This is a genomic window from Ramlibacter sp. GCM10027632, assembly GCF_042675325.1.
Lineage (GTDB): Bacteria > Pseudomonadota > Gammaproteobacteria > Burkholderiales > Burkholderiaceae_C > Ramlibacter.
In genome coordinates this window covers 149,179-204,417 of the sequence record NZ_JBHTGW010000001.1, presented here as the reverse complement: position 1 = coordinate 204,417, position 55,239 = coordinate 149,179, and the positions used below count along the sequence as shown (strand labels likewise).

The following is a 55,239-nucleotide window of genomic DNA, read 5'->3' as shown; positions in this document are numbered from 1 at the left end:
GCAGCGCACCGAGGCCTCCGGCATCGGCTTCGGCGCGGCGGTGCGCTCCAAGAAGGAGCGCTCGCTGACCGACACCTTCCGCGACGTCGAGCCCGAGGACCTGATCAAGTTCGGCCTGATCCCCGAGCTGGTGGGCCGCATGCCCGTGGTCGCCACCCTGGCCGAACTGAGCGAGGACGCCCTGGTCCAGATCCTGACCGAGCCGAAGAACGCGCTGGTCAAGCAATACAGCAAGCTGCTGGCCATGGAGGGCGTGGACCTGGAGATCCGTCCCAGCGCGCTCAAGGCCATCGCCCGCAAGGCGCTGGCGCGCAAGACCGGCGCGCGCGGCCTGCGTTCCATCCTTGAACAATCGCTCATCGACACCATGTTCGACCTGCCCACCACGGACAACGTCGAAAAGGTCGTGGTCGACGAAACGACGATCGAGGAGAACAAGCCCCCCTTGCTCGTCTATCGCGAAGCCGCGAAAAAGGCCTGAGGCCTTGTCGTTTTCCGGGTTGAAAAACAAGCCAGCCGGTCCACACTCGACCGGGTAGAGAAAGGATTTTCATGTCCGGCCACGTCCCCCTGCCGTCCGACCCGATCGAGCTGCCGCTGCTGCCGCTGCGCGACGTGGTGGTCTTCCCCCACATGGTCATCCCGCTGTTCGTGGGGCGACCCAAGAGCATCAAGGCCCTGGAGGCCGCGATGGAGGCCGAGCGCCGCATCATGCTGGTGGCCCAGAAGGCCGCCGCCAAGGACGAGCCCGCCGCCTCGGACATGTTCGAGGTCGGCTGCGTCTCCACCATCCTGCAGATGCTCAAGCTGCCCGACGGCACCGTGAAGGTGCTGGTCGAGGGCCAGCAGCGCGCCCGCGTCAGCCGCATCGTCGATGGCGAACAGCATTTCACCGCCACCGTGGTGCCGGTCGACCCGGCCGCTGGCCATGCCGCCTCGGCCGAGGTCGAGGCCCTGCGCCGCGCGGTGCTCCAGCAGTTCGACCAGTACGTCAAGCTGAACAAGAAGATCCCGCCGGAGATCCTCACCAGCATCTCCAGCATCGATGACCCGGGCCGCCTGGCCGACACCATTGCCGCCCACCTCCCGCTCAAGCTGGACAACAAGCAGGTCGTGCTGGACCTGGCCGAGGTCGAGGACCGCCTGGAGAACCTGTTCGAGCAGATCGAGCGCGAGGTCGACATCCTCAACGTCGACAAGAAGATCCGCGGCCGCGTCAAGCGCCAGATGGAGAAGAACCAGCGCGACTTCTACCTGAACGAGCAGGTCAAGGCCATCCAGAAGGAGCTCGGCGAAGGCGAAGAGGGCGCCGACATCGAGGAGATCGAGAAGAAGATCAAGGCCGCCAAGATGCCGCAGGACGCGCGCAAGAAGGCCGAGGCCGAGCTCAAGAAGCTCAAGCTGATGTCGCCCATGTCGGCCGAGGCCACCGTGGTGCGCAACTACATCGACGTGCTCGTGGGCCTGCCCTGGAGCAAGAAGACCAAGATCAAGCACAACCTCGGCCATGCCGAGGACGTGCTGAACGAGGACCACTTCGGCCTCGAGAAGGTCAAGGACCGCATCCTCGAGTACCTCGCGGTGCAGCAGCGCGTGGACAAGGTGAAGGCGCCGATCCTGTGCCTGGTCGGCCCCCCGGGCGTAGGCAAGACCTCGCTGGGCCAGTCGATCGCCAAGGCCACCGGCCGCAAGTACGTGCGCATGGCGCTGGGCGGCATGCGTGACGAGGCCGAGATCCGCGGCCACCGCCGCACCTACATCGGCGCGCTGCCGGGCAAGGTGCTGCAGAACCTGAACAAGGTCGGCACCCGCAACCCGCTGTTCCTGCTGGACGAGATCGACAAGCTCGGCACCGATTTCCGCGGCGACCCGTCGTCCGCGCTGCTCGAGGTGCTGGACCCGGAGCAGAACCACACCTTCAGCGACCACTACGTCGAGGTCGACTTCGACCTGTCGGACGTGATGTTCGTGGCCACCTCGAACTCGATGAACATCCCGCCGGCCCTGCTGGACCGGATGGAGGTGATCCGCCTGTCCGGCTACACCGAGGACGAGAAGACCCACATCGCCATCAAGTACCTGCTGCCCAAGCAGATGAAAAACAACGGTGTGAAGGACGAGGAGCTGCAGGTCACCGAGGCCGCCGTGCGCGACGTGGTGCGCTACTACACCCGCGAGGCCGGCGTGCGCTCTCTCGAGCGCGAGCTCTCCAAGATCTGCCGCAAGGTGGTCAAGGGCCTTCAGCTCAAGAAGATGACGCCGCAGGTGGCCGTGACGCCGGAGAACCTGAACGAGTTCCTCGGCGTGCGCAAGTACACCTACGGCCGTGCCGAGGCGCAGAACCAGGTGGGCCAGGTGGTCGGCCTGGCGTGGACGGAAGTCGGCGGCGACCTGCTGACGATCGAGACCGCGCTGATGCCGGGCAAGGGCAACATCCTGCGCACCGGCTCGCTGGGCGACGTGATGAAGGAGTCGGTCGAGGCCGCCCGCACCGTGGTGCGCAGCCGCTCGCGCGTGCTGGGCATCAAGGACGAGGCCTTCGAGAAGAAGGACATCCACATCCACGTGCCCGACGGCGCCACGCCCAAGGACGGCCCCAGCGCGGGTATCGCCATGACCACGGCCCTGGTCTCCGCGCTCACCGGCATCCCGGTGCGCGCCGACGTGGCCATGACCGGCGAGATCACGCTGCGAGGCGAGGTCACGGCCATCGGCGGCCTGAAGGAGAAGCTCCTGGCAGCCCTGCGCGGCGGCATCAAGACGGTGCTGATCCCCGAGGAGAACACCAAGGACCTGCAGGAGATCCCCGAGAACGTGAAGAACGGGCTGGAGATCGTGCCGGTGCGCTGGATCGACAAGGTGCTGGAGATCGCGCTCGAGCGCCAGCCCACGCCGCTGCCTGAGGACGAGGCCGTGGCCGTCGCCGCGCCCGCCACGCCCGATGGTTCGGCCGCCGCGCCGGGCACCGGCACCGGCTCGGTGAAGCACTGAGGAAGATTTCGAAAGTTTTTTTCCTCGCTTCCCGGAAAGGGGCGATTTTCGTCATAGAATAGCGGTCTTCCGCGGGAATAGCTCAGTTGGTAGAGCGCAACCTTGCCAAGGTTGAGGTCGCGAGTTCGAGTCTCGTTTCCCGCTCCAATTCAAGAAGAAAAGGGAAGCTCACGCTTCCCTTTTTTCTCGACGGAGTTCGGCGCGGTAGCAAAGCGGTTATGCACCGGATTGCAAATCCGTGTAGGTCGGTTCGACTCCGGCCCGCGCCTCCAACACAAACAAGCACTCAGCGCAGCAATGCCTGAGTGCTTTGTTTTTGGGGCTGGGCGGCAGGGCAGGGCGGGGCTAGCATGCCTCGATGGCCTGTCGACGCTCGTGGCTCCTGTACCCGCTGGGCTTGCTGGCGGGCTGTGCAGCCCTCCTGCCCGGGGCTGACGTTTCCTTCCAGGAGATCGCGTTCGCGGTTGCGCCCGAAGCGGCCGTGCAGGTCCCTGAAGGCATGGGCTGTATTGCATCCAATGACCGCGGTTCCTGGCACTTCCAGGCGCCGGGTGCCGTCCGGGTCAAGCCATCGATGCAGCCGCTGCAGGTCATGTGCCACCTGGCGGACGGCGCGTCGGCGGCGATGGCGCGCATCCGCCCGCAGGGCGCCCAGGTCGAGCGGGCGGACCGGGCCGCCGGATTCGGCGCAGGGGTCGGGGTGGGCGCCGGTGCCGTCGTCGGGGCCGGCCTGGCGGCCTTTGCCGGCGTCGCAGCCGGCGGACTCATGCTGCCCCTGATGCTGGAGGGGTACGCCATCGGCGACGGCCTGGGCGGGGCGATCGGCGCCGCCACGGCCGGTTCGGGGACCCGGGGAAGGTTCGCCTATCCGCCCCACATCATCCTCAAGGTCGAGATTCGCCGCCCCTTCCTTTTCGTTGCGCCGCAACCCTGAGTCGCACTTTGGTTCTAGGCTGCTTCAATGGTAAAAATGACTACTTTGTGTTAGGCTAATTCGGAATCGCTAGCCCATCCTTCTGGGTTTTTCGTGGCCTTATTCCGTTATTTCCTCGTCCTGGCCCTGTTCGTCGCGAGCTTGGCGGCACGCGCGACGGACAGGCCTTTGCGGGTCGCCGTCCTCGACAGCTCGGTGCCCATGTCCTACCGCGACGCCAAGGGCGAGCTCACCGGTTTCACCATCGGCATCATCCGTGCCGTCTGCGAAGAGCTGCGCGCCACCTGCACCTACAAGGTCATCACCCTCGACAAGGTGATCGATGGCCTGCTCGCCGACGAGTTCGACATTGCCGCCATCGGCCTGCTCGACACCCCCGAGCGCCGCGCCAAGGTGCTCCTGAGCAAACCCTTCTTCCGCTCGCGCTCCATCTGGTTCACCAAGCGGGGCGTGCGCCCGGGCGCGCCGGGTGCGCGGGTGGCGGTGGTCGCCGGCTCCGCTCAGGAAGCCTATGTGCGCTCGCGGGGCTGGGTCGTCGAGCCGCTGCGCAGCAACGACCAGGTCGCGCAGGTGCTGCAGGCGGACCTGGCCGATGCGGGGCTGGTCCCCATGCCCACCGCGATCGCGCTGATCCAGCAGCCGGGCTTCGAGAAGCTCGGCCTCATGTCGCAGGCCCTCGATGCCCCCGGACTCGGCGGCGACGCCTGCTTTGCCATCTCGCCCCGGCAGCCGGAGCTCAAGGTCCGCGTCGATGCGGCGCTCGACCGAATCCGGCGCGATGGCCGCCATGACAAGATCAATTCGCAGTTCCTTCCGTTCCGGATCGACTGACGGCCTGACGCGATGACCCCCGTGGCACCGACCGTGGAAGCAGGCGTAGGCACGGGGCGGCTGCTGGCGGTCATGGCGGTGGTGGTGAGCCTGCTGTTTGCCGTCGGGATCGGACTGATCGCGTGGGACCAGCGCCGGGTGCTCTCCGAGGCGGCCCGCATGCACGACGAGACCCTGCCGCAGATGCGGCGCCACCAGCAGCTCGCGCGTAACCTCGAGCGGCTCCATGAGGAGGGCGAGAATGTCTTCGCCTCCACCTCGCCGGAAGGCCGCCAGCAGGCCCTGTTCATGGTCAAGCTGATCGCCGCCCACCCCAGCCTGGTGGACGACAGCCGGGCGCGCGAGATGGCAGCGCAGTCCCAGCGGCTGCTGCAGGCCGCGGTCGAGCGCGCCGAGGTGGATCCCGCTGCCCTGGGCCGGCACCGGGAGGCCTGGCGGCAGCAGTCCCGGCAGCTGGCCCTGCTGGTGGACGAGCTCTTCAACGACAGCGTGAACCTGGCCGCAGCGGACCTCCAGCGCGTCTCGGACCGCATGGAGGGCGCGCGCAACAAGCTGTACGTCGTCCTGCCCCTGTTCATCGCGACGGTCCTGTTCCTGCTGTGGCAGGTGCACCGCCTGCTGGTCCGACCCCTGCTCGGCATGAACCGCGTCCTGTCGCGCCTCGACACTGTGGATCCTGCTCTCGAGCTGGAGCGGTCTCCGCTGCGCGAGATCGCCGCCGTCCAGGCCGCCCTCCGCGCGCTGCGCGAGCTGCTGGCGCAGAAGGAGCAGAGCCGGGTCGCGCTGGAGGAGCTGGCGAGCCAGGACGACCTGACCGGCCTGCTCAATCGCCGCAAGTTCATGGAGATGGCCCAGGCCGAGATCAGCCGCGATCACCGGCACCGCCGGCCGGTGGTGGTGGTCATGGCCGACATCGACCAGTTCAAGGCCATCAACGACACCTACGGCCATGCAGCCGGCGACCGGGTGCTCAAGGCCTTCGCGGCGCTGCTCAAGGGCGGCCTGCGCGAGACCGATGTGGTGGGGCGCATCGGCGGCGAGGAGTTCGCCCTGGTGCTGCCGGAGGTCGCGCCGGAGATCGCGGCGCGGCTGGTGGAGCGCATCCGGCAGCAGTTCGCCCAGCGTCCGATCGACCTGGGCGAGGGGCGCACGCTCCACGCCACTTTCAGCGCCGGCATCGGCGATGCCTCCGATGTGTCGCTCGACGCCGCCCTGCGCCGCGCCGATGCCGCCCTCTACGAGGCCAAGGCCCAGGGACGCAACCGGGTGCAGATCGCGCCCGGTTAGGCGCGCCTGGGGGCCGGTGCGTGGCTCAAGCCGGCAGGCCGACGGTGCCGGCCTGTTCGTTGCGCCGGTCTCGCTGACACAGGCCCTGCGAGCGAGTCATTGCGTCGGCTTTCAAGAGGCCCGAAAAGTGATGTATACTTGCGGCTTCCGCGGGAATAGCTCAGTTGGTAGAGCGCAACCTTGCCAAGGTTGAGGTCGCGAGTTCGAGTCTCGTTTCCCGCTCCAATTCAAAAAGGAGAAGCTTAGGCTTCTCCTTTTTTCTTTGCGCATCTGAATTACATTGGCCACTGCTGGCCTCGATGGTGAAATTGGTAGACACAGCGGACTTAAAATCCGCCGCCCTTTGCCGGGCGTACCGGTTCGATTCCGGTTCGAGGCACCATCCGGTCAGGCAGCGTTCCGGCGCGAGAGCATCATGTCCCATTACAACGCCCCCTTCGAGATTCATGTGCACGGCGACGTGCCGCTGCGCGCGGACGTGACGTTCGCGCAGTTGCAGGAGGCGCTCAAACCCCTTTGGAAATACATCGGCGCCAAGTCGCTGGCCGATGCCGCCGAGAGCGCCTACGAAGAGGAGCCGGGCATCCGCTTCGATGCCACCGCCCACCTGCTCACCATGTGCTGGACCCTGTCCGGCGACGAGGACTTCCGCCAGGCGCTCGACGAGATGTGCATGAGCCTCAACGAGCTGGCGTCCCAGGGCGCCGCGGTCGAGGTCACCTTCTACGACACCGAGTTCGACGAGGAGGAGGCCCCGCCCGAGGAGGACTCGCGCGACGATTTCCTGATGCTCTTCGTCGGCCCCACGCCGGCCGCGATCATGCAGGTGCAGCGGGACCTGCTGGTGGAGGACGTGATCCACCTGATGGAGCGCCACTTCGATGCCTCCGAACTGGGGGGCGTGGTCGCCGAGGTCGATCGCCTGTTCAGCCAGCGCTTCGACGCGCTGGTGAGCTCGCTGGAGCTGGGCAAGCCGCCGCGCGGCAGTGGCGGGCCGGGCTCCGGGGGCTCGCACGGCGGTGGCCGACGCCCGCGGCACCTGCACTGACCCCCCCCGCATCGCTGCCCAGGCCGGACTCGTTCCGGCCTTCGCGTTCCTGGACCCCGGTGGCGCTGGGCTATCCTCGCGCGATGCCTCCCGATTCCGTGAATTCCGCCCTGCGCCCGGGCGTGCGCCGGCGCGAAGTCTTCGGCTGGGCCATGTACGACTTCGCCAACTCGGGCTACACGACCGTGGTCATCACCGCGGTGTTCGCGGCCTATTTCGTCGGCGGCATCGCCGGCAAGGCGCCCTGGGCCACCTTCGCCTGGACGGCGGCGCTCAGCGCCTCCTACGCGATCGTGATGCTCACCATGCCGACCCTCGGCGCCTGGGCCGACCTGCGCGCGGCCAAGAAGCGGCTGCTGATGCTGGTGACGGCCGGCTGCGTGGTGTCCACCGCGGCGCTGGCCCTGGCCGGGCCCGGGCAGGTGGCGCTGGCCATCGTGCTGGTGGTCATCTCGAACACCTTCTACGCCTGGGGCGAGTCGCTGACCGCGGCCTTCCTGCCGGAGCTCGCACGGCCCGAGGCGATGGGGCGCGTGAGCGGCTGGGGCTGGGGACTGGGCTACCTGGGCGGCATGCTCACGCTGGGGCTGTGCCTGGCCTATGTGCTGCACGCGCAGGCCCGGGGGCTGCCGGCCTCGCACTTCGTGCCGGTGACGATGGGCGTGACGGCGTTCATGTACGGTGCGGCGGCGCTGGTCACCTTCGCACTGCTGCGCGAGCATGCGCAGCCCGACCCGCAGGCGCCGCAGCGCGCGGGCCTGCGGGCATCGCTGGCGCAGCTGCGGCGCACCTTCGCGCAGGCCCGGCGCTTTCGTGACTTCATGTGGCTGATGGCCTGCGCGGTCTGCTACCAGGGCGGGGTGGCGGTGGCGATCGCGCTGGCGGCGATCTACGCCGAGCAGGTGATCGGCTTCGCGCCGCAGGAGACCATGGTGCTGATCTTCGCGCTCAACGCCGCGGCGGCCGCCGGCGCCTTCGCCTGGGGCTACCTGCAGGACCGCATCGGCCACAAGCCGGCGCTGGCCCTCACGCTGGTGGGCTGGATCCTCACCTGCGTGCTGGCCGCCTCGGCCCAGGGCAAGGATGAGTTCTGGTGGGCCGCGGGCCTGGCGGGCCTGTGCATGGGCTCCAGCCAGTCGGCGGGCCGGGCGATGGCGGGGCTGTTCGCGCCGCCGGCCCAGCTGGCCGAGTTCTTCGGGCTGTGGAGCGTGGCCATCCGCCTGGCCTCGATCGTGGGACCGCTGATGTACGGGGCGATCACCTGGGCCACCGGGGGCAACCAGCGCGTGGCCATCGTGGCCACCTCGGGGCTGTTCGTCGCGGGACTGGCGCTGCTGGCGAAGGTCGACGTGGCGCGCGGACGCGCGGCCGCGGTGGCGTCCGGCGCCTAGTCGCCGAGCCAGCGGCGTGCCGCCGCTTCCAGTGCGGGCGGCGGGCCCGAGCAGGCGAGGGTGAGCCGGCCCCGCTGCGGGCCGGGCGCGAGCAGGCCGGCCTGTTCGAGCAGGCGACGCGCCTGCCGGGCCACCGGCTCCCCGGTCTCGAGGATGGCCACGCCGGGACCGGCGAGGCGCTCGATCACGGGCAGGGCGAAGGGATAGTGGGTGCAGCCGAGCACCAGGGTGTCGATGCAGCCGGCGGCCGGGCCCAGGGGGCCGAGCGCGCCGATGTACTGCGCGCACAGGGACTCGATGCGCGGCGCGTCGTCGGCCTCGATGGCGGCGGCCAGGCCGTCGCAGGGCTGGAGCACGAACTCGGCCTGCGCGGCCAGCGATTCATGCAGCATGCGGAACTTGGCGCTGGCCAGCGTGCCGCGCGTGGCCAGCACGCCCACGCGCCCGGTGCGGGTGGCGCGGGCCGCGGGCTTGAGCGCAGGCTCGACGCCCACCACCGGCACCTGCGGCCAGCGCGCCCGCACCGCGGCGATGGCCGAGGCGGTGGCGGTGTTGCAGGCCACCACCAGCAGCTTCACGCCGCGCTGCTCGATCAGGTCCTGCGCCACGGCCAGCGTGCGTTCCTGCACGAACGCGTCGCCGCGCTCGCCGTAGGGCACCCAGGCCGTGTCCGCGAAGTAGACGACGTCCTCGTGCGGCAGCTCGCGCCGCAGCGCGCGCAGGACGCTGAGGCCGCCGATGCCGCTGTCGAAGACGCCGAGGGGGGCGCTCAAGGCGTCAGGCCGCGGCGACCGAGATGCCCTTGAACTCGCCGGAGGCGATGCGCTTTTGCCACTCGGCCGGGCCGGTGATGTGGGCGCTGGTGCCGCCGGCGTCGACCGCCACGGTCACGGGCATGTCGACCACGTCGAACTCGTAGATGGCTTCCATGCCCAGGTCCTCGAAGCCGACCACCTTGGCCTTCTTGATCGCCTTGGACACCAGGTAGGCGGCGCCGCCCACGGCCATCAGGTAGGCGCTCTTGTGCTTCTTGATCGCCTCGATGGCGACCGGGCCGCGCTCGGCCTTGCCGATCATGGCGATCAGGCCGGTCTGGGCCAGCATCATCTCGGTGAAGCCGTCCATGCGGGTGGCGGTGGTGGGGCCGGCGGGGCCGACCGCCTCGTCCTTGACCGGATCGACCGGGCCGACGTAGTAGATGACCCGGTTGGTGAAGTCCACCGGCAGCTTCTCGCCCTTGGCCAGCATGTCCTGGATGCGCTTGTGCGCGGCGTCACGGCCGGTGAGCATCTTGCCGTTCAGCAGCAGGGTGTCGCCCGGCTTCCAGCTGGCGACTTCGGCGGGGGTGAGGGCGTTCAGGTCGACGCGCTTGGACTTCTTCGTGTCGGGCGTCCAGTCGACGTTGGGCCACAGGTCCAGGCTCGGCGGCTCGACGTAGGCGGGGCCGGAGCCGTCGAGCACGAAGTGGGCGTGGCGGGTGGCCGCGCAGTTGGGGATCATGGCCACGGGCTTGGAGGCCGCGTGCGTGGGGTACATCTTGATCTTGACGTCCAGCACGGTGGTGAGGCCGCCCAGGCCCTGCGCGCCGATGCCCAGGGCGTTGACCTTCTCGTGCAGCTCCAGGCGCAGTTCCTCGACCTGGGACAGCTTCTCGCCCTTGGCGGCCTTGGCCTGCAGCTCGTACATGTCGATGTCGTCCATCAGGCTTTCCTTGGCCATGAGGACGGCCTTCTCGGCGGTGCCGCCGATGCCGATGCCCAGCATGCCCGGGGGGCACCAGCCGGCGCCCATGGTGGGCACGGTCTTGAGGACCCAGTCGACCACCGAGTCGCCCGGGTTCAGCATGACCATCTTGCTCTTGTTCTCGGAGCCGCCGCCCTTGGCGGCCACCGTCACTTCGACGGTGTTGCCGGGGACGATCTCGGTGAAGACCACCGCGGGCGTGTTGTCCTTGGTGTTCTTGCGGGCGAACTGCGGGTCGGCCACGACCGAGGCGCGCAGGGTGTTGTCGGGGTGGTTGTAGCCGCGACGCACGCCTTCGTTGATGGCGTCGTCGAGGCTGCCGGAGAAGCCCTCCCAGCGCACGTCCATGCCGACCTTGAGGAAGACGTTGACGATGCCGGTGTCCTGGCAGATGGGGCGGTGGCCCAGCGCGGACATCTTGCTGTTCGTGAGGATCTGGGCGATCGCGTCCTTGGCGGCGGGGCTCTGTTCACGCTCGTAGGCGCGGGCCAGGTGGGCGATGTAGTCGGCCGGGTGGTAGTAGCTGATGTACTGGAGTGCCGCGGCGATGGATTCGATCAGGTCGGCCTGCTGGATGCTCGTGGTCATGGCGTGGGGAGGGGGGAGGGTTTGACTCGGCGCCGATTATCTCAGCGCCGGCTTCCCCCCTCCTGACCGGCTTCCCGGCGCGGCCTTCAGGCCTTGTCGATCAGGAAGTCTTCCTTGGTCTTGCCGGCCGCCAGCAGGGGGCGCATCCAGTTCGGCGGCTGGCCGCGGCCGCTCCACAGCTCACCGTTGGGGCCGCGGTACTTGGGCGCGGCGGTCTTGCCCTTGTCGGCGCGGATGCCGCGCGTGCGCTTGCCCGGGGCGCCGGCCTGGGCCGGCTGGCGCGAGCGGACCTCGGCCAGCACGTCCTGGATGCTGTAGCCGACGGCGCCGGCTTCGGCGAGCCAGTTCGTGACCATGGTCTTGAGCTCGCTGCGCTTGCGATGCTCGAACTTCTCGCTGGCGGCGTCGGCGAGCTTCTTGAGGGTGGCGAGGTCGATCCGGTCGAGGTCGATGTCGCCGAGGTTCAAGCCATTTCCATTTGCCATGCTCCGCTCCTTCAAGGGTTATTTGCTGATCAATTCAAAAAGGGTTTTGGGGTTTTCTTCAAATACCCGCCGCGCCGCACTATAAAAGGTTTTGAGAAAAATCCGGCGCCGGGTTTTCTCCTGTTTCAACCGGTCGCCGGATCACGGGCCGGGAATGCCCAGAATGAATCCTTTTCTCCTCCGGAGGGATGCCATGGCCACGCGACGCGAACAGGACAGTTTCGGCCCCATCGAGGTACCTGCCGACCGGCTCTGGGGCGCGCAGACGCAGCGCTCCCTGGCTTTCTTCGACATCTCCGGCGAGCGCCAGCCGCGCGAGATCATCCTGGCGCTGGCGCGGATCAAGCGGGCCGCCGCGGTGGTGCACCGCAACCTCGGCCTGATGCCGGCGGACCGGGCCGAGGCCATCGCCGCCGCCGCCGGCGAGGTGCTGGCGGGCCGGCATGACGCGGAGTTTCCCCTCGTGGTCTGGCAGACCGGCTCGGGCACGCAGACGAACATGAACCTCAACGAGGTGCTCGCCAACCGTGCCAGCGAGCTGCTGGGGGGGCCGCGCGGGGCCGGTCGCCGGGTGCACCCGAACGACGACGTGAACATGAGCCAGTCGTCCAACGACGTCTACCCCGCGGCCATGCACCTGGCGGCGGTGGAGGGCATCGAGCGGCGCCTGCGCCCCGCGCTGGCCGGCCTGCGCGCCACCCTGGAGGGCAAGTCCCGTGACTTCGCCGGCATCGTCAAGATCGGCCGCACCCACCTGCAGGACGCCACGCCCCTGACCCTGGGCCAGGAGTTCGGCGGCTACGCCGCCCAGCTCGCCCAGGCCGACCGGCACCTGCAGGCGAGCCTGCCGCACCTGTGCGAGCTGGCCCTCGGCGGCACCGCGGTCGGCACCGGGCTGAACGCGCCTGCGGGCTACGCGCAGGCGGTGGCCGACGAACTCGCCCGGGACACCGGCCTGCCCCTGGTCACCGCGACCAGCAAGTTCGAGGTGATGGCCGCGGCCGATGCGCTGGTGCATGCCCACGGCGCGTTCAAGGGCCTGGCCGCCAGCCTCACCAAGATCGCCAATGACGTGCGCTGGCTGGCCAGCGGCCCGCGCTGCGGCCTCGGCGAGATCCGCATCCCGGAGAACGAGCCGGGCTCCTCCATCATGCCGGGCAAGGTCAACCCCACGCAGTGCGAGGCCCTGGCCATGGCCTGCTGCCAGGTGTTCGGCAACGACGTGGCCGTCAACCTGGGGGGCGCCTCCGGCCACTTCGAGCTGAACGTGTACCGGCCGCTGATCGCCCACGGCGTCCTGCAAAGCATCCGCCTGCTGGCGGACGGTATGCGCAGCTTCGACCGGCACTGCGCCCAGGGCATCGAGCCCGACACGGCGCGCATCGCCGACCTGGTGGGACGCTCGCTGATGCTGGTGACGGCGCTGGCGCCCCATGTCGGCTATGACCGCGCCGCCGAGATCGCCCGCAAGGCGCACCGCGAGGGCAGCAGCCTGCGCGAGGCCGCCCTGGCGCTGGGGACCGTGACCGGCGAGGAGTTCGACGCGTGGGTCGACCCGGCCTCGATGACCTGAGCCGCGGCAACCGCCGATGCCGTCATGGGCATTTTGATTCTTAGTACGGCTGTGCTACTTTGTGCGGGTGGACCACTCTTCCGTACGCATTGGTGGCCTGGCGTCCGACCCGGCCGGGTGGTGGCGTCGTGCATTCGCCTGGCTGCGACCGTTCCTGCCGGTCGTGCCCCTGCGCGAGGCCTTGCTGCTGACGGCGTTGACGGCCGGCGTCTTCGCGGTGGCCTTCCTCGGTTTCACGCGCATGTTCTCCGAGCCGCGCATCGACGCGGCCGGCAGGCACCTGTCGGCCGAGTTCGGCGCGCTGGCGGAAGCCTACGACCGGCTGCCCGAGGTCCAGCGCGAGGCCTTCCTCGACGCCGTCGTGGCCGGGGGACGGGGGCGGATCGCGCGTGACGACCCGCTCCCCTGGGGGCTGGTCGAGCCCGCGGACGAGGCGACGGCCGTGGTCCTCCATCGCATGCGCAACCTGCTGCCGGTCGGCCGGGTGGGGTTGACGAAGGGGCCGGGCGGGCAGCAGATCTGGCTGGCCCTGCCGGCGCGAGGGGGCGGCTGGACCTGGCTGCGCGTGAGCGTGCCGTCCAGGCCGGCTGACTGGAGGGCCGCCGTGCTGGTGTCGCTGGCCCTGCTGGTCGCGGTGGGCGCGCTGGGGTCGGCCTTCCTCGCGTGGCGGCTGCGGCACCGGGTCGGCTGGATGCGCCGTGAACTCGAGCACCTCGAGACCGCGGGGGCGGGCCTTGCGTCTGCGAAGGGGCCGCGCACCGCGGCCCTTGCGGCCGACGACCCGCAACCCCACCTCTCGGCGCTGGCGGCGCGGCTGGCGCAGGCGAGCCGCGAGCGGGCCAGCCTGGCCGTGGCCGTGGCCAGCGACCTGCGCCACGGTCTCGTGCGGCTGGCCGGCTCCGAGCCGTCGCTGGCCTCGCCGCAGGCAGCGCAGGGCGTGGCGCGCCTGGAGGATGCGCTGGCCCGGCTCGATGCCGTCGCCGCGGCTGCAACGCCGGAGAAGCGTTCCGGTGCAGGCGCTCCCGCGCTGCGCGCCTCCCGCGCGTCCCCGCCCTGGCGCAGCCTGGTGGGTGACGTGGTGATGGTCACGGCGCTGTTCGTCCTGGCGATCGCCCTGGGGGGACTGGTGGTCACCCGTGTCGTGGCCTCGCCCCGCGCGCAATCCGCGGCAGAGACCATGGATGTCGTCGTCACCGGCATCCAGGCGAGCTACCGTGCCTTGCCGGCAGAGCACAGGGCGGCGTACCTCAAGGCCTTGTCGCTGTATGGCGGCGGGGCCGTGCAGGTGGACGACCCGGCGCGCTGGACGATCGCGCCGCCGCGGCTCTGGCTTGCCCAGAAGGCGGTGGAGTCGCTGCGGCAGCGACGGCCGGACCTGCCGATCCTCATCACGCCGTTCCCGGACTCCTTCCTCTGGGTCCAGCTCGAGGATGGCGACGGCCGCAGGCAGTGGATCCGCTTCAGCAGCCCCGTCTTCGTGCCGATGCAGGGGGTGGCCCTCGGCGCGCTCGGACTGCTCCTGGTTGCGGCGGCGGCCTTGGTGGTCGCGCGGGCGCGCCAGCGCCTGGCATGGTTCAGCCGGACCATCGACGCCGCGGACCCGCTCGTCGCACCGGCCCCGGCCGACGACGAGGAAACAGGGGCGGTCGACCCGGCGATGCAGGCGATGCGCCGGAGCATCCAGCGCGCCGCAGGCGCCCTGGCCCGAGGGCGTGACAAGGAGGAGCTCGGCCTGGCCCTCCTGGGCGAGGCGCTGGCCGAGGCGCTGGCGGCCTTGCGGGAGGCGATCCCGCGCGCGGCCGAGGCGGCTGGCACCGCCGAGTGCCTGGAGGCGATGGCCCGGCGGGTGGCGCAGCTGGACCTGTTCGCGGCGCGCCGGCAGGACGCGGGGGAGCTCGCCACCGACATCAATGGCGAGCTCGGCGCGCTGCGACCGCTGCTGTCGGGCGGGGATGGGCCGCCGCTGCTGTGGACGTTCGGCGGTCTGCCCCTGGCCGACATTCCCGCGGCGGAGGCGCGCCGCCTGTTCCTCTACCTGCTGGACGAGGTGGTGCGGCATGGGGACGCGCCGATCGAGATCTCGACCTCGCTCGAGGCCAGCCGGATCGTGGTGCGCATCGCCGGCCACGCCCACGGCCCCGCCGAGCCGGCCGGCGAGCAGGACGCCGCCGGCCAGGCCCTGGCCGCACGCATCGCCGAGGCCAACGGCGGCCTGGTGCGGCTGACCACCGGACCCGATGGCGGGCGCGTGGCCCAGGCCTGGCTGCGGCCTGCGCGGGTGGGCTAGGGTCTGTCCAGCGCGGGGTCAGTGGTCCGCGCCCGCGGACGGGGCCGGGTGCGACATGAGGCGGTCGGTCAGCGCGATCGCCAGGGCCGACAGCAGGAAGGTGATGTGGATCGCGGTCTGCGCGATCAGTACCTTGTCCGAGTAGTTGTCGGCGTTGATGAAGGTCTTGAGCAGGTGGATCGAGCTGATGCCGATGATCGCGGTGGCCAGCTTGACCTTCAGCACCGAGGCGTTCACGTGGCTGAGCCACTCGGGCTGGTCCGGGTGGCCCTCGAGGTCCATGCGCGAGACGAAGGTCTCGTAGCCGCCCACGATCACCATGATCAGCAGGTTGGAGATCATCACCACGTCGATCAGCGCCAGCACCACCAGCATGATCACGGTCTCGTTCAAGCCCGCCAGAGGCGCCGTCGACTTGTAGCCGATGCTGGTGACCAGCTTGTCGAGCGCGGCCTGGCTGCCGAACGCGGCCTCGAGCAGGTGGACCAGCTCGACCCAGAAGTGGAAGACGTAGACCGCCTGGGCGGCGATCAGGCCGAGGTAGAGCGGCAACTGCAGCCAGCGGCTGGCAAAAATCAGGTTCGGGAGGGGACGAAGGGGACGTTGGGGTTGCATGGCCGGGATTGTAGGTAGGCCGTATGGACAGGCCGTGACACCGGCGGGTGCGGCCGCCTGAGTCAGAGCCCTGTAAGTCCCCGGAATGACAGTTGCGCCCGGACTCAAACCACGACGGAGACATGCATGAGTGCTATCGAATCGGTGCTGGTGGAAAACCGCGTTTTCCCGCCCTCTGAGGCCACCGTCAAGGCCGCGCGCATCAGCGGCATGGCCGCCTACGAGGCGTTGTGCCAGGAGGCCGCCAGCGACTTCGAGGGCTTCTGGGCCCGCCTGGCCCGCGAGAACGTGCGCTGGAGCAAGCCCTTCACCCGGACCCTCGACGAATCCAACGCCCCCTTCTACAAGTGGTTCGACGACGGCGAGCTGAACGCCTCGGCCAACTGCCTGGACCGCCACATCGGCACCCCGGTCGAGAACAAGACCGCGATCATCTTCGAGGCCGACGATGGCGCCGTGACCCGGGTCACGTACAAGGAGCTGCTGGCCCGCGTGAGCCAGTTCGCCAACGCGCTGAAGGCCCAGGGCATCAAGAAGGGCGACCGCGTCGTCATCTACATGCCCATGACCATCGAGGGCGTGGTGGCGATGCAGGCCTGCGCGCGCATCGGCGCCACCCACAGCGTGGTGTTCGGCGGCTTCTCCTCCAAGGCGCTGCACGAGCGCATCGTCGACGCCGGCGCGGTGGCCGTGATCACCGCCAACTACCAGATGCGCGGCGGCAAGGAACTGCCCCTCAAGAGCATCGTCGACGAGGCGATCGGCCTGGGCGGCTGCGACACGCTCAAGACCGTCATCGTCTACAACCGCACCAAGACCCCGGTGAACATGGTCGCCGGCCGCGACAAGACCTTCGAGGAAGTGCTCGCCGGCCAGTCCACCGAGTGCGCCCCGGTGCCCGTGGGCGCCGAGCACCCGCTGTTCATCCTCTATACCTCCGGCTCCACCGGCAAGCCCAAGGGCGTGCAGCACGCCACCGGCGGCTACCTGCTGTGGGCCAAGCTCACCATGGACTGGACGTTCGACCTCCAGCCGAACGACATCTTCTGGTGCACCGCCGACATCGGCTGGATCACCGGCCACACCTACATCGCCTACGGCCCGCTGGCCGCCGGCGCCACGCAGGTGGTGTTCGAAGGCGTGCCCACCTTCCCGAACGCCGGCCGCTTCTGGCAGATGATCGAGGCCCACAAGGTCACGATCTTCTACACCGCGCCCACCGCGATCCGCTCCCTGATCAAGGCCGCCGACTCCGACGAGAAGGTGCACCCGAAGAACTGGAACCTGTCCACGCTGCGCCTGCTCGGCTCGGTGGGCGAGCCGATCAACCCGGAAGCCTGGATGTGGTACCACAAGAACATCGGCGGCGAGCGCTGCCCGATCGTGGACACCTTCTGGCAGACCGAGACCGGCGGCCACATGATCACCCCGCTGCCGGGCGCCACGCCGCTGGTGCCGGGCTCGTGCACGCTGCCCCTGCCGGGCATCGCGGCGGCCATCGTCGACGAGCAGGGCGGTGACATGCCCAACGGCGCGGGCGGCATCCTGGTGGTCAAGCGCCCGTGGCCGTCGATGATCCGCACGATCTGGAACGACCCCGAGCGCTTCAAGAAGTCCTACTTCCCCGAGGAGCTCAAGGGCTACTACCTGGCCGGCGACGGCGCGGTGCGCAGCGCCGACCGCGGCTACTTCCGCATCACCGGCCGCATCGACGACGTGCTGAACGTCTCTGGCCACCGCATGGGCACGATGGAGATCGAGTCCGCGCTGGTCGCCAAGACCGACCTGGTGGCCGAGGCCGCCGTGGTGGGCCGCCCGGACGACCTGACCGGCGAGGCCATCTGCGCCTTCGTGGTGCTCAAGGGCGGCGTGCCGACCAACAGCGACGACGCCAAGAAGCTCGCCAACGAGCTGCGCAACTGGGTGGCCAAGGAGATCGGCCCGATCGCCAAGCCCAAGGACATCCGCTTCGGCGAGAACCTGCCCAAGACCCGCTCCGGCAAGATCATGCGCCGCCTGCTGCGCTCCATCGCCAAGGGCGAGACCATCACCCAGGACACCTCCACGCTGGAGAACCCGCACATCCTGGAGCAGCTGGCGAAGTCGCTGTGACGGCGCAGGGGAGGGCCGGCCAGGGCCCTCTCCCTCCACTGCCGAAAAGACAAAACCCGCCGGAAGGCGGGTTTTTGCTTGGGGGCGGGCCGGATTACTTCTGGCTCATGACCCACGCCGCCAGCTTCTTGGCCTCGGCGTCGCTGACCTGGGTGTTCGCGGGCATGGGGACCGGACCCCAGACGCCGCTGCCGCCCTTGACGATCTTGACAGCCAGCTTGTCGACGGCGCCCTTGTCGCCGGCGTACTTCGCGGCGACTTCCTTGTAGGAAGGACCGACCAGCTTCTTGTCGACGGCGTGGCAGGCCATGCAGTTCTTCGACTGGGCCAGGGCCTGGTCGGCGAAGGCCGGGGCGGACAGGACGGAGGTCGCGGCAAGGGCGAGCAAGATGCGCTTCATGGGGGGCTCCAGAGATGTGTCGGATGGTTGATACGCGTCAAACGGCATTCTACCGGCGACGGTTGACCACCCCAGGCGGAGTACGGTCAAATGTCATGCAAGCGTTGTACACGCGCCCTCCTGAAGACTGCTATGTACCTCCTCGGACTCGGCCTCGTCCTCGTGGCCCTCAAGCTGCTCGAACTCGGCCCCGTGGCCGACTGGTCCTGGTGGGCCGTGCTGATCCCGTTCCCGCTGGCCGCCCTGTGGTGGACCTGGGCCGACTGGTCCGGCTACACCAAGCGCGTGGCGATGGAGCGCGAAGACGCGCGCAAGCGCGACCGCATCGCCCGCGCGCAGGCGCCGACCGGCCTGCCGCCGCGGGAGCACCCCGGCCCGCGCTGAGCCGGGGGCTGTTCAGCCTCAGAAGTTGTCAAGCACCGCGCCCTTGCTGGCGCTGGCCGCGTTGAACGCGAACTTGGCCTGCACGCCACGCGTGTAGCGCGGCGCCGGGGCCGTCCAGGTGGCGCGGCGCTTGGCCAGTTCCTCGTCGCTCACGTGCAGCTGCAGCAGCAGCTGGTGGGCGTCGATGGTGATGGTGTCACCTTCGTTGACCAGCGCGATGGTGCCGCCGGCGGCGGCCTCGGGGGCCACGTGGCCCACCACCATGCCCCAGGTGCCGCCGGAGAAGCGGCCGTCGGTGATCAGGCCCACGCTCTCGCCCAGGCCCGCGCCGATCAGGGCGCCGGTGGGGGCCAGCATCTCGGGCATGCCCGGGCCGCCCTTGGGGCCCAGGTAACGCAGCACCATCACGTCGCCGGCCTTGATCTTGCCGTCCAGGATGGCCTTGAGCGCCGACTGCTCGTCGTCGAACACGCGGGCCGGGCCGGTGATGACCGGGTTCTTCAGGCCGGTGATCTTGGCGACCGCACCCTCGGGCGAGAGGTTGCCCTTGAGGATCGCGAGGTGGCCCTGCTTGTACATGGCGTTGTCGATGGTGTGGATCACGCCCTGGTCGGGCGGCGTGTCCGGCACGTCCTTGAGCACCTCGGCGACGGTCTGGCCGGTGATGGTGATGCAGTCGCCGTGCAGCAGGCCGGCGTTCAGCAGGATCTTCATGACCTGCGGGATGCCGCCGGCCTCATGCAGGTCGACCGCCAGGGCCTTGCCGCTGGGCTTGAGGTCGCACAGCACGGGGGTGCGCTGGCGGATGCGCTCGAAGTCGTCGATGGTCCACTCCACGCCGGCGGCGTGGGCGATGGCCAGGAAGTGCAGCACCGCGTTGGTCGAGCCGCCGGTGGCCATGATCACCGCGACCGCGTTCTCGATCGACTTGCGGGTAACAATGTCGCGCGGCTTGATGTCCTTGCGGATCGCCTCCAGCAGGACCCGGGCCGATTCGCGGGCCGAGGCCACCTTCTCCTCGTGGACGTTGGCCATGGTGGAGGAGTAGGGCAGGGAGATGCCCAGAGCCTCGAAGGCCGAGGACATGGTGTTGGCGGTGTACATGCCGCCGCACGAGCCGGTGCCGGGGATGGCGTGCTGCTCGATGTCCTTGAGCTCCTGGTCGGAGATCTTGCCGGCGGCGTTCTCGCCCACGGCCTCGAACACGGAGACGATGTTCAGGTCCTGGCCCTTCCACTTGCCCGGCAGGATGGTGCCGCCGTAGACGTAGATGGCGGGCACGTTGGCGCGCAGCATGCCCATGAGGCCGCCGGGCATGTTCTTGTCGCAGCCGCCGATGACGACCACGCCGTCCATCCACTGGCCCTGCACGCAGGTCTCGACGCAGTCGGCGATGACCTCGCGCGAGACCAGGGAGTACTTCATGCCCTCGGTGCCCATGGCCATGCCGTCGGAGATGGTGGGCGTGCCGAAGACCTGCGGGTTGCCGCCGGCCTCGACGATGCCCTGGACGGCCGCGTCCGCCAGGCGCTGCAGGCCGCTGTTGCAGGGGGTGATGGTGCTGTGGCCGTTGGCCACGCCGACCATGGGCTTGCCGAAGTCGGTTTCCTTGTAGCCCATGCCGTAGTACATGGAGCGGTTCGGGGCGCGCGACTTGCCCTCGGTGATGTTGCTGCTTCGCAGGTGCATCTGGATCGGCTTGGTGTCCATGGTGTCTCTGGGGAGTCTGGGAGTAGTTGGAGTCTCGTTGAGGCGGCTGCCGCGGCGCGCGGCAGCCCGCCATTGTCGCACCGGGGCCGGGCACAATCGCGCGCATGCTGACCTTCCCCTCCATCGACCCCGTCGCCCTCCAGGTGGGGCCCCTGGCGATCCACTGGTACGGGCTGACCTACGTGGCGGCGTTTTCCCTGTTCCTGCTGCTGGCGCGCCGGCGCCTGCGCCACGAGCCCTTCGCCTCGGTCACCGGCCCGGGCGCCTGGAGCGCGCGGGACGTGGAGGACATGCTGTTCTGGGGGGTCGTCGGGGTCGTCGTCGGCGGCCGGCTCGGGTATGCGCTGTTCTACAAGCCTTCCTACTACGCCGCGAATCCGCTGGAGATCCTGGCGGTGTGGCGTGGCGGCATGAGTTTCCACGGCGGCATGCTGGGCGTGATCGCCTCGCAGTGGTGGTTCGCCCGCGCGCGCGGCAAGCCGTTCTGGCAGGTGATGGACCTGGTGGCGCCCTGCGTGCCGCTGGGCCTGGCCTCGGGCCGGGTGGGCAACTTCATCAACGGCGAGCTGTGGGGCCGCCCGGCCGACCCGTCGCTGCCCTGGGCGATGGTGTTCCCCCACAGCGGCTCGCTCGCGCCGCGCCATCCCTCGCAGGTCTACCAGTTCCTGCTCGAGGGCGTGCTGCTGTTCATCCTGCTGTGGCTGTACGCGCGCCGGCCGCGCCGCCCCGCCCAGGTCTCGGCGGCGTTCCTCGCGGGCTACGGCGTGATGCGCTTCATCGCCGAGTACTTCCGCGAGCCCGACGCGCACCTGGGCCTGCTGTCGCTGGGCCTGTCCATGGGACAGTGGCTGTGCGTGCCCATGGTGCTGGGCGGCGCGGCACTGTGGGCCTGGGCCGCGCGGCGCGGGGAGGCGCGCGCATGACCGGCGAGGTGCGCCTGGCGGGCGAGGGCGGTGTCGCGCGGGTGACGCTCTCGCACCCCGGCAAGCTCAATGCGATGTCGCGCGCCATGTGGGTCACGCTGCGCGAGGTGTTCCTGGCGCTGGCGCGCGAGCCGCAATGGCGCTGCGTGGTGATCGAGGGCGAGGGCGAGGCCTTCTGCGCCGGCGGCGACATCTCCGAGTACCCCGGCTTCCGCTTCGACGAGCCGCAGCTGCGCCGCTTCCACGAGGAGGAGGTGTGGGGCGGCCTGTCGGCCATCCTCGCCTGCGACGTGCCCGTGGTGGCCGCGATCCGCGGCGCCTGCATGGGCGCCGGCGTCGAGATCGCCAGCTGCTGCGACCTGCGCCTGGCCAGCGAGGAGGCGCGCTTCGGCGCGCCCATCGCCCGCCTGGGCTTTCCCATGGCCGAACGCGAGGCGCGCCTGGTCGCCCGCGCGGCCGGCGACCTCACCGCGCGCGAGATGCTGCTGGCCGCCGCGGTGCTCGATGCCCGCGAGATGAAGGCCCGCGGCTTCCTCAACGAGGTGCTGCCCGCGGGCGAGCTCGCCCCCCGCATCGATGCGCTCGCGCGCCGGATCGCCGGCCTCGCGCCGCAGGCCGCGCGCATGAACAAGCAGTTGCTGCGCGGCGAGCCGGGGACCTACGCCTATGCCGACAGCGCCGAGCACCGCGAGGGCATCACCGCCTTCCTCGAGAAACGAACGCCCGGCTTCTGACCGGACCACGCCATGACGACCCACCGCAACCTCTTCGCCGTGCTGCGCGCGGCCTTCCCCGCCGACCTGGACGCCGTCGCGGTCGAGACCGACGAGGGCCTGTGCTACTCCTGGCGCGACCTGGACCGCGCCAGCGCCATGATCGCCAACCTGCTGGATTCGCTGCAGCTGCCCGCGGGCTCGCGCATCGCGGCCCAGGTGGACAAGTCGGTCGAGGCGCTGATGCTGTACCTGGCCACGCTGCGCGCGGGCCATGTCTTCCTGCCCCTGAACACCGCCTACCAGAGCGCCGAGATCGCCTACTTCATCGGCAACGCCGAGCCCGCGGTGGTGGTGTGCAGCCCGAAGAATTTCGGCTGGGTCAGCAAGATCGCCTTCCAGGCCGGCACCCGCAACGTCTTCACCCTGGGTGATGACCGCAGCGGCTCGCTGCTCGATCGCGCCGCCCACTGCAGCGACGCGCATGACTGCGCGGCGCGCGGCGACGACGACCTCGCCGCCATCCTCTACACCAGCGGCACCACCGGCCGCAGCAAGGGCGCCATGCTCACGCACGGCAACCTGTCCTCGAACGCGCTCACGCTCAAGGACTACTGGGGATGGGTCCCCGGCGACGTGTTGATCCACGCGCTGCCGATCTTCCATGTGCACGGGCTGTTCGTGGCGATCCACGGCGCTCTGGTCAATGGCAGCAAGATGATCTGGCTGAACAGGTTCGACCCCAAGCGCGTCATCGCCCGCATGCCCGAGGCCACGGTCTTCATGGGGGTGCCCACGCTCTACGTGCGCATGCTGGGCGAGCCGGCGCTCACGAAGCAGGCGGCCCGCCACATGCGCCTGTTCATCTCGGGCTCGGCGCCGCTGCTGGTCGAGACCTTCCGCGACTGGCAGGCCCGCACCGGCCACACCATCCTGGAGCGCTACGGCATGAGCGAGACGGTGATGCTCACCTCCAATCCCTACCGGGCCGAGGACGGCGAGCGCCGCGGCGGCACCGTGGGCTTCCCGCTGCCCGGCGTGGGCGTGCGGGTACGTGACGACGCCGGCCAGCCGGTGCCGGTGGGCGAGATCGGCGGCATCCAGGTGCGCGGGCCCAACGTGTTCAAGGGCTACTGGCGCATGCCCGAGAAGACGAAGGAGGAATTCACCGACGACGGCTGGTTCAAGACCGGCGATGTCGGCAAGTTCGACGCGCGCGGCTACGTCACCATCGTCGGCCGCAGCAAGGACCTGATCATCTCCGGCGGCTACAACGTCTACCCCGCCGAGATCGAGGGCTGCATCAACGAGCTGCCGGGCGTCGACGAGAGCGCGGTGGTGGGCGTGCCGCACCCCGACTTCGGCGAGGTCGGCGTGGCGGTGCTGGTGCCGAAGGCCGGCGCCACGGTCGATGGCGATACGGTGATCGCCACGCTCAAGTCCCAGCTGGCCAATTTCAAGATCCCCAAGCGCTGCTTCGTGGTGGGCGAGCTGCCCCGCAACACCATGGGCAAGGTGCAGAAGAACCTGCTGCGGGACCAGTACAAGTCGCTGTTCGCCTGAGGGGCGCCCGGCGGCGGCGCCGTGCGCGGCGCAGGCCGCCGGCCACGGCGCGGCCGCGCGCCCGGCCGACGCCGGGGCGCCGTGGCCGGGCCTAGCGTGCCGGGCCATGCGAGCCTGCATTCCGTGGCGGGGCGCGGCCGGCGTCGCCTGGGTGGCGGCCGTCACCGCCGCGGCCGACGGCTTCCACATCGTCACGCGCTTCCTCTGGATCGGCGGCCACGGGCTGGCCGACCACGCCCGCCGCGCGGTGTTCCTGGGCGAGCACCTGGCGGCGGCGCTCGCCGTCTATGCCTGCAGCCGCCTCGAGCGGCGCCTGGCCTGGCCGCTGCTGGCCCTGTTCGGCCTGGGCCTGGCCGCCGACCTGGCGGCCCACGCGGCGCTGGGGCGGCCGGCCTCGCTGTCGAACATCGCGGTGTTCCAGGCGGCGGCCGGCCATGTGGTGCAGGCCTGGCATGAATTCCCCGGGCCCGCGCGCCGGGCGGCGGGCTGGACGCTGCTGCTGCTCGCGCCGCTCGTGCTGCTGGCCGGCCCGGCGCCCGGGAGGAGGGCCCGGCGCCTGGCGCTGGCCTCGGTGGCGGGCCTGCTGGCCCTGTATGCGGCCACGCTCGCTGTGCGCGGCGAGCAGGCGCTGATCGGCTTTCCCAAGGGCTTCGCCTACGGCTTCGGCGCGGCGGCGGTGGCCGTGGACGCCCGCCTGCAGGCCGGCGGCGCGGGCGCGGTGCGGGTGCCGCGCGAGGACCGCACCCATGCCGCCTCGCGCGTGGTGCTGCTGGTGGACGAGAGCATCCGGCACGACGTGTTCGCGCGCGTGTTCGACGCCGGCGCGGCCGGCGCGATCGACTACGGCCTGGCCCGCAGCGCGGCGAACTGCTCCGCGTCAGCCAACCTGCTCCTGCGCAAGGCGGGCTGGGTGCGTACCGGCGAGGCGTCGGCGCCGGTGCGGGCCTACGAGAGCCTGTTCTCGCTGGCGCGCCGGGCGGGCTACGCCACCGCCTATGTCGACACGCAGAACGTGCTGGCCGAGCCCGGCGCGCGCAATTACTTCGACCCCGCGGAGCTCGCCGCCGTGGACCGGGTGGTGGCCGTGCGCGGCCCTGCCCACGGGCGCGACCCGGCCTCGCTGCGCGCGCTGGGCGAACTGCTGCGGCCGGCGCGGGTGTTCGTCATCGTCAACAAGGTGGGCGCGCATTTCCCGTACGCGGAGATGATCCCGCCCGGGCTGCGCCGCGGCGCGCGCCTCGCCGACTACGAGGTCGCGGTGCGCGTGAACGCCGCGCAGTACCTGGCGCAGGTGGCGCGCCTGGTGGGGGAGGGCACGGTGGTCTTCTACACGTCGGACCACGGGCAGGACTTCGATGCGCCCGTGCCGCACTGCAACGTGGGCGCCCAGGTGCGCGACGCGGAGTACGCGGTGCCCTTCGTGGTGCTCGCCGGCGATGCGGCCACCCGCGCCGCGCTGCGCCAGCGCCAGCCGCGCCTGCACGGGCGGCTCGGCCACCTCGAGGTGGCGGAGTCGGTGCGCAACGCGCTGGGCTATGCCTTCGACGACGTGGACTCGGTCTACAAGCCGCCGCGCCGCCTGCACCACGGGCTGTGCGCCATCCACGGCCCGCCGCGGCCCTTCTTCGGCATGGGGCCGCGGTGCCGGCCGCAGCCGGCGGCCGGTCAGGCCCAGAGCGATTCGCGCAGTTCGTCCAGCACGGCGCGCCTGCGGCGGATCGCGGCGCGCTTGGACGAGGGATAGTCCTCGATCGGGCGGGCCTCCTGGAACAGCGGGATGTCGTAGTTGCCGCGCGCATTGGGCGTGCCGCCGACCAGCGCCCAGGTCTCGTCGTAGCGCAGGTGGCGCTGCTTGGCCCGCTTGAAGACGCGATAGACCAAGCTGTTCCAGCTGTGGTTGCGCGTGGCGATCGCCTCGATGCGCCCGACGCCCCAGCGCAGGCACAGCGCGCGCAGGGCCTCGACCACCAGGGTGCGGGGCTGCAGGCCGTGCAGGTCGCGCGTCGCGTCGCGGAATTTCTCCAGCGCGTCCTGGGTCATCCCCTGCAGGCCGCCGACCCGGCACACCGCCTGGCCGCCGTCGGCGTCGAGGGAGAAGGTCAGGGCCTTGTAGCGGTCGTCACCCTTCCACAGGCTCAGGGTGATATTGCCCTCGCGGAGGAAGCGGCCTTCGCAGCTGAGGGTCAGGCGGTAGGGCTGCGTGTCGCGGCCGCTGAGGGTGCACACGGTGCGCTCCTCGCCGGCGAGCAGGCGCCCGTACAGGCCTTGCCCCAGCAGGTCATGCTGCAGCCGGTGCGAGTGGATGAGGCTTCGCACCCGCTCGGAGGTGCTCAGTCGGTGGTCGTAGAAGGGGCGCTGCGCCTGCAGCAGCAGCATCGGCAGCAGCGGCAGGTCCGCCATGGAGGGCGTGTTGCGCAGGTGGCCGTACCAGCGGTCGAGGCTCGGGCCGAGGAGCAGGTGACGGGCCGCGAAGCGCATGCGAACGGACAAGGGCAGGCGGCCTTCGACTCGACACACGCCAAGGGCCCAGGGCAAGTGGGCAAAAGGCATGCGGTCGATGCTAGGGGCGCGGCCAGGGGGGTCGACCCTCGGAATTTGCTTAAGACGAGGCGGCTACCCGCGGCGCTTCCAGGTGTGAATTCGGGGTCGATCCGCCGGACGTTCTACGTCAAAGGTTTTGATTTCGGCCCGGCCGGCCGGCCGGGGCCTCAGCGGTCCCGGACCACGTAGCGCACGAAGCCGTCGGCCCTGGCGAAGCGGTCGTAGAGCCGGCGCGCCTGCGTGTTGTCCTCGCGGGTCATCCAGTACAGGCGTGACCAGCCCTCGGCGCGCATCGCGCCGCGCAGCCACTCGAGCAGGGCGGTCCCCAGGCCGCGGCCGCGCGCCGAGGGCAGCACGTACAGGTCCTCGAGGTAGCACACGGGCTGGGTCTCCCAGGTGGCCTCGTGGACCACGCAGGCGGCGAAGCCGTAGACCCGGCCCTCGACCTCGGCGACCACGCACATGACCGAGGAGTCCGGGTCGAGGATGCGCTGCCAGGTGCGGTCGGTCACCTCGTCGGGCAGCCGGGCGCCGTAGAACTGGCAGTAGCCTCGCCACAGCGAGCGCCAGGCGGGTTCGTCGGCGGGGAGGGCGGCGCGGATCACCAGGGCGGTCATGGGTGCATTGTGCCGCGCGTCCTACAGACCTCGGGGCGGCCGCTGCCTAAGGTGGGGCCATGGCCACCGCCACGCCGCCCGCCGTCGACCTCGCCGCCGAGTCCGTGGCGGGCGAGGAAGACCCCGGCGCGGCCATCGAGCTGCCGGCCGCCCCCATGGCCCCGGGCGACCAGGCGCCGGCGGGCACGCCCGGCACGGGCGAGGGCGTCTGCCCCCGCTGCGGCGGCAGCGGGCGCATCGGCGAGACGGAGTGCCCGGACTGCCTGGGCACCGGGCGGATCATCGAGGGGATCGGGGGCGGCTGACCCCGGGAAGGACGGTGCAGGACCGTGCGGGCGGCAGGGCCGCCCGCGGACCGGATCAGGCGGTGAAGCCCTTGTAGGCCATGTAGGCGGCCAGCACGTACAGGATGCTGGCGAACACCTTCTTCAGCTGCTTCACCGGCAGGGCATGGGCCGCCCTGGCGCCCAGGGGCGCAGTGAGCACGCTGGCCGCGGCGATCACCACCAGGCCGGGCACCCAGATGTAGCCGAACGAGCCGGCGGGCAGGTCCTGCACGCCCTGGCCGGCGAACACGTAGCCCACCACGTTGGCCACCGCGATCGGGAAGCCCAGCGCCGCGCTGGTGGCCACCGCGTTGTGGATCGCCACGTTGCACCAGGTCATGAAGGGCACGCTGATGAAGCCGCCGCCCGCACCCACCAGGCCCGAGAGGAAGCCGATGAAGCCGCCGGCGCCGAACTGGCCGGCGGTGCCGGGCATCTGCCGCGTGGGCTTGGGCTTCTTGTCCAGGAACATCTGCGTGGCCGAGAAGCCCACGAAGAGCGCGAAGAACAGCGCCAGCCACGAGCCCTTGAGGAGGGCGAACACGCCCAGGCTGCCGGCCATGCTGCCGGCGACGATGCCGGGCGCCAGCCGCCTGACGATGTCCCAGCGCACCGCGCCGCGCTTGTGGTGCGCGCGCACGCTGGACACCGAGGTGAAGATGATGGTGGCCATGGAGGTGGCGATGGCCATCTTCACCGCCAGGTCGGGCGAGACGCCGCGCGCGCCGAGGATGAAGGTGATGAAGGGGACCATCAGCATGCCGCCGCCGATGCCCAGCAGGCCCGCCAGGAAGCCCGTGCCGATGCCCAGCGCGAGCAGCTCGGCCACGAGGAGAGGTTCGAGGATCATCCGTCGCCCGTCGTTCTTGTTGTCGTGGGTGCCGTCCGTTGCGGACGGCACGAGGGGAATGAGGCGTCTGCAGATGCCACCGGACCGGCATCCTGAACCGGGGGTTCAGGTGGGCCAGGTCACCCCCGCGTTGGGATCATCTGACGCGAGACGTTCACGCTCACGGGGTTTGTTCCAAGCCCGAGCTCGTAGAGCATTGGTTCAAGGAAATATAAAGCCCGGCGCGCACTGCAGACACCCGCGATTGTAGGCGCTGCGAGGCCGCTTCCGAAGGCTTAACACCTGCCGCGATCCCGGACTCGTCGAGGGCGGTTTGACAGCCGCGGCTGCCACTGAACTGCACGGACCCCGGGGCCGCGCGGCGGGTGTTCAGAGCAGCTGGCCGTCCTGGCCGAGGGCCTGGTCCAGGCGCTGCACCAGCTGCGCGAGCCGGGCCTGCGAGGCGTCGTCGTCGAGGGCGCCGGCATGGCCGGACGCGCCTTCCGCGGAGGCCGCGGGCGCGGCCGCTGCAGCGGCTGCGACCGGCTTGTCGGCCAGGTCGAAGGCCAGGTTCAGGGCCGCCAGCACCGCGATGCGGTCGCGGGCCTTGACCTTGCCGGCATCGCGGATGCGGCACATGGCGCCGTCCACCTTCTCGACCGCGTCGCGCAGGCGCGCCTCGCCGCCGTCGGGGCAACCGAGCAGGTAGCTCTGGCCCATGATCTGAACTTCGATCTGCTTCATCGGGGGGGCGGCCCTCAGGCCGCGTTCTTGGCCTCGGGCAGGCGCTCGAGGAGGGCGTCGACCCGCGAGCGGGCCGCCGACAGGCGCGACTTGAGGGAGTCGCGTTCCTGCGTGAGCGTCTCGACCTGCGCCTGCAGCAGCGCGTTCGTGCGCTGGAGTTCCTCGTGGCGCACCAGCAGGCGCTCGACGCGTTCGGCGAGCTGGTCGATCTGGGAGACGGTGGACATGGGGCCAAATTGTAGGGTTTGGTAAAGGTCGGGCTTCTACAATGTTCGGGTTGGTGCTCGCGGTGTGGTTCTCATGCCGCAGTTCAACGGGAAGCAGGAAGGCACGGCCCCGGCCACGCCCAACCTGCGCTGCCCCCGCAACGGTAAGCGGAGCGTGCGAGCCTGTCGGCGCGCACCCGGTTCCATCACGAAGTGCCACTGGGCCGCCCTCGGGCGGCCTGGGAAGGCGATGGCATCGATCCGTCAGCCCGGATACCGGCCAACGAGGTGGCGGTGCGCGCCTGGCGCGCGCCGCCGTAATGCCCAATGCACTGGCGGGGAACCTGGTGCGGGCGACAGACCTTTGCAGTTATCCATGAACCATCGTGCGTACCGCACGCCGCGCCATGCCGCGGTCGTGCTCGCCGTGGGCGTCGCCGCCTCGCAGGCCGCCCTTGCCCAATCCTCCGCTTCCGCCACCGCCCTGCGCGAGACCGTCGTCACGGCCACCCGCACCGACAGCCGCGCCGACGAACTCGTCAGCGAGGTCGTGGTGATCGAGCGTGCCGCCATCGAGGCCGCCGCCGGCCGCACCCTGCCCGAGCTGCTGGCGCGCGAGGCCGGCCTGCAGTTCGCCTCCAACGGCGGCTTCGGCCAGCTCTCGAGCGTGTTCATCCGCGGCACCTCGTCGCGCCACGCGGTGCTGCTGGTCGACGGTGTGCGACTGGGCTCGGCCACCGCCGGCATCCCGATCTGGGAGACCCTGCCGCTCGAGGCGATCGAGCGCATCGAGGTCCTCAAGGGCCCGGCGTCCGCCCTCTACGGCAGCGACGCCGCCGGTGGCGTGGTGCAGGTCTTCACCCGCAAGGGCCAGCAGGGCTTCCGCCCGGGCGCCAGCGTCACCGCGGGCAGCCGCGGCCACGCGCAGGCCACCGCGGGCTTCGCCGGCGGCGAGGGCCCCCTGGGCTACTCGCTGGGTGTCCAGCGCACGGTGGACGGCGGCTTCTCCGCCACCAACCCGCGCCAGCCCTGGAACTACAACCCCGACCGCGACCCCTTCCGCCAGGACGCGTTCAACGCCTCGCTGCGCTACGACATCAACCGCGACTGGCGCGCCGACGCCTCGGTGCTGTACTCCGACGCCATCTCGCACTTCGACGACGGCCCCGGCCTCGACGCGCGCAGCGCGCTGCGCGCCTCGGTGGTGCAGGGCGGCGTGAAGGGGCGCCTCCTGCCGGCCTGGCAGACCGAGCTGCGCGTGAGCCAGGGCACCGACACCAACAACAGCATCCAGGCCTCGTGGCCCGGCTCCTACCGCACGGCGCAGAACCAGGTGACCTGGCAGAACACGGTCGACACGCGCCTGGGCGCCGTGCTGGCCGGCCTGGAACAGCGCGTGCAGAAGGTGACCAGCACCACGGCCTACGTCGTCAAGGAGCGCACCATCGACGCCGCCTTCGCCGGCCTCAACGGCTCGGCCGGCGCGCACAGCTGGCAGGCCAACCTGCGGCATGACCGCAACTCCCAGTTCGGCAATGCCGACACCGGCTTCGCCGGCTACGGCTATCGGCTCTCGCCCGCCTGGCGCGTGCATGCCTCCTATGGCACCAGCTTCGTCGCCCCGTCGTTCAACGACCTGTACTACCCGGGCTGGAGCAACCCGCTGCTGCAGCCCGAGCGTGGCCGCAACCGCGACCTGGGCCTGGCCTGGAGCGAGGGCGCGCACGAGGTCAAGCTGGTGCACTTCGACAACCGCATCCGCGGCTTCATCACCAGCGGCATGGCGCCGGTCAACGTGCCGCATGCGCGCATCGACGGCTGGACGCTGGGCTACACCGGCCGCGTCGGCGCCTTCGCGCTGCGCGCCTCGGTGGACTCGCTGGACCCGCGCGACGAGGTCACCGGCCGCCGCCTGCCGCGCCGCGCCGACACCAACGCCACCGCCGGCGCCGAGTGGGCGCGCGGCGACTGGCGCCTGGGCGGCACGGTGCTGCACGTGGGCCAGCGCTTCGACGACACGGCCAACACCAAGCCGCTCGATGCCTACACCACGCTCGACGTGCATGCCGCCTGGCAGTTCGCGCGCGACCTGAGCCTGCAGGCCCGGGTGAACAACCTCACCGACCGCAAGTACGAGACGGTGCTGGGCTACAACCAGCCGGGTCGCTCGGCCTACCTCACGCTGCGCTGGCAGCCCAAGTAAGCTCGCAGCCATGAGCCTGCCCCTGCGAGGTCCCCGCCGCATCGTCTGCCTCACCGAGGAGACGACCGAGTGGCTGTACCTGCTGGGGCAGGAGGCGCGCATCGTCGGCATCTCCGGCTACACCGTGCGGCCCCGCCGCGCGCGGGACGAGAAGCCGCGCGTCAGCGCCTTCCTCAGCGCGAAGATCGACCGCATCCTCGCGCTGGAGCCGGACTGCGTGTTCGGCTTCTCCGACCTGCAGGCGGACATCGCCTCGGCCCTGGTGCGCCAGGGCGTGCAGGTCACCGTTTTCAACCAGCGCAGCGTGGACGAGGTCTTCGCCATGCTGTGGCAGGTGGCGGCCCTGGTGGACCAGGCCGCCCGCGGCCAGGCGCTGCTGGATGCGATGCGCGCCCGGCTCGACGCCATCGCCGCCGAGGCGCGCGCCTTGCCGCGCCGCCCGCGCGTGTTCTTCGAGGAGTGGGACGAGCCCGCCATCAGCGGCATCCGCTGGGTCAGCGAGCTGCTGGCCATCGCCGGCGGCGACGACATCTTCCCCGAGCTGGCCCGCCAGCCCCTGGGCAAGGACCGCATCGTCGCCGACCCGCTGGAGATCGTGCGCCGCGCGCCCGACCTCATCATCGGCTCCTGGTGCGGCAAGAAATTCCGCCCGGAGAAGGTGGCCGCGCGCCCCGGCTGGCAGGACGTGCCGGCGGTGCGCGACGGGCAGCTGTTCGAGATCAAGTCCGCCGACATCCTGCAGCCCGGCCCCGCCGCGCTCACCGACGGCGTGGAGCAGATGCACCGCCTGGTGATGGACTGGGGCCGCCGCCATGCGTGAACTGCGCATCGCCCGCAGCGAGTTGATCCTCGGCGGCGACGCCGGCGGCAAGCTCGCCCGCGCCCAGGCCCTGGCCGATGCCTGGCTGGGGCAGGGCGCCGGCCACCGCGTCGTCTACATCGCCACCGCCCAGGCCTGGGACGCCGACATGCGCGACCTGGTGGACCGGCACCGCCGCGAGGGCGGCGAGCGTTCGCGCATGGTCACGGTGGAAGAACCCACCGAGCTGGCCCATGCCCTGGGCACGCAAAGCCGCGCCGACACGCTGATCGTGGTGGACTGCCTCACGCTGTGGCTCACCGCCTCCCTGATGCAGGCGCTGCTGCCGGACGAGTCGGATGCCGCGCAGGCCCAGGCGCACGCGCCGGCCACGCGTGCGCCCACCCTGGCCGACGCGGTGCGGGCGTGCGCCGGCCCGCTGGTGCTGGTGAGCCACCAGCTCGACGCCGCCGCGCTGCCCGCCCGCAAGGACAGCGAGGCCTTCCTCGAGACCCTGGGTGCGCTGAACCAGCAGGCCGCCCGGGCCTGCGAGCGGGTCACCCTCATGGCGGGGGGCGACGCGCTCACGCTGAAGGAGGCGGAATGAGGCCGGCGGGCGGGCCGGGGCGCGCGTCGGTGGGCCTGCGGGTGGCCGGCCTGGCCCTGGCGGTGGGCCTGCTGGTGCCGTGGCCGGGGCGGCAGGCGGTTGCCGCGACGCCTGCGCCGCGCAACGGGCCCGGGGCGACCGTGCCGACGGCGTCCGCCGCCGCATCCCCGACGGCCGCGACGCCCGCGGCGCCCGCAGCGCCCGCCATCGTCGACGACCGCGGCGTCGCCGTCGCCCTCGCCGCGCCGCCGCGGCGCATCGTCACCCTGCTGCCCTCGCTCACCGAGACCGTCTGCGCCCTGGGCGCCTGCGACCGGCTGGTGGGCGTGGACACCTACTCGAACTGGCCCGCCGAGGTGCAGCCGCTGCCCCATGTGGGCGGCCTGGACGACGCCCAGGTCGAGCGCATCGTCGCCCTGCGGCCCGACCTGGTGCTGGCCGCCCACTCCACCCGCGCCGTGCCGCGCCTGGAGGCGCTGGGCCTGAAGGTCGCGGCGCTGGAGCCGCGCACGCTGGAGGACCTGCGCCGCGTCGTCGGCCAGGTCGACCGGCTCCTGGGCACCCAGGCCGGCCCGGCCCTGGTGCGGCGCATCGACGCCGACCTGGAGGCCGCGGTGCGCGCCATGCCCGCCGCCCTGCGCGGCACCCGCGTCTACGTGGAGGTGGCCAGCGCCCCCTATGCGGCCAGCGAGTCCTCCTTCATCGGCGAGCTGCTGGCGCGCATCGGCGCGGCCAATGTCGTGCCCGGCGCGCTGGGCCCGTTTCCCAAGGTCAACCCCGAGTTCGTCGTGCGCGCCGACCCGCAGGTGATCATGGTCACCGACCGCGTCGCCGAGTCGATGGCGCAGCGCCCCGGCTGGTCCCGCATCCGCGCGGTGCGCGACGGCCGCATCTGCCGCTTCAGCCCGCAGCAGGGCGACGTGCTGGTGCGCGCCGGCCCGCGCCTGGCCGAGGCCGCGCGCCTGATGGTCGACTGCCTCCAGGGCCGCCTGCGGGGCGGCCAGGGAGGCGCCTCGTGAACCCGCGCGCCCCCCTGCCGCTTGCCGTGGCGCTGGCCCTCGCCGGCCTGGCGCTCCTGGTGGTGGGCGCCTGCGTCGGCAGCGCCGGCTGGGAGCCGCTGTCGCCGGCCGACGCCTCGGCCGCCACCATCCTCTGGGAGATCCGCGTGCCGCGCACCGCGGGCGCCTGGCTGGCCGGCGCGCTGCTGGGGCTGGCGGGCGCGGTGGCCCAGGGCCTGTTCCGCAACCCCCTGGCCGACCCCTACCTGCTCGGAAGCGCCACCGGCGCCAGCCTGGGCGTCGCGCTGCTGCTGGCGGCCCTGGGCCTGTCGCCGGCCGCGGCGGCGGGCTGGGGCGCGCGCCTGGGCATCACCGGCGCGGCCTTCGCCGGCGCGGTCGGCGCGGTGCTGCTCACGCTGGCCCTGGCGCGCGGCGTGCAGCACACGCTGCGGCTGCTGCTGGCGGGCGTGATCGTGGGCATGGTGCTCGGCGCGCTGGCGGCGCTGGTCCTGTTCCGCGTGCCGGAGGCCCTGCGCGCGATGCAGGGCTTCATGCTCGGCACCACCGGTTTCCTCGGCTGGGGCGCGGTGCAGCTGCTCGCGCTGGCCCTGGCCGCCGCCCTGGCCGTGGCCCTGGGCTGCAGCCGCGCGCTGGACGCGCTCTCCCTCGGCGAGTCCACTGCCGCCAGCCTGGGCGTGGCCCTGGGCCCGGTGCGGGTGGCGCTGGTCGCCATCCTGGCCCTGGCCACCGCCGCGGCGGTCGCCCAGGTGGGCCTGATCGCCTTCATCGGCCTGGTCGCGCCGCACCTGGTGCGCTCGGCGGTGCGGCCCACCCATGCCTGGCTGCTGCCGCTGGCGGCCCTGGCCGGCGGTGCGCTGCTGGTCGCGGCCGATGTCCTCGGGCGCTGGCTGGTGGCGCCGCAGGAGCTGCCGGTGGGCGCGGTCACCGCCGTCCTGGGCGGCGGCTACCTGCTGTGGCTGATGCACCGGAGGCCGCTGTGAGCGCGGCGCTGGCCTGCGCCGGCCTGCGCGTCGCCCTCGACGGGCGCGAGGTGCTGCATGGCCTCGACCTGCGCCTGCCCGCCGGCCGCTGGACCGCCCTGGTCGGCCCCAACGGCGCGGGCAAGACCACGCTGCTCAAGTCGCTGGCGCGGCTGCTGCCCGCGCGCGGCGAGGTGGCCTGGCTGGGGCGCGACCCGGCCGGCCTGCCGGCGCGCGAGCGCGGCCGGCTGCTCGCCTGGCTGGGGCAGCAGGAGCCGGGCGGCGGCGACCTGCGGGCGCAGGATGTCGTGATGCTCGGGCGCCTGCCGCACCAGGGCTGGCTGGCCGGCCCCTCGGCCCGCGACCTCGCGGCGGTGGAGGAGGCCATGCGCCGCACCGGCAGCTGGGAGTGGCGGTCCCGTGCCCTGGGCCAGCTCTCGGGCGGCGAACGCCAGCGCGTGCTGCTGGCGCGGGCGCTGGCGGTGCAGGCGCCGATCCTGCTGATGGACGAGCCGCTGGCCAACCTCGACCCGCCGCACCAGGCCGACTGGCTGGCACTGGTGCGCGAGCACGTGCGCGGCGGCGGCACCGCCGTCACCGTGCTGCACGAACTGAACATGGCGCTGCATGCGGACGAACTCGTCGTCATCGTCGAGGGGCGCATCGCGCACCAGGGGGCCTGCGACGCGCCCGCCACGCACCGCGCGGTCGAAGCGGCCTTCGGCCAGCGCATCGCGGTGCACCCGGTGGGCCGCGCCTGGGTGGCGCTGCCGGTGGAGGACCTGGGGTGAACGCGCCGCGCCGTGCCGCCCGGGGCCCGCGTGCGCCGCGCCAGGCGCAGGGGCCCGCATGACCGCCCGCTGCGTGATGGTCTGGGGCGCCACCAGCGGCGCCGGCAAGAGCTGGCTCGCCACCGCACTGTGCCGGTGGTATGCCGGCCAGGGCCTGCGCGTCGCGCCCTTCAAGGCGCAGAACATGAGCAACAACGCGCGCGTCGCCGAGGGCGGCGAGATCGGCAGCGCGCAGTACTTCCAGGCCCTGGCGGCGCGCCGCACGCCCGAGGTGCGCATGAACCCGGTGCTGCTCAAGCCCGAGCGGGACACGCACAGCCAGTTCGTGCTGCTCGGGCAGGTGGACGCCGCGCTCACCGCCATGCCCTGGCGCGAGCGCAGCGCGGCGGTCTGGCCCCACGTGGCCCGCGCGCTCGACGCGCTGCGCGCCGAGAACGATGTCGTGGTCATCGAGGGCGCCGGCTCGCCCGCCGAGATCAACCTGCGTGACTGCGACTACGTCAACCTGCGCACCGCCGACCATGCCGACGCGCGCTGCCTGCTGGTCGCCGACATCGACCGCGGTGGCGCCTTCGCCCACCTGTACGGCACCTGGGCGCTGCTGGAGGCCGCCGAGCGCGCGCGCATCCGCGGCTTCGTCCTCAATCGCTTCCGGGGCGACCCGGCCCTGCTCGAGCCCGGCCCCGGGATGCTGCAGGCGCGCACCGGCGTGCCCACCGTGGCCACCCTGCCGATGTGGCGTGACCACGGCCTGCCGGAGGAGGACGGGATGTGGGAGGGGTGGGCCGGCGGCGCCGCCGGCTGGGCCCCCGGCGGCACGCGCATCGCCGTCATCGCCTACCCGCGCATCAGCAACCTCGACGAATTCCAGCCCCTGCGCCGGCTGCCCGGCGTGCAGCTGGCGTGGGCGCGCGAGCCGCGCCAGCTGCAGGGGGCCGACTGGGTGGTCCTGCCCGGCTCCAAGCACACCAGCGGCGACCTGGCCTGGCTGCGCGCCCAGGGCCTGGATGCCGCCATCGCCGCGCATGCCGCGGCCGGCGGCCGCGTGCTGGGCATCTGCGGCGGCCTGCAGATGCTCGGCGAGGCCCTGGTCGACCCGCACGGCATCGACGGCAACGCGCCCGGCCTGGGCCTGCTGCCGGTGGTCACCCTGTTCGAGCCGGACAAGCGCGTGCGCCGCACCGAGGCGGTGTTCGCTGCGGTGCCGGGGCCGTGGCAGGCGCTGTCCGGCCTGCGCGTGCGCGGCTACGAGATCCGCCACGGCCGCACGGCGCAACACCCGGGCATGGGCGCCGGCCTGCCGGTGCTGCCCGGCGGCCTGGGCTGGTGCGACGCCACGGGGCGGGTGCTGGGCGTCTACCTGCACGGACTGCTCGAGGACCCGGGCGTGCTGCGCGCGCTGTTCGGTGCGAACGTGCCGACCCTGGACGACGTGTTCGACGGCCTGGCGGCCTGCCTCGATCGCCATGTCGCGCCCGGCGTCCTGCGCGGGCTGCTCGACTGAGCGCGCCGGCCGGGTCCGCCGCCGGGGCGGACCGTTGACCCCGATCAAGCCGTGCGCCTACTGGCGTTTACACCTGTTGCGGGCAGGTTGCCTCTCCCACAGGCCGGGGTCTATGCTGGAAGCATCACCAACCCGGTAGGAGGCAGCATGTACAAGAAGATCCTGATGGCATACGACGGCAGCGAGGCAGGCCAGCGGGCCCTGCTCGATGCCTGCGAGGTGGCGCAGTGGAACCAGGCCGGCATCGTGCTCGTGGCGGTGATGCCCTCGACCCTGGCCTTCGTCGGCCTGGAGGGCGGCGTCTACGACGCCGAGCTGGAGACGCGCGAGCGCAAGAAGTTCGAGGGCATCCTGCAGGACGGCATCAAGCGCCTGGAGGCCGCCGGCTTCAAGGCCACCGGCGAGGTGGCCCAGGGCGAGGCGGTGGAGGAGATCACCCGCGCCGCCCGCAAGGCCGGGGCCGACCTGATCGTGGTGGGCCACAAGCACCTGGACAGCTGGGCCGCCCGCTGGTGGCGCGGCTCGGTGTCGGGCGCGCTGATCGAGCACGCGCCGTGCAGCGTGCTGGTGACCATCACGCACTGAGGCGCCTGGCCGGGGCGCGTGGGCCTGGCGCCCGGCGCGGGCCTCAGGCCTCAGGCCTCAGGCCTCGGGCCTCAGGCCTCAGGCCTCAGGCCTCAGGCCTCAGGCCTCAGGCCATCACCCAGCGCGCCATCCGCAGCCCCACCCAGGTGAGGGCCAGCGAGCCGGCCAGGTGCATCGCCGCCAGGGCCAGGGCCTGGCCGAAGCGCTCGGACTGCAGCAGCTGCACCGTCTCCGCGGAGAAGGTGGAGAAGGTGGTCAGGGCGCCCAGGAAGCCGGTGACCAGCGCCAGCCGCCAGGCCGGGTCCAGGTGCGGCAGGGCCTGGAACACCCCCACCAGCAGGCCGATCAGCCAGCCGCCGGCCAGGTTGGCGGCCAGCGTGCCCAGGGGCACCCAGGTGCCGCCGGTGTTCAGCCACAGGGCCAACTGCCACCGTGCCAGCGCGCCCAGCGAGGCACCCACGCACAGCACGAAGACGGTGAACACCGGCCGGTGCCTCAGCGCTTGCCGGCGGGCGCCGGCGTCTTGGGCTTGAAGTCGCAGTAGCGGGCGACCGCGCACTCCCAGCAGCGCGGCGTGCGCGCCTGGCACACGTAGCGGCCATGCAGGATCAGCCAGTGGTGGGAGTCCACCGCATAGGCCGCCGGCACGCGCCGTTCCAGCGCCAGTTCCACCTGCAGCGGGTTCTTGCCGGGCGCCAGGCCGGTGCGGTTGCTGACGCGGAAGATGTGCGTGTCCACCGCCATGGTGGGCTGGCCGAAAGCCACGTTCAGCACCACGTTGGCCGTCTTGCGGCCCACGCCGGGCAGGGCCTCCAGCGCCTCGCGCGTGGCGGGCACGCGGCCCTGGTGCCGCTCCACCAGGATGCGGCAGGTCTCCAGCAGGTTGCGTGCCTTGGTGCGGTACAGGCCGATGGTCTTGATGTAGCCCTCCAGCCGCTCCAGCCCCAGGTCCAGCATGGCCTGCGGCGTGCCCGCCACCGGGAACAGCCGGCGCGTGGCCTTGTTCACGCCCACGTCGGTGGCCTGCGCCGACAGCAGCACCGCGGCGAGCAGCTCGAACACGCTGGTGTATTCCAGCTCGGTGACCGGGTGCGGGTTGGCGGCCCGCAGGGTGGCGAAGAAGGGCTCGATGTCCTGCGTCTTCATGGCGGTCAGTGGGGCCGGATGCCGGCGCGGCAAGGGAGCGTCATCGACGGGCATTCTAGGCTGTGCCCGAGGCGTCACGCGGCGCGTGGGCGGGCGCAGATAATCGCGCGATGACCACCCGACGCAGCCTCCTCCTGGCCGCCTCCGCCGCGGCGCTCGCCTCGTCACCCGCCTGGGCCGAGACCTATCCTGCCAAGCCGATCCGCCTGGTCGTGCCGTTCCCGGCCGGCGGCGCCACCGACATCTTCGCCCGCGCCGTCGCCGGCAAGCTCGGCGAGCGCCTGGGCACCAGCATCGTCGTCGACAACAAGCCCGGCGCCGGCGGCACCATCGGCTCGGACATCGCGGCCAAGGCCGCCGCCGACGGCTACACGCTGCTGCTCACCACCTCCAGCACCCATGCGATCGGCCCGAGCTTCGCCGCGGCCGGCAAGCTGCCCTATGACGCGGTGGCCGACTTCACGCCGATCTCGCATGTGGGCAACGCGCCGAGCATCGTGCTGGTGCCCAACTCCTCGCCGGCGAAGACGATGAAGGAGTTCGTCGAGCATGCGCGCCGCAACCCCGGCCGCCTGAACTACGCCTCCAGCGGCAACGGCACGGTGGTCCACCTGGGCACCGAGCACCTGAAGTCGATGGCGGGCCTGTTCATGGTCCACATCCCGTACCGCGGCACCGCCCTGGCGATCCCGGACCTCGCCAGCGGCAAGCTGGACCTGCTGGTCGACTCGCTGCCCTCGGGCCTGCCCCATGTGAAGGAGGGCCGCCTACGCGCCCTGGCCGTCACCTCCCTCAAGCGCTCGCCGCTGCTGCCGGAGCTGCCGCCGGTGGCCGACACGGTGCCCGGCTACGAGAGCGTGACCTGGTTCGGCGTCTACGGCCCGAAGAACCTGCCGGCCGACATCGTGGCGCGCGTCAACGCGGGCATCAACCAGGCCCTGCAGGACGCCGACGTCAAGGACCGCCTGGCCCGCCTGGGCATCGAGCCCGTGGGCGGCACGCCGCAGCAGTTCGCCGCCATGGCCACCGCCGACCGCGCCAAGTGGAAGAAGATCATCACCGAGCGCCAGCTCACCGCCGACTGAGAAGCCGAGACCCGGCCCCCCAACCGACCCTGACCATGCATTTCGATTTCCACAACCCGTACCCCACCACCCGCCTGCCGGTGTTCGCCCGCAACGCGGTCGCCACCTCCCACCCGCTGGCCGCCCAGGCCGGCCTGCGCATGCTCTGGAAGGGCGGCAACGCGGTCGATGCCGCCGTCGCCGCCGCGGCGGTGATGACCATCGTCGAGCCCGTGAGCAACGGCCTGGGCAGCGACGCCTTCGCCATCCTGTGGGACGGCAAGCAGCTGCACGGCCTCAACGCCTCGGGCCGTGCGCCGGCCGCCTGGACGCCCGACTACTTCAAGCGCAAGTACGGCGCCGACGCCAAGACCCCGCCCAAGCGCGGCCTCGACGCCGTGACCGTGCCGGGCGCGGTCGCCAGCTGGGTGGCGCTGTCCGAGCGTTTCGGCCGGCTGCCCTTCGCCGACCTGATGGAGCCCGCCATCGAGGTGGCCGAGCGCGGCTACCTGCTGCCGGTCGTGGTGCAGCAGAAGTGGGCCGCGGCCACGCCCGAGCTGGGCGGCCTGCCGGGCTTCGCCGAGGGCTTCCTGCCCTGGGGCCGCGCGCCGAAGGTGGGCGAGCTGTTCCAGTTCAAGTCGGCGGCGCGCGGCCTGAAGGCCATCGCCGAGACGAAGGGCCAGGCCTTCTACGGCGGCGAGATCGCCCAGGCCATCGAGCGCTTCGCCGCGCAGCACGGCGCCAGCCTCAAGGCCAGTGACTTCGCCGCCTACCGGCCCGAGTGGGTCACCCCCATCGGCCGCGACTACCGCGGCTACACGCTGCACGAGATCCCGCCCAACGGCCAGGGCATCGCGGCGCTGATCGCGCTGGGCATCCTGGAGAAGTTCGACGTCGCCGGCCTGCCGGTGGACGGCGTGGACTCGCAGCACCTGCAGATCGAGGCCATGAAGCTGGCCTTCGCCGACGTCTACAAGTACGTGGCCGAGCCCTCGTCGATGGAGGTCACCGCCGAACAGATGCTCGACGACGCCTACCTCGCCAGCCGCGCGAAGCTGATCGACATGAAGCGCGCGCAGGACTTCGGCGCCGGCAACCCGGTCAAGGGCGGCACCATCTACCTCACCGCCGCCGACGAGGACGGCATGATGGTCAGCTTCATCCAGAGCAACTACATGGGCTTCGGCTCGGGCTGCGTGGAGCCGTCCTTCGGCATCAGCCTGCAGAACCGCGGCCACGCCTTCAGCCTCGACGCCGGCGCCAACCAGGTCGCGCCGGGCAAGCGCCCCTTCCACACCATCATCCCGGCCTTCCTCACCAAGGACGGCCAGCCGGTCATGAGCTTCGGCGTGATGGGCGCCAACATGCAGCCGCAGGGCCACATGCAGACGACGGTGCGCATGGTCGATTACGGCCAGAACCCGCAGGCCGCCTGCGACGCGCCGCGCTGGCGCTACAACGCCGGCTTCGAGATCAACGTCGAGCAGCAGATGGACAAGGCCACGGTGCAGGGCCTGGCCGACCGCGGCCACCAGGTGGAAGTGATCAACGACAACTACCAGGACTTCGGCGCCGGCCAGTTCATCTGGCGCGCCGGCGACCCGAAGGTCGAGGGCTACGTGTGCGCCAGCGACCCCCGCCGCGACGGCCTGGTGGCGGGGTTCTGAGCCGGCGGGCCGGTCCTCAGACCAGGGCCAGCAGGTCCTCGGAGCCCGGCGCGCGGGCGGCTGCCCGGGGCTGGGCGGTGCCGGCCTGCGACCGCAGGGTGCCGCGCACCAGCACGCCGTCCCGCTCCAGCCACAGCAGCAGGGTGTCCAGGGCCGCGGCGTCCAGGCCGGACTGGCGCGCCATCCACAGGCGGGGCACGGCGCGCACGGTCATGACCGAGAGCAGCCGGTAGACGGCGGCGGTGCGCTGCTCCTCGGGCAGTTCCGGCCAGGCGCGCAGGCTGTACAGGTGCGGGTCGTCGGCGATCGTGGGTTCCTGCGCCTGCAGTCCGCAGGCACGCCGGGCCCAGCCAGGCAGCGAGTCGAGAAAGAGGTGCGAGTTCATGGGCTCCAGTCTGGTCGCCCGGCGCCCGCGCCGCATAGGGGCGCGGCGCATGCGCCTTAGGTCGATTCCCTAGCCGCGGCCCCGAGCCGGTCCTCGGCCTGGGCCCGGGTGAAGGCGGCGCCGAACAGGAAGACCTGGGCCGCGAAGTAGACCCACAGCAGCACCACCACCAGCGAGCCCGCCGCGGCGAAGGCGCGGGTGATGCCGCTCTTGCCCAGGTACAGGCCGATGGCCAGCTTGCCGGCCTCGAACAGCAGGGCCGTCACCAGGGCGCCCACCCACACGTCGCGCCAGGCGATCGGGGTCGAGGGCAGGAGCTTGTAGATCATCGCGAAGAGGGTGGTGAACACTGCCAGCGACGTCGCCAGGTGCAGGGCCTGCAGCACCGGCTCCCAGCCCGGCGCCAGCCCGCCGGCCCAGGCGCCCAGGGCCGCCAGGGCGGCGCTCACCGCCAGCGAGGCCATGAGCAGGAAGGCGACGCCCAGCACCAGCCCGAAGGACACCAGGCGGGCCCGCAGCAGCGCCCACAGGCCGCTGGGGCGGGCGCGGGCGGGCACGTGCCAGATGCGGTCCAGCGAGGACTGCAGCTGCGCGAAGACGGTGGTGGCGCCGACCACCAGCACGCCGGCGCTGGCCGCGCCGGCGGCCAGGCCGTGGCCGGTGTCGCTGGCGCTGGCGAGCAGGTCCTGGACCAGGCGCGCGCCCTCGGCGCCGAGCAGCCCGGAGATCTCGGCCACCACCTGGCCCTGCACCGCCTCGCGGCCGAACAGGGCGCCGGCGATGGCGATGACGATCACCAGCAGCGGCGCCAGCGAGAAGACGGTGTAGTAGGCGATGGCCGCGCCCATGGCCGGGGCGTCCTCGTCGATCCAGGTGCGGCCGGCCTGCAGCAGCAGGCGCAGCCCGTGGCGTGCGCGGCCCATGGGCGCGAGCGTCGGTTGTCAAGGCCCGGGCTGTTGTCGGCGCACGACGCGTACGAAGGCAGAATCCGCCCCTTTGCCTTTGCAGTCCGACCCCGCGCCATGCCGCTGTTCAAGAACCTGATTCCCTTTCGCATCGGGCCCGAGTGGAGCCCGCCCGCCCTCGAAGCCCTGGAGGCCGAACTCCAGCGCCTGACCTTCCAGCCCTGCGCCGCGACGCAGGAGCTTTCGGTGGGCTGGGTGCCGCCGCGCGGCGAGGCCCATGCGCCGATGGTGGAAGTGGTCGACGGCCACTGGATCATGAAGCTGGCCGTCGAGCGCCGCTCGGTGCCGGCCGGCGCGGTGCGCGCCGAGCTGGAGGCGCGCTGCAAGGCCATCGAGCAGGCCCAGGGCCGCAAGCCCGGGCGCAAGGAGAAGGCCGAACTGAAGGAGGACATCGTCCACGCCTTCCTGCCGCGGGCCTTCAGCAAGCGCTCGGCCCACCTGCTGTGGCTGGACCCGTCCGCCCGCCTGCTGGCGGTCGGCGTGGGCAGCACCAAGGCCGCCGAGGGCGTGATCGCCCAGCTCGTGGACGCGATGGCACAGGTACGGTGCGTGATGCCGCTGTCCCCGGTGCATACCGCCACCTCGCCGGCCGCCGCGATGGCGCACTGGCTGTCATCCCAGGAGGCGCCCGCCGGCTTCACCGTGGACCGCGACCTGGAGCTGAAGAACGCCGGCGAGGAGCGCTCCGTGGTGCGCTACGCGCGGCACAACCTCGACCTGGAGGAGATCGCCCGGCACATCGAGGAAGGCAAGCTGCCGACCCAGCTGGCCCTGACCTGGGAGGGACGGGTCTCGTTCTTGCTTACCGAGCTGCTGGCGATCCGGAAGATCGACATGCACGGCGTGGACGAGAACCTCGGTGACGACAAGGGGTTCGATGCCGACGCCGCGATCGCCACCGGCGAGCTGTCCGCGCTGCTGCCTGAGCTGCTGCAGGCGCTGGGCGGGGAGGTTCAGCCGGGCATGTCGGCTGTCGCGTAATCGCAACTCCCTGGAGGAAAGTTGTATTCGGAAAAACCCTAGGGGCTGTTACGCTTTCACAGGTTTTTAACAAAAAGTAGGAGTTACCTTGAAGACCAAGATCGCCCTCGCGGCCTCCCTGTCCCTGCTCGCCGTCGCCGCCCAAGCGGCCGACTGGAGCGACACCTCCCTGAGCTATCGCTGGGGCACCAAGTACGCCGAGCCGTACAACACCAAGGATGTCAAGAAGAACATCCTCAACCTGAGCCATGTGAGCGGCTACAAGTACGGCACGAACTTCGTGAGCGTCGACCTGCTGAACTCCGACGCCAACGACGGCAACGCCCAGGAAGCCTACGTCGTGTACCGCCACACGGTGGACCTGGGCAAGGTCACCGGCAAGGCCTATGGCTTCGGTCCCGTCAAGGGCATGGGCCTGACCGCCGGCTTCGACTGGAACACCAAGAACGACGCTGGCTACAGCTCGCGCAAGCGCATGCTGGTCGCCGGCCCGACCTTCTTCATGGCGGTGCCCGCCGGCTTCCTGAACGTGACGGCTGCCGCGCTGTTCGAGAGCAACCAGCCGGTGACGGGCTTCGGCCAGTCCACCCGTGTCGCCCGCTACGACTTCGACACCCATGGCGCGCTGCTGGCCGCCTGGGGCATCCCGCTGGGTGCCGGCTTCTCGTTCGAGGGCTACGCCAACTGGATCGCCGCCAAGGGCAAGGACGAGTTCGGTGGCGCCACCTCCCCCGAGTTCAACTTCGACGGCCAGGTGATGTACGACCTGAGCTCCACGGTCGGCCTGCCGAAGTCGGCCCTGAAGGCCGGCGTGCAGTACCAGTACTGGCGCAACAAGTTCGGCAACCCGCACTCGGTGCCGGGCACGCTGGCCAAGACGCCGCAGCTGCGCGTCGAATACCACTTCTGATTCCCGTCCGGGAATCCGAAGCCAGGGGCCGCAGCGTTCGCGCTGCGGCCCTTTTTCGTTGGGGTCAGGTCCTCTCACCCTCCCAGCGCGTGCTGCTCGAAGGTCTGCGCCACCCGGCTCGCGTTCTCCTCCGGGGTGACCAGCGCCAGCCCCAGTTCGAACCCGGCCGGCGTGTCCGACAGCGCCAGCAGCCGCACCCCCGAGGGCACGTACTTGCGCGCCACGCCCGCCACCAGCGCCACCCCCAGCCCGCTCTGCACCAGGCTCAGGATCGTCTGCACCTGCGCCGCCTCCTGCGCGATGCGCGGGGTGAAGCCGGATTGCTGGCAACGCAGCGTGGCGATGGCGAACAGGCCCGGCACCCGCTGGGCCCCGTACATGATGAACGGCTCCCCGGCCACCTCGCTCAGGGGAATCGACCGGCGCCCCGCGAACGGGCTGCGCGCACTCACCGCCAGCACGAACTCGTCGGCCTCCAGCGGCGTGAGGCGAAACGGCCGCGGGTCCACCAGCGGGTAGCGGACGATCGCGGCATCCAGCCGGCGCTCCACCAGCCCGTCCAGCGCGCCGGCCGTGGTGTGCTCGGTCAGCTCCAGGTCGATCGCCGGGTAGCGCTTGCGGAACGAGGCGATCAGCCGCGGCAGCAGCGCGTAGGTCGCCGACCCCACGAACCCCAGCTTCAGCAGGCCCGCCTCGCCCCGCACCCCGGCCCGCACCGAGGCCTGGCACTGCTGCGCGTGGAACAGTGCCCGCTGCGCGTGCGCCAGCATGCCGCCGCCCGCCGCGGTCAGGCGCACCCCGGCAGGCGTGCGCTCGAACAGCGGCGCCCCCAGCTCCTCCTCCAGCTTGCGGATCGACACCGACAACGGCGGCTGCGCCATGTGCAGGCGCTCGGCGGCGCGGTGGAAGTTGCCGGTCTCGGCGAGGGTGACGAACTGCTGGAGCTGGCGCAGGTTCATGTGATATTCAAAGCGTATCGAAGGCGCTCAATTCAATATTGGATTGATTTTGCCGCAGGCGATAGATTCGCCCCAGGAGACAACATGAACGCACTTCCCCTTGCCGGCATCCGGGTGGTGGACGCCAGCGTGGTGGTCATGGGCCCGTACGCGAGCCAGTGGCTCGCCGACCTGGGGGCCGAGGTGATCAAGGTCGAGGCGCCCGAGGGCGACTCCACCCGCCACACCGGCCCCGCGCTGGAGCCCGGCATGTCCGCCATCTTCCTGGGCGTCAACCGCAGCAAGCGCAGCGTCGCCATCGACCTGAAGACGCCCGGCGGCCAGCAGGCCCTGGCCACGCTCATCGCCTCGGCCGACGTCTTCATGCACAGCATGCGCCCGCAGAAGCTCGCCGCCGTCGGCCTGGACCCGCAGGCGCTGCGCGCGCGGCATCCGCGGCTGGTGTACGCCGGCCTGCATGGCTTCGCGCAGGACGGCCCCTACGGCGGCCGGCCCGCCTATGACGACATCATCCAGGGCATGTCCGGCAGCGCCGCGCTGATGAAGGCGCAGGGCGGGGTGGCCCGCTACCTGCCCACCATCGCTGCCGACAAGACCAGCGGCCTGGTGGCCGCGATGTCGATCCTGGCGGCCCTGGTGCGGCGAGGGCAGACGGGGGAGGGCAGCTTCGTCGAGGTGCCGATGTTCGAGACCATGGTGGCCTTCAACCTGGTGGAGCACCTGTACGGCCAGCACTTCGAGCCGCCCCGCGGCACGACCGGCTACCCGCGGGTGATGTCCGAGTGGCGCCGCCCCTACCAGACGCTGGACGGGCATGTCTGCCTGATGCCCTACACCGACACCCACTGGCGCCGCTTCTTCGAGGGCGCGGGCCGCCCCGACTGCGCCGCCGACGAACGCTTCGCCTCGATGGCCGCCCGCACCCGCAACATCGAGGCGCTCTACGAGCTGACCGGCCGCATCGTGGCCGAGCGGCCCAGCGCGCACTGGCTCGCCCTGTGCGACCGCCTGGAAATCCCGGCCGCGCCGGTGAACGAACTGGCCGACCTGAAGGACGACCCGCACCTGCGCGCCACCGGCTTCTTCGAGGAGATGCCCTCGGCCGGCGGCACGCTGCGCTTCACCGGCGTGCCGGTGCGCTTCGACGGCCGGCGCCCGCCGGTGGGCCTGCCGCCCCACCTGGGCGAGCACACCCGCGAGGCGCTGGCCGAGGCCGGCGCCACCGAGGACCAGATCGCCGCCTGGCTCGCCAGCGGCGCGATCCGCCAGGAAGCACCCCATGACTGAACCCGCCCGCACCCCCGCCCCGGTTCCCGCACCCGGTCCCGCGCTGCCCCGCCTCGGCCAGGGCTTCCACTGGCAGGACCTGGTGGCGGGCCAGGCCTTCCGCACCTTCCGCCGAACCGTCACCGAGACCGACCTGGTCAACTTCATCTCCTGCACCGGCATGCTCGAGGCGATCTTCATCGAGGAGGGCTACGAGGGCGGCGCCATCCGCGGCCGCCCCGTCCCCGGCGCGCTGACCTACACCCTCATCGAAGGCTTCATCCTCCAGACCATGATCCAGGGCACCGGCCTGGCGATGCTGGAGCTGGCGCAGAAGATCCACGCGCCCGTGCGGGTGGGCGACACCATCGAGGCCACCGTCACCGTCACCGGCATCCGCCCCACCTCCAGCCGCAACCGCGCGGTGGTGACCTCGGACATCGAGGTCTTCAACCAGCGCGGCGAGCGGGTCATGAGTTACACCGCCACCCGCCTGCTCGCCGGGCGGCCGGCCTGATCCACCTTTCCCCCAAGACAAGACAACGAGGAGACAACCCCATGAAATCCTGGACCCGCAGAACCCTCCTGGCCGCGATGGCGGTGCTCGCCGCGCCCCTGGGCGCCTTCGCGCAGGGCAGCTACCCGGACAAGCCGGTGCGCATGGTCATCGCCTTCCCGCCGGGCGGCCCCACCGACCTGGTGGCCCGCGTGCTGGCTCAGAAGCTCACCGAGCAGATGGGGCAGCAGGTGGTGGTGGACAACAAGCCCGGCGCCAACGGCAACATCGCCGCCGAGCTGGTGGCCAAGGCCCCGGCCGACGGCTACACCGTCTTCTACAACACGTCCGCCGTCGCCCTCAGCCCGGCCCTGTACAAGAAGCTCAGTTACGACGTGCGCACCGACCTCGCGCCGGTGGCCCTGACCGCGGTGATCCCGCTGGTGCTGGCCGTCCACCCCTCGGTGCCCGCCAACACCGTGCCCGAGTTCCTCGCCTACGTGAAGGCCAACGCCAGCAAGGTCTCCTACGGCTCCGCCGGCAACGGCAACATCACCCACCTGGGCGCCTTCCTGATGCTGCAAAGCCAGGGCCTCAGCGCGCAGCACATTCCGTACAAGGGCAGCGCCCCCGCGCTGACCGACGCGGTCGCCGGCCAGACCCAGTTCCTCACCGACACCATCAACTCCGCGCTGCCCTTCATCCGGGACAAGCGCCTGAAGGCCCTGGCCGTCACCAGCCTGCAGCGCTCCCCGGTGCTGCCCGACGTGCCCACGCTCTCGGAGGCCGGCCTGCGCGGCTTCGAGGTCGGCGCCTGGCAGGGCGTGATGGTGCCGGCGCGCACCGCGCCCGAGATCGTGAACCGGCTGAATGCCGAGCTGATGAAGGCCCTGGCCTCGCCCGACGTCAAGGCCAAGCTGGCGGCGCAGGGCGCCACGCCCCTGGGCTCCACGCCCGCCGAGTACGCCGCCTACATCCGCGACGAGCTGGCCCGCTGGGACCGCGTGGTCAAGGCCACCGGCGCCACGCTGGAGTGAGCAGGCCGCCGCCCGGACACGAGAACAAACAGAACAAGGAGACTCCCATGCAACGCAGGCACATCGTCCGCTTCGCCGCCCTGGCCACGCTCGCCGCGGCGGCCCTGGCCGGCCCGGCCACCGCCCTCGCCCAGGCCTACCCCGCGCGCCCGGTGAAGTTCGTCGTGCCCTTCGGGCCCGGCAGCGGCACCGACACCTCGGCGCGCTACTTTGCCAAGAAGCTGTCCGAGATGACCGGCCAGCCGGTGGTGGTGGAGAACAAGCCCGGCGCCAACGGCTTCCTCGCCGTGCGCCAGGTGCTGCAGGCCCCGGCCGACGGCTACACCGTGTTCGTCGGCAGCAACTCCACGCTGGCGGTGAACGCGGCGCTGTTCAAGGAGCTGCCCTACGACCCGGTGGCCGACTTCACGCCCCTGAGCATGATGATGCGCTCGCCCGCGCTGCTGGTGGTGCCCGGCGCCTCGGAGCACCGCAACCTCGGCGAGCTGATGGCCGCCGCCCGCGCCAACCCCGGCAAGCTCAATTACGGCGCCGGGTCCGCGGGCTACCAGCTGATGGCGGAGCTGTTCAACGACGCCGCCAGGGTCAGTACCCACCATGTGCCGTTCAAGGGCGCGGGCGAGGCCGTCACCGCGGTCGCCGCCGGCACCGTCCACCTGGCCTTCGCCGAGATGACCTCGGCGCAGGAGCTGGTCAAGGGCGGCAAGCTCAAGGCCCTGGCCGTGGCCTCGGACAAGCGCGTGCCCTCGCTGAACTCGGTGCCCACCGCCGCCGAGGCCGGCCTGCCGGGCTTCACCGCCTACACCTGGGTCGGCGCGATGATGCATGCGAAGACGCCGAAGGCCGAGGCCGAGAAGATGGCCTCGCTGCTCACCGCCATCGCCCGCCAGCCCGAGACCCGCGAGTTCTACGAGAAGCTCGGCGCCGAGGTCATGGTCGGCGGCCCCGAGGAGATGCGCCAGTTCCAAGCCGCCGAGATCCGCCTGTGGAAACGCATCGCCACCCAGGCCAAGGTGGAACAGCAGTGATGCACGCGGACGCACCCGGGGCGCCCCCGCCCGGCGCCCTGGCGGGCCTGCGCGTGCTGGACCTCTCGCGCGTGCTCGCCGGCCCCTGGGCCTCGCAGACCCTGGGCGACCTGGGCGCCGAGGTGATCAAGGTCGAACGCCCCGGCAGCGGCGACGACACCCGCACCTGGGGCCCGCCGTTCCTGAAGGACGCCGCGGGCGAGCCCACCGCCGACGCCGCCTACTACCTGTGCACCAACCGCAACAAGCGCTCGATCGCGGTGGACCTCACCCGGCCCGAGGGCCAGGCGCTGGTGCGCGAGCTGGCCTGCCGCAGCGACATCCTGGTGGAGAACTTCAAGGTCGGCGGCCTGGCGCAGTACGGGCTGGACTACGAGAGCCTGCGCGCCCTCAACCCGCGCCTGATCTACTGCAGCATCACCGGCTTCGGCCAGACCGGGCCCTATGCCCCGCGCGCCGGCTACGACTTCCTGATCCAGGGCATGGGCGGCCTCATGAGCCTGACCGGCCGGCCCGACGGCGAGCCCGGCGCCGGCCCGATGAAGGTGGGCGTGGCGCTCACCGACATCCTCACCGGCCTGTACGCCAGCACCGCCATCCTGGCCGCGGTGCAGGCGCGCCAGCGCACCGGCGAGGGCCAGCACATCGACCTCGCGCTGCTCGACGTGGGCGTGGCCTGCCTGGCCAACCAGTCCATGAACTACCTGTACTCGGGCCAGTCGCCGCGCCGCATGGGCAATGGCCACCCGAACACCGTCCCCTACCAGGACTTCCCCACGGCCGACGGCCACATGATCCTGGCGGTGGGCAACGACGGCCAGTTCGCCCGCTTCTGCGCCGCCGCCGGCAGGCCGGAGTGGGCGCAGGACGAGCGCTTCGCCCGCAATGCCGGGCGCATCGCGAACCGCGACGCGCTGCTGGAGATGATCCGCGCCGTCACCCGCACCCGCAGCACCCGCGAGTGGGTGGACCTGCTCGAGGGCGCGGCCGTGCCCTGCGGCCCGATCAACACCGTGGCCGACGTCTTCGCCGACCCGCAGGTGCAGGCGCGCGGCCTGCGCATCGAGATGGACCATGCCGCTGCCGGCGCGATCCCGCTGGTGGCCAGCCCGGTGCGGATGTCCGGCACGCCGGTGCAGTACCGCCATGCCCCGCCGACCCTGGGGCAGGACACGCGTGCGGTGATGCAGCAGGTGCTGGGGCTCGCGCCCGAGCGCATCGACGCCTATTTCGAACAGGGAGTCCTGGAATGACAAGCCTTGCCGCGCTGCAACCCGGCGCCATCCCGGCCGAAGACGAGGCGCTGCGCGCCGAGGTCCGGGCCTTCCTCTCGCAGGCCCTGCGGGAGACGCCGCCCCATGTGCGCGCCCGCAGCTGGATGGGGGGCGACGCCGCCTTCAGCCGCGAGCTCGGTCGCCGGGGCTGGCTCGGCATCACCTTCCCGCCGGCCTATGGCGGCGGCGGCCGCAGCCCCTTCGCCCGCTACGTGCTGGTGGAGGAGTTCCTGAACACCGGCGCGCCGGTGGGCCTGCACTGGATCGCCGACCGCCAGAGCGGCCCCCTGATCCTCAAGTACGGCACGGAGGCGCAGAAGCAGTTCTACCTGCCCCGCATCTGCAAGGGCGAGGCCTTCTTCTGCATCGGCATGAGCGAGCCCAACTCGGGCTCCGACCTGGCCAGCGTGAAGACCCGCGCCACCCGCACCGCCGAGGGCTGGACGCTGCAGGGCCAGAAGATCTGGACCACCAACGCCCACCACTGCCAGTTCATGATCGCCCTGGTGCGCACCTCGGGCGAGCCGCAGGACCGGCACCAGGGCCTGTCGCAGGTGATCGTCGACCTGTCGCTGCCGGGCGTGACCATCCGCCCGATCCGCGACCTCTCCGGCGACAGCCATTTCTGCGAGGTCTTCTTCGACCAGGTGAAGCTCGCGCCCGACGCCCTCATCGGCGAGGAGGGCAAGGGCTGGGAGCAGGTCACGGCCGAACTCGCCTACGAGCGCTCCGGTCCCGAGCGCCTGCTTTCCAGCATCGTGCTGTTCGAGGAGTGGCTGGCCTTCGTGCGCACGCCGCAGGGCCGCACGCCGGCGGCCACGCGCCTGGCCGGGCGCATCGCGGCGCAGCTCGCGCCGCTGCGGGCGATGGCGGTGGCGCTCACCGCCAAGCTGGCCCGCGGCGAGAGCCCGGTGGTCGAGGCGGCCCTGGTCAAGGACCTGGGCACCGGCCTGGAGCAGGCCATCCCCGCCGCCATCGCCGACGACCTGTTCTCGCGCGAGGCCACCGAGGTGCCCGCCGAGCTGCTGCGCACCCTCAACCACGTGACGCAGGTGGCGCCGTCGTTCTCGCTGCGCGGGGGCACGCGGGACATCCTGCGCGGCATGATCGCGCGCGGCCTGGGCCTGCGCTGAAACGGAGACGAGACGATGGACGACCTGTTCACCGACGCGGTCCGCCAGCTCCTGGCCGACCAGTGCACGCCCGCCGTGGTGCGGGCCATCGAAGGCGGGGGCTCCCCCGCCGCCCTCTGGGGCGTGCTGGAGGCGGCCGGCTTCGCCGACGCCCTGGTGCCCGAGGCCGAGGGTGGCGCGGGCCTCTCGCTGGCCGAGGCCTTCCCGGTCATGGCGCTGTGCGGCGCGTACGCGCTGCCCGTGCCCCTGGCCGAGACCCTGGTGGGCCGCCTCGTGCTGGCGCAGGCCGGCATCGCCCGGCCGCCGGGCAGCCTGGTGCTGGCCGAGGCCCGCGGCGCCGGCGAAGTGGCAGGCGAAGTGGCAGGCGAAGTGGCAGGCGAGGGCGGCCTGTGCTGCCCCGACGCGCGCGGCGGCGCGGTGGCCGACTGGGTGCTGGCCGTGGGCCCGCAGGGCAGCCTGCTGCTGCCCGCGGCGCAGGCGCGGCGCGAGCCCTCGGGCTTCTGCCTGGACGCCACGCTCACCTGGCCGGCCGCCGTGGTCGCCGCCGCGGCGAGGGTGCCGGGCCGCCCGCCGGTGCGCGAGTGGCAGGCCTGCGTGCATGCCGCGCTGCTCTCGGGCGCCTTGCAGCAGGTGCTGGATCGCACCCTCCAGTACGCCAATGACCGCGTGCAGTTCGGCAAGCCGATCGGCAAGTTCCAGGCGGTGCAGCACCAGCTCTCGGTGCTCGCCGAGCATGCCTATGCGGCGGCGATGGCGGCCCGCCTCGCGGCCTCGGCCTCGGGCACCGCGCCCGACCGCCTGCGCGTGGCGGTGGCCAAGGCCCGCACCAGCGAGGCCGCCGGCGAGGTGGCGGCGCTGGCGCATTCCATCCACGGCGCCATCGGCTTCACCCACGAGTTCGACCTGCAGCTGTACACCCGCCGCCTGCACGCCTGGCGCCAGGCCGCCGGCTCGGAAGGCTACTGGCAGGACGTGCTCGGGCGCGAGCTGGTCGAGGCCCGCGCCGGCAGCACGCTGGACCTCGTGCGCGAGCTGACCGACCTGCGTTGATTTCCCCCCACGAGAACACCCCCGGAGACCCGATGACCACTCCCTTCCTTTCCCGCCGCCGCGAGGGCGCGATCCTGGTGCTGACGATGAACCAGCCCGAGACGCGCAACGCCCTGACCGGCAACACCGCCGTCGAGGAATTCGTCCAGGCCTGCGCCGACATCACGCTGGACACCACGGTGCGCTGCGTCGTCCTCACGGGCGCGGGCCCGGTGTTCAGCTCCGGCGGCAACGTCAAGGACATGCGCCGCTACCAGGTGGACAAGCCGCTGCCCGACGCGGTGCGCGAGGAGTACCGCAACGGCATCCAGCGCATTCCCAAGGCCCTCTACCACCTCGACGTGCCGGTGATCGCCGCCGTCAACGGCCCCGCCATCGGCGCCGGCCTGGACCTGACCTGCATGTGCGACATCCGCATCGCCTCCGAGAAGGCCACCTTCGCCGAGAGCTTCGTCAAGGTCGGCATCGTCCCGGGCGACGGCGGCGCCTGGCTGCTGCCCCGCGCGGTGGGCCGCTCCAAGGCCGCCGAGCTGGCCTTCACCGGCGAGCCGATGGACGCCCGCGCGGCGCTGGACTGCGGCCTGGTCTCGCGCGTCGTGCCGCACGAGGCGCTGATGGACGAGGCCCTGGCCCTGGCCCGGCGCATCGCCGCCAACCCCGGCGGCGTGCTGCGCATGACCAAGCGCCTGCTGCGCGAGGGCGAGCGCGCCTCGCTGGAATCGGTGCTGGAGCTGTCGGCGAGCTACCAGGCCATCGCCCACATGACGGCGGACCACCACGAGGCGGTCAACGCCTTCATCGAGAAGCGCCCGCCCCGGTTCTCCTGACCCGGCAGGGGGCGCCGCGACCGCGCGACAATGTCGGTTTTGGCGCCTTTTCCCACCGCACCACCATGCCCCTGAATTTCGCCCAACGCCTGGACAACGTCGAAACCTCCGCCATCCGCGAGCTGTTCAAGCTCCTGGGCAAGCCCGGGATCATCAGCTTCGCCGGCGGCTTCCCCGACAGCGCGATGTTCGACGTCGAGGGCCTGCGCGAGGCCAGCCAGCAGGCCCTGGCCGACAACCCCGGCGCCGCCCTCCAGTACGGCGCCACCGAGGGCCACGAGCCGCTGCGCGCCGAGCTGGCCGCCTTCATGCGCGCCAAGGGCGTGAAGGACCTGGCGCCGCAGCAGCTGATCGTCACCACCGGCAGCCAGCAGGCGCTGGACCTCCTGGGCAAGACCCTGGTCGGCCCGGGCGACAAGGTGATCGTCGAGGGCCCCACCTTCCTGGCCACCATCCAGTGCTTCCGCCTCTACGGCGCGCAGGTGATCGCCGCGCCGGTGGACAGCGAGGGCGTACAGGTCGACAAGCTGGAGCAGCTGGTCGCCGAGCACCAGCCGAAGTTCGTCTACCTGATCCCCACCTTCGGCAACCCCAGCGGCGCGCTGACCTCGCTGGAGCGCCGCAGGCGCATCCTGGAGATCGCGGTCAAGCACCAGGTGCCCATCGTCGAGGACGACCCGTACGGCGACCTGTACTTCCGCGAGGCGCCGCCGCCCAGCCTGCTGGCGCTGACCGACCAGGTGCCGGGCAGCCGGGAGCTCACCATCCACTGCGGCAGCCTGAGCAAGGTCCTCAGCCCCGGCCTGCGCGTGGGCTGGCTCATCGCCCCGACCGAGCTGCTCGCCAAGGCCACCATGTGCAAGCAGTTCAGCGATGCGCACACCAGCACCTTCGCCCAGGCCACCGCCGCGGCCTACCTCCAGGCCGGCCGCATGCCCGCCACCCTGGCGCACGTGCGCGAGGTCTACGGCCAGCGCGCCCGCGCGATGTGCGAGGCGCTGCGCCGCGAGCTGGGCGACGCCATCGAGTTCACCGAGCCGCAGGGCGGCCTGTTCGTCTGGGCCCGCCTGACCGGCGCCGGCGGCAAGCTGAAGGACGCGGCCGAACTGGCCCGCCGCGCGATCGAGCAGGGCGTGGCCTTCGTGCCGGGCGCGCCGTTCTACGCCAGCAACCCGGACCCGGCCAGCCTGCGTCTGAGCTTCGCCACCGCCGACATCGCGAAGATCGAGGAGGGCGTGGCCCGCCTGGCCCGCGCGCTCTGAGGCCCTCGCCGCCGCCACGCCCATGCCCCTGCCCGAACCCGCGAAACGGGAACACCTGCATACCCGCAACGTCACCTTCCGCGGCTACGCCCGGGAGGACGGCCTGTGGGACATCGAGGCCGAGCTGCGTGACAGCAAGGCCTACCCGATCCAGATGTACGAACGCGGCGAGCTGCCGCCCGGCGAGTACGTGCACCACATGGCCGTGCGCCTCACGGTGGACGACGCGTTCCAGGTGCGGGCCGTCGTCGCCACCATGGACGACACGCCGCTGGGCGAGTGCCAGCAGGCGCTGCCGCCGGTGGCCGGCCTGGTCGGCGCGCGCCTGGGCCCGGGCTGGCGCCAGGCGGTGGACCGCGTCCTCGGCGGCACCCGCGGCTGCACCCACATGCGCGAGTTGCTGGTGAACGCGGCCACCGCGGCCTACCAGACCATCCCCGCCGGCCTGCAGCGCCGCAGCGGCATCCAGGGGCCGCCCGGC

At 71.6% G+C, this 55,239-nt stretch carries 54 protein-coding genes, 4 tRNA genes, 1 other RNA gene and 1 riboswitch (2 of these 60 cut by a window edge); of the genes, 42 read left to right on the top strand and 17 right to left on the bottom strand.

Translation table 11 applies throughout. The features are described from left to right. The 11 genes from clpX to ACFQZY_RS00935 form a co-directional block, all read left to right on the top strand. A protein-coding gene (gene clpX / locus ACFQZY_RS00985) for an ATP-dependent Clp protease ATP-binding subunit ClpX (RefSeq protein ID WP_377411549.1) crosses the window boundary here: on the top strand, positions 1-481 show its 3' portion. 785 nt of this gene lie to the left of the window's left edge; the window shows 481 of its 1,266 coding nt (coding positions 786-1,266); its start codon lies beyond the left edge, outside the window; its stop codon occupies positions 479-481. A 71-nt stretch (positions 482-552) separates the two neighbouring features. Next, a complete protein-coding gene (gene lon / locus ACFQZY_RS00980; protein ID WP_377411547.1) occupies positions 553-2,991 on the top strand; it encodes an endopeptidase La in 2,439 nt (812 codons plus the stop codon). A gap of 71 nt (positions 2,992-3,062) precedes the next feature. Beyond that, positions 3,063-3,138, top strand: a tRNA-Gly gene (locus ACFQZY_RS00975). Between the two features lie 51 nt (positions 3,139-3,189). Next, a tRNA-Cys gene (locus ACFQZY_RS00970) sits at positions 3,190-3,263 on the top strand. Between the two features lie 86 nt (positions 3,264-3,349). Continuing rightward, positions 3,350-3,925, top strand: coding sequence for a hypothetical protein (locus ACFQZY_RS00965; protein ID WP_377411545.1), 576 nt, complete (start codon positions 3,350-3,352; stop codon positions 3,923-3,925). A 93-nt stretch (positions 3,926-4,018) separates the two neighbouring features. Next, the gene (locus tag ACFQZY_RS00960; RefSeq protein WP_377411543.1) at positions 4,019-4,756 is read left to right on the top strand and encodes a substrate-binding periplasmic protein; all 738 of its coding nucleotides are present in this window, start codon (positions 4,019-4,021) and stop codon (positions 4,754-4,756) included. Positions 4,757-4,789: 33 nt separating this feature from the next. Next, positions 4,790-6,043, top strand: coding sequence for a GGDEF domain-containing protein (locus tag ACFQZY_RS00955; protein WP_377411541.1), 1,254 nt, complete (start codon positions 4,790-4,792; stop codon positions 6,041-6,043). 149 nt (positions 6,044-6,192) lie between these two features. After that, a tRNA-Gly gene (locus ACFQZY_RS00950) sits at positions 6,193-6,268 on the top strand. Positions 6,269-6,336: 68 nt separating this feature from the next. After that, positions 6,337-6,425, top strand: a tRNA-Leu gene (locus tag ACFQZY_RS00945). A 33-nt stretch (positions 6,426-6,458) separates the two neighbouring features. After that, positions 6,459-7,091 carry a DUF6806 family protein gene (locus ACFQZY_RS00940; protein WP_377411539.1) on the top strand — a complete coding sequence of 211 codons (633 nt, stop codon included), beginning with the start codon at positions 6,459-6,461 and terminating at the stop codon, positions 7,089-7,091. An 83-nt stretch (positions 7,092-7,174) separates the two neighbouring features. Next, on the top strand, positions 7,175-8,482 hold the full coding sequence (locus ACFQZY_RS00935; RefSeq protein WP_377411537.1) for an MFS transporter: 1,308 nt from the start codon (positions 7,175-7,177) through the stop codon (positions 8,480-8,482). Here the strand turns inward: ACFQZY_RS00935 and murI are convergent. From murI to ACFQZY_RS00920, 3 genes are all read right to left on the bottom strand, one after another. Next, a complete protein-coding gene (gene murI, locus ACFQZY_RS00930) occupies positions 8,479-9,255 on the bottom strand; it encodes a glutamate racemase (RefSeq protein ID WP_377411535.1) in 777 nt (258 codons plus the stop codon). The genes ACFQZY_RS00935 and murI overlap by 4 nt on opposite strands. A gap of 4 nt (positions 9,256-9,259) precedes the next feature. Further along, positions 9,260-10,813, bottom strand: coding sequence for a fumarate hydratase (locus ACFQZY_RS00925; protein ID WP_377411533.1), 1,554 nt, complete (start codon positions 10,811-10,813; stop codon positions 9,260-9,262). Between the two features lie 86 nt (positions 10,814-10,899). Continuing rightward, positions 10,900-11,298 (bottom strand): H-NS family nucleoid-associated regulatory protein, encoded by a 399-nt coding sequence (locus tag ACFQZY_RS00920; protein WP_377411531.1) that lies wholly within the window; start codon positions 11,296-11,298, stop codon positions 10,900-10,902. Between the two features lie 193 nt (positions 11,299-11,491). Between ACFQZY_RS00920 and fumC the strand changes: the two genes are divergently transcribed. Beyond that, positions 11,492-12,871 carry a class II fumarate hydratase gene (fumC, locus tag ACFQZY_RS00915; protein WP_377411529.1) on the top strand — a complete coding sequence of 460 codons (1,380 nt, stop codon included), beginning with the start codon at positions 11,492-11,494 and terminating at the stop codon, positions 12,869-12,871. Between the two features lie 67 nt (positions 12,872-12,938). Beyond that, positions 12,939-15,158: a hypothetical protein gene (locus ACFQZY_RS00910; RefSeq protein ID WP_377411527.1), complete on the top strand. Its 2,220-nt coding sequence runs from the start codon at positions 12,939-12,941 to the stop codon at positions 15,156-15,158. A gap of 18 nt (positions 15,159-15,176) precedes the next feature. On the opposite strand, the gene ACFQZY_RS00905 is transcribed toward ACFQZY_RS00910, so the two are convergent. Continuing rightward, positions 15,177-15,773, bottom strand: a complete 597-nt coding sequence (locus tag ACFQZY_RS00905; protein ID WP_377411525.1) for a YqhA family protein — start codon at positions 15,771-15,773, stop codon at positions 15,177-15,179. A 126-nt stretch (positions 15,774-15,899) separates the two neighbouring features. Here ACFQZY_RS00905 and acs point away from each other — a divergent pair, with 126 nt between their 5' ends. Beyond that, positions 15,900-17,885 carry an acetate--CoA ligase gene (gene acs, locus ACFQZY_RS00900; protein ID WP_377411523.1) on the top strand — a complete coding sequence of 662 codons (1,986 nt, stop codon included), beginning with the start codon at positions 15,900-15,902 and terminating at the stop codon, positions 17,883-17,885. A 94-nt stretch (positions 17,886-17,979) separates the two neighbouring features. Here acs and ACFQZY_RS00895 read toward each other — a convergent pair whose 3' ends face one another. Continuing rightward, entirely contained in the window at positions 17,980-18,285 is a 306-nt protein-coding gene (locus ACFQZY_RS00895; RefSeq protein ID WP_377411521.1) for a c-type cytochrome, read from the bottom strand. Positions 18,286-18,417: 132 nt separating this feature from the next. On the opposite strand from ACFQZY_RS00895, the gene ACFQZY_RS00890 reads away from it, so the two are divergent. Continuing rightward, positions 18,418-18,669, top strand: a complete 252-nt coding sequence (locus ACFQZY_RS00890) for a TIGR04438 family Trp-rich protein (protein WP_377411519.1) — start codon at positions 18,418-18,420, stop codon at positions 18,667-18,669. Between the two features lie 18 nt (positions 18,670-18,687). On the opposite strand, the gene ilvD is transcribed toward ACFQZY_RS00890, so the two are convergent. Then, a complete protein-coding gene (gene ilvD, locus ACFQZY_RS00885; protein WP_377411517.1) occupies positions 18,688-20,379 on the bottom strand; it encodes a dihydroxy-acid dehydratase in 1,692 nt (563 codons plus the stop codon). A 104-nt stretch (positions 20,380-20,483) separates the two neighbouring features. Here ilvD and lgt point away from each other — a divergent pair, with 104 nt between their 5' ends. From lgt to ACFQZY_RS00865, 4 genes are all read left to right on the top strand, one after another. Beyond that, the gene (lgt, locus tag ACFQZY_RS00880; RefSeq protein WP_377411515.1) at positions 20,484-21,302 is read left to right on the top strand and encodes a prolipoprotein diacylglyceryl transferase; all 819 of its coding nucleotides are present in this window, start codon (positions 20,484-20,486) and stop codon (positions 21,300-21,302) included. Next, positions 21,299-22,036, top strand: a complete 738-nt coding sequence (locus ACFQZY_RS00875; protein WP_377411513.1) for an enoyl-CoA hydratase/isomerase family protein — start codon at positions 21,299-21,301, stop codon at positions 22,034-22,036. The genes lgt and ACFQZY_RS00875 overlap by 4 nt, the downstream gene beginning before the upstream one ends. A gap of 12 nt (positions 22,037-22,048) precedes the next feature. Continuing rightward, positions 22,049-23,578, top strand: coding sequence for a malonyl-CoA synthase (locus ACFQZY_RS00870; RefSeq protein ID WP_377411511.1), 1,530 nt, complete (start codon positions 22,049-22,051; stop codon positions 23,576-23,578). Between the two features lie 106 nt (positions 23,579-23,684). Next, positions 23,685-25,322, top strand: a complete 1,638-nt coding sequence (locus tag ACFQZY_RS00865) for a hypothetical protein (RefSeq protein WP_377411509.1) — start codon at positions 23,685-23,687, stop codon at positions 25,320-25,322. On the opposite strand, the gene ACFQZY_RS00860 is transcribed toward ACFQZY_RS00865, so the two are convergent. Together ACFQZY_RS00860 and ACFQZY_RS00855 are read right to left on the bottom strand one after the other, a co-directional pair. Then, positions 25,244-26,068 carry a DUF535 family protein gene (locus ACFQZY_RS00860; RefSeq protein ID WP_377411507.1) on the bottom strand — a complete coding sequence of 275 codons (825 nt, stop codon included), beginning with the start codon at positions 26,066-26,068 and terminating at the stop codon, positions 25,244-25,246. The genes ACFQZY_RS00865 and ACFQZY_RS00860 overlap by 79 nt on opposite strands. A gap of 218 nt (positions 26,069-26,286) precedes the next feature. Next, positions 26,287-26,736 carry a GNAT family N-acetyltransferase gene (locus ACFQZY_RS00855; RefSeq protein ID WP_377411505.1) on the bottom strand — a complete coding sequence of 150 codons (450 nt, stop codon included), beginning with the start codon at positions 26,734-26,736 and terminating at the stop codon, positions 26,287-26,289. A gap of 59 nt (positions 26,737-26,795) precedes the next feature. On the opposite strand from ACFQZY_RS00855, the gene ACFQZY_RS00850 reads away from it, so the two are divergent. Next, positions 26,796-27,041, top strand: a complete 246-nt coding sequence (locus tag ACFQZY_RS00850; RefSeq protein ID WP_377411503.1) for a hypothetical protein — start codon at positions 26,796-26,798, stop codon at positions 27,039-27,041. A gap of 55 nt (positions 27,042-27,096) precedes the next feature. On the opposite strand, the gene ACFQZY_RS00845 is transcribed toward ACFQZY_RS00850, so the two are convergent. The 4 genes from ACFQZY_RS00845 to ACFQZY_RS00830 form a co-directional block, all read right to left on the bottom strand. Continuing rightward, positions 27,097-27,912: a sulfite exporter TauE/SafE family protein gene (locus ACFQZY_RS00845; RefSeq protein ID WP_377411502.1), complete on the bottom strand. Its 816-nt coding sequence runs from the start codon at positions 27,910-27,912 to the stop codon at positions 27,097-27,099. Between the two features lie 60 nt (positions 27,913-27,972). Then, a non-coding RNA gene (gene ssrS / locus ACFQZY_RS00840) (6S RNA) lies at positions 27,973-28,152 on the bottom strand. Positions 28,153-28,281: 129 nt separating this feature from the next. Beyond that, entirely contained in the window at positions 28,282-28,635 is a 354-nt protein-coding gene (locus tag ACFQZY_RS00835) for a cell division protein ZapA (RefSeq protein WP_377411500.1), read from the bottom strand. Between the two features lie 14 nt (positions 28,636-28,649). Beyond that, positions 28,650-28,862, bottom strand: coding sequence for a DUF904 domain-containing protein (locus ACFQZY_RS00830; protein ID WP_377411499.1), 213 nt, complete (start codon positions 28,860-28,862; stop codon positions 28,650-28,652). Positions 28,863-28,896: 34 nt separating this feature from the next. After that, positions 28,897-29,141: riboswitch (cobalamin riboswitch) on the top strand. A gap of 76 nt (positions 29,142-29,217) precedes the next feature. Here ACFQZY_RS00830 and ACFQZY_RS00825 point away from each other — a divergent pair. From ACFQZY_RS00825 to ACFQZY_RS00790, 8 genes are all read left to right on the top strand, one after another. After that, complete coding sequence (locus tag ACFQZY_RS00825) at positions 29,218-31,044, top strand: TonB-dependent receptor domain-containing protein (protein WP_377411497.1); 1,827 nt, start codon at positions 29,218-29,220, stop codon at positions 31,042-31,044. A 10-nt stretch (positions 31,045-31,054) separates the two neighbouring features. Further along, positions 31,055-31,864 carry an ABC transporter substrate-binding protein gene (locus tag ACFQZY_RS00820; protein WP_377411495.1) on the top strand — a complete coding sequence of 270 codons (810 nt, stop codon included), beginning with the start codon at positions 31,055-31,057 and terminating at the stop codon, positions 31,862-31,864. Beyond that, positions 31,857-32,450, top strand: coding sequence for a bifunctional adenosylcobinamide kinase/adenosylcobinamide-phosphate guanylyltransferase (locus ACFQZY_RS00815; protein ID WP_377411493.1), 594 nt, complete (start codon positions 31,857-31,859; stop codon positions 32,448-32,450). Before ACFQZY_RS00820 ends, ACFQZY_RS00815 begins: the two co-directional genes overlap by 8 nt. Next, positions 32,447-33,469: an ABC transporter substrate-binding protein gene (locus ACFQZY_RS00810; protein WP_377411491.1), complete on the top strand. Its 1,023-nt coding sequence runs from the start codon at positions 32,447-32,449 to the stop codon at positions 33,467-33,469. Before ACFQZY_RS00815 ends, ACFQZY_RS00810 begins: the two co-directional genes overlap by 4 nt. After that, entirely contained in the window at positions 33,466-34,449 is a 984-nt protein-coding gene (locus tag ACFQZY_RS00805) for a FecCD family ABC transporter permease (RefSeq protein ID WP_377411489.1), read from the top strand. The genes ACFQZY_RS00810 and ACFQZY_RS00805 overlap by 4 nt, the downstream gene beginning before the upstream one ends. Next, the gene (locus tag ACFQZY_RS00800) at positions 34,446-35,219 is read left to right on the top strand and encodes an ABC transporter ATP-binding protein (RefSeq protein ID WP_377411487.1); all 774 of its coding nucleotides are present in this window, start codon (positions 34,446-34,448) and stop codon (positions 35,217-35,219) included. The genes ACFQZY_RS00805 and ACFQZY_RS00800 overlap by 4 nt, the downstream gene beginning before the upstream one ends. 58 nt (positions 35,220-35,277) lie before the next feature. Then, entirely contained in the window at positions 35,278-36,723 is a 1,446-nt protein-coding gene (locus tag ACFQZY_RS00795; protein ID WP_377411485.1) for a cobyric acid synthase, read from the top strand. A gap of 147 nt (positions 36,724-36,870) precedes the next feature. Then, positions 36,871-37,308 (top strand): universal stress protein, encoded by a 438-nt coding sequence (locus ACFQZY_RS00790; RefSeq protein ID WP_377411483.1) that lies wholly within the window; start codon positions 36,871-36,873, stop codon positions 37,306-37,308. Positions 37,309-37,414: 106 nt separating this feature from the next. Here ACFQZY_RS00790 and crcB read toward each other — a convergent pair whose 3' ends face one another. Continuing rightward, positions 37,415-37,792: a fluoride efflux transporter CrcB gene (gene crcB, locus ACFQZY_RS00785; RefSeq protein WP_377411481.1), complete on the bottom strand. Its 378-nt coding sequence runs from the start codon at positions 37,790-37,792 to the stop codon at positions 37,415-37,417. A gap of 11 nt (positions 37,793-37,803) precedes the next feature. Beyond that, a complete protein-coding gene (gene nth, locus ACFQZY_RS00780; RefSeq protein ID WP_377411479.1) occupies positions 37,804-38,454 on the bottom strand; it encodes an endonuclease III in 651 nt (216 codons plus the stop codon). 110 nt (positions 38,455-38,564) lie between these two features. Between nth and ACFQZY_RS00775 the strand changes: the two genes are divergently transcribed. Then, positions 38,565-39,539, top strand: a complete 975-nt coding sequence (locus ACFQZY_RS00775) for a Bug family tripartite tricarboxylate transporter substrate binding protein (RefSeq protein ID WP_377411477.1) — start codon at positions 38,565-38,567, stop codon at positions 39,537-39,539. Positions 39,540-39,574: 35 nt separating this feature from the next. After that, entirely contained in the window at positions 39,575-41,185 is a 1,611-nt protein-coding gene (locus ACFQZY_RS00770) for a gamma-glutamyltransferase family protein (RefSeq protein WP_377411475.1), read from the top strand. A gap of 16 nt (positions 41,186-41,201) precedes the next feature. Here the strand turns inward: ACFQZY_RS00770 and ACFQZY_RS00765 are convergent, their stop codons facing one another. Then, on the bottom strand, positions 41,202-41,570 hold the full coding sequence (locus ACFQZY_RS00765) for a hypothetical protein (protein WP_377411473.1): 369 nt from the start codon (positions 41,568-41,570) through the stop codon (positions 41,202-41,204). A gap of 56 nt (positions 41,571-41,626) precedes the next feature. After that, a complete protein-coding gene (locus ACFQZY_RS00760) occupies positions 41,627-42,493 on the bottom strand; it encodes a YihY/virulence factor BrkB family protein (protein ID WP_377411471.1) in 867 nt (288 codons plus the stop codon). 99 nt (positions 42,494-42,592) lie between these two features. Between ACFQZY_RS00760 and ACFQZY_RS00755 the strand changes: the two genes are divergently transcribed. Further along, complete coding sequence (locus ACFQZY_RS00755; protein ID WP_377411469.1) at positions 42,593-43,516, top strand: recombination-associated protein RdgC; 924 nt, start codon at positions 42,593-42,595, stop codon at positions 43,514-43,516. A gap of 88 nt (positions 43,517-43,604) precedes the next feature. Further along, positions 43,605-44,426 (top strand): outer envelope protein, encoded by an 822-nt coding sequence (locus ACFQZY_RS00750; protein ID WP_377411467.1) that lies wholly within the window; start codon positions 43,605-43,607, stop codon positions 44,424-44,426. Positions 44,427-44,500: 74 nt separating this feature from the next. On the opposite strand, the gene ACFQZY_RS00745 is transcribed toward ACFQZY_RS00750, so the two are convergent. After that, entirely contained in the window at positions 44,501-45,385 is an 885-nt protein-coding gene (locus ACFQZY_RS00745; RefSeq protein WP_377411465.1) for a LysR family transcriptional regulator, read from the bottom strand. Between the two features lie 84 nt (positions 45,386-45,469). Here ACFQZY_RS00745 and ACFQZY_RS00740 point away from each other — a divergent pair, with 84 nt between their 5' ends. From ACFQZY_RS00740 to ACFQZY_RS00695, 10 genes are all read left to right on the top strand, one after another. Next, complete coding sequence (locus tag ACFQZY_RS00740) at positions 45,470-46,672, top strand: CaiB/BaiF CoA transferase family protein (protein WP_377411463.1); 1,203 nt, start codon at positions 45,470-45,472, stop codon at positions 46,670-46,672. Then, a complete protein-coding gene (locus ACFQZY_RS00735) occupies positions 46,665-47,168 on the top strand; it encodes a MaoC family dehydratase (RefSeq protein WP_377411461.1) in 504 nt (167 codons plus the stop codon). The genes ACFQZY_RS00740 and ACFQZY_RS00735 overlap by 8 nt, the downstream gene beginning before the upstream one ends. A 41-nt stretch (positions 47,169-47,209) precedes the next feature. Continuing rightward, positions 47,210-48,184 carry a tripartite tricarboxylate transporter substrate binding protein gene (locus ACFQZY_RS00730; RefSeq protein WP_377411459.1) on the top strand — a complete coding sequence of 325 codons (975 nt, stop codon included), beginning with the start codon at positions 47,210-47,212 and terminating at the stop codon, positions 48,182-48,184. 47 nt (positions 48,185-48,231) lie between these two features. Beyond that, positions 48,232-49,212 carry a Bug family tripartite tricarboxylate transporter substrate binding protein gene (locus ACFQZY_RS00725; RefSeq protein WP_377411457.1) on the top strand — a complete coding sequence of 327 codons (981 nt, stop codon included), beginning with the start codon at positions 48,232-48,234 and terminating at the stop codon, positions 49,210-49,212. Then, a complete protein-coding gene (locus tag ACFQZY_RS00720) occupies positions 49,212-50,465 on the top strand; it encodes a CaiB/BaiF CoA transferase family protein (protein ID WP_377411455.1) in 1,254 nt (417 codons plus the stop codon). Before ACFQZY_RS00725 ends, ACFQZY_RS00720 begins: the two co-directional genes overlap by 1 nt. Continuing rightward, the gene (locus tag ACFQZY_RS00715) at positions 50,462-51,619 is read left to right on the top strand and encodes an acyl-CoA dehydrogenase family protein (RefSeq protein WP_377411453.1); all 1,158 of its coding nucleotides are present in this window, start codon (positions 50,462-50,464) and stop codon (positions 51,617-51,619) included. The genes ACFQZY_RS00720 and ACFQZY_RS00715 overlap by 4 nt, the downstream gene beginning before the upstream one ends. A gap of 15 nt (positions 51,620-51,634) precedes the next feature. Beyond that, positions 51,635-52,669, top strand: coding sequence for an acyl-CoA dehydrogenase family protein (locus tag ACFQZY_RS00710; protein ID WP_377411451.1), 1,035 nt, complete (start codon positions 51,635-51,637; stop codon positions 52,667-52,669). A 32-nt stretch (positions 52,670-52,701) separates the two neighbouring features. Then, the gene (locus ACFQZY_RS00705; protein WP_377411449.1) at positions 52,702-53,496 is read left to right on the top strand and encodes a crotonase/enoyl-CoA hydratase family protein; all 795 of its coding nucleotides are present in this window, start codon (positions 52,702-52,704) and stop codon (positions 53,494-53,496) included. 71 nt (positions 53,497-53,567) lie between these two features. Beyond that, positions 53,568-54,758, top strand: a complete 1,191-nt coding sequence (locus tag ACFQZY_RS00700) for a PLP-dependent aminotransferase family protein (protein ID WP_377412596.1) — start codon at positions 53,568-53,570, stop codon at positions 54,756-54,758. A 22-nt stretch (positions 54,759-54,780) separates the two neighbouring features. Further along, positions 54,781-55,239, top strand: the 5' portion of a protein-coding gene (locus tag ACFQZY_RS00695) for a DUF2889 domain-containing protein (RefSeq protein ID WP_377411447.1). 162 nt of this gene lie beyond the right edge of the window; the window shows 459 of its 621 coding nt (coding positions 1-459); it begins with the start codon at positions 54,781-54,783; its stop codon lies beyond the right edge, outside the window.

Coding starts and splice junctions, on each gene's coding strand:
- ACFQZY_RS00855 (WP_377411505.1), bottom strand. CDS start 26,736: ATGACCGCCCTGGTGATCCGCGCCGCCCTCCCCGCCGACGAACCCGCC.
- ACFQZY_RS00730 (WP_377411459.1), top strand. CDS start 47,210: ATGAAATCCTGGACCCGCAGAACCCTCCTGGCCGCGATGGCGGTGCTC.
- ACFQZY_RS00925 (WP_377411533.1), bottom strand. CDS start 10,813: ATGACCACGAGCATCCAGCAGGCCGACCTGATCGAATCCATCGCCGCG.
- ACFQZY_RS00770 (WP_377411475.1), top strand. CDS start 39,575: ATGCATTTCGATTTCCACAACCCGTACCCCACCACCCGCCTGCCGGTG.
- ACFQZY_RS00810 (WP_377411491.1), top strand. CDS start 32,447: ATGAGGCCGGCGGGCGGGCCGGGGCGCGCGTCGGTGGGCCTGCGGGTG.
- fumC (WP_377411529.1), top strand. CDS start 11,492: ATGGCCACGCGACGCGAACAGGACAGTTTCGGCCCCATCGAGGTACCT.
- ilvD (WP_377411517.1), bottom strand. CDS start 20,379: ATGGACACCAAGCCGATCCAGATGCACCTGCGAAGCAGCAACATCACC.
- ACFQZY_RS00870 (WP_377411511.1), top strand. CDS start 22,049: ATGACGACCCACCGCAACCTCTTCGCCGTGCTGCGCGCGGCCTTCCCC.
- ACFQZY_RS00735 (WP_377411461.1), top strand. CDS start 46,665: ATGACTGAACCCGCCCGCACCCCCGCCCCGGTTCCCGCACCCGGTCCC.
- ACFQZY_RS00755 (WP_377411469.1), top strand. CDS start 42,593: ATGCCGCTGTTCAAGAACCTGATTCCCTTTCGCATCGGGCCCGAGTGG.
- ACFQZY_RS00745 (WP_377411465.1), bottom strand. CDS start 45,385: ATGAACCTGCGCCAGCTCCAGCAGTTCGTCACCCTCGCCGAGACCGGC.
- ACFQZY_RS00905 (WP_377411525.1), bottom strand. CDS start 15,773: ATGCAACCCCAACGTCCCCTTCGTCCCCTCCCGAACCTGATTTTTGCC.
- ACFQZY_RS00835 (WP_377411500.1), bottom strand. CDS start 28,635: ATGAAGCAGATCGAAGTTCAGATCATGGGCCAGAGCTACCTGCTCGGT.
- ACFQZY_RS00795 (WP_377411485.1), top strand. CDS start 35,278: ATGACCGCCCGCTGCGTGATGGTCTGGGGCGCCACCAGCGGCGCCGGC.
- ACFQZY_RS00825 (WP_377411497.1), top strand. CDS start 29,218: ATGAACCATCGTGCGTACCGCACGCCGCGCCATGCCGCGGTCGTGCTC.
- lon (WP_377411547.1), top strand. CDS start 553: ATGTCCGGCCACGTCCCCCTGCCGTCCGACCCGATCGAGCTGCCGCTG.
- ACFQZY_RS00740 (WP_377411463.1), top strand. CDS start 45,470: ATGAACGCACTTCCCCTTGCCGGCATCCGGGTGGTGGACGCCAGCGTG.
- ACFQZY_RS00935 (WP_377411537.1), top strand. CDS start 7,175: ATGCCTCCCGATTCCGTGAATTCCGCCCTGCGCCCGGGCGTGCGCCGG.
- ACFQZY_RS00865 (WP_377411509.1), top strand. CDS start 23,685: ATGCGAGCCTGCATTCCGTGGCGGGGCGCGGCCGGCGTCGCCTGGGTG.
- ACFQZY_RS00875 (WP_377411513.1), top strand. CDS start 21,299: ATGACCGGCGAGGTGCGCCTGGCGGGCGAGGGCGGTGTCGCGCGGGTG.
- ACFQZY_RS00775 (WP_377411477.1), top strand. CDS start 38,565: ATGACCACCCGACGCAGCCTCCTCCTGGCCGCCTCCGCCGCGGCGCTC.
- lgt (WP_377411515.1), top strand. CDS start 20,484: ATGCTGACCTTCCCCTCCATCGACCCCGTCGCCCTCCAGGTGGGGCCC.
- ACFQZY_RS00965 (WP_377411545.1), top strand. CDS start 3,350: ATGGCCTGTCGACGCTCGTGGCTCCTGTACCCGCTGGGCTTGCTGGCG.
- ACFQZY_RS00845 (WP_377411502.1), bottom strand. CDS start 27,912: ATGATCCTCGAACCTCTCCTCGTGGCCGAGCTGCTCGCGCTGGGCATC.
- ACFQZY_RS00920 (WP_377411531.1), bottom strand. CDS start 11,298: ATGGCAAATGGAAATGGCTTGAACCTCGGCGACATCGACCTCGACCGG.
- ACFQZY_RS00715 (WP_377411453.1), top strand. CDS start 50,462: ATGACAAGCCTTGCCGCGCTGCAACCCGGCGCCATCCCGGCCGAAGAC.
- ACFQZY_RS00815 (WP_377411493.1), top strand. CDS start 31,857: ATGCGTGAACTGCGCATCGCCCGCAGCGAGTTGATCCTCGGCGGCGAC.
- ACFQZY_RS00940 (WP_377411539.1), top strand. CDS start 6,459: ATGTCCCATTACAACGCCCCCTTCGAGATTCATGTGCACGGCGACGTG.
- ACFQZY_RS00850 (WP_377411503.1), top strand. CDS start 26,796: ATGGCCACCGCCACGCCGCCCGCCGTCGACCTCGCCGCCGAGTCCGTG.
- ACFQZY_RS00720 (WP_377411455.1), top strand. CDS start 49,212: ATGCACGCGGACGCACCCGGGGCGCCCCCGCCCGGCGCCCTGGCGGGC.
- acs (WP_377411523.1), top strand. CDS start 15,900: ATGAGTGCTATCGAATCGGTGCTGGTGGAAAACCGCGTTTTCCCGCCC.
- ACFQZY_RS00765 (WP_377411473.1), bottom strand. CDS start 41,570: ATGAACTCGCACCTCTTTCTCGACTCGCTGCCTGGCTGGGCCCGGCGT.
- ACFQZY_RS00760 (WP_377411471.1), bottom strand. CDS start 42,493: ATGGGCCGCGCACGCCACGGGCTGCGCCTGCTGCTGCAGGCCGGCCGC.
- nth (WP_377411479.1), bottom strand. CDS start 38,454: ATGAAGACGCAGGACATCGAGCCCTTCTTCGCCACCCTGCGGGCCGCC.
- ACFQZY_RS00725 (WP_377411457.1), top strand. CDS start 48,232: ATGCAACGCAGGCACATCGTCCGCTTCGCCGCCCTGGCCACGCTCGCC.
- ACFQZY_RS00705 (WP_377411449.1), top strand. CDS start 52,702: ATGACCACTCCCTTCCTTTCCCGCCGCCGCGAGGGCGCGATCCTGGTG.
- ACFQZY_RS00820 (WP_377411495.1), top strand. CDS start 31,055: ATGAGCCTGCCCCTGCGAGGTCCCCGCCGCATCGTCTGCCTCACCGAG.
- ACFQZY_RS00895 (WP_377411521.1), bottom strand. CDS start 18,285: ATGAAGCGCATCTTGCTCGCCCTTGCCGCGACCTCCGTCCTGTCCGCC.
- ACFQZY_RS00890 (WP_377411519.1), top strand. CDS start 18,418: ATGTACCTCCTCGGACTCGGCCTCGTCCTCGTGGCCCTCAAGCTGCTC.
- ACFQZY_RS00790 (WP_377411483.1), top strand. CDS start 36,871: ATGTACAAGAAGATCCTGATGGCATACGACGGCAGCGAGGCAGGCCAG.
- ACFQZY_RS00710 (WP_377411451.1), top strand. CDS start 51,635: ATGGACGACCTGTTCACCGACGCGGTCCGCCAGCTCCTGGCCGACCAG.
- ACFQZY_RS00830 (WP_377411499.1), bottom strand. CDS start 28,862: ATGTCCACCGTCTCCCAGATCGACCAGCTCGCCGAACGCGTCGAGCGC.